Annotated in this window: 46 protein-coding genes and 3 pseudogenes; 16 read left to right on the top strand and 33 right to left on the bottom strand. The window is 67.1% G+C overall.

The features are described 5' to 3' along the window. Window positions 1–247 precede the first annotated feature (247 nt). Window positions 248–1,507: an HNH endonuclease signature motif containing protein gene (locus BJF87_RS08615; RefSeq protein ID WP_075862964.1), complete on the top strand. Its 1,260-nt coding sequence runs from the start codon at window positions 248–250 to the stop codon at window positions 1,505–1,507. Window positions 1,508–1,613: 106 nt separating this feature from the next. Here BJF87_RS08615 and BJF87_RS08620 read toward each other — a convergent pair whose 3' ends face one another. From BJF87_RS08620 to BJF87_RS08630, 3 genes and pseudogenes are all read right to left on the bottom strand, one after another. After that, the gene (locus tag BJF87_RS08620; protein ID WP_084813157.1) at window positions 1,614–3,347 is read right to left on the bottom strand and encodes a glycosyltransferase family 39 protein; all 1,734 of its coding nucleotides are present in this window, start codon (window positions 3,345–3,347) and stop codon (window positions 1,614–1,616) included. Further along, window positions 3,344–5,254: a hypothetical protein gene (locus BJF87_RS08625; RefSeq protein ID WP_084813158.1), complete on the bottom strand. Its 1,911-nt coding sequence runs from the start codon at window positions 5,252–5,254 to the stop codon at window positions 3,344–3,346. Before BJF87_RS08625 ends, BJF87_RS08620 begins: the two co-directional genes overlap by 4 nt. A gap of 31 nt (window positions 5,255–5,285) precedes the next feature. Then, window positions 5,286–6,684: pseudogene (locus BJF87_RS08630) on the bottom strand (glycosyltransferase family 2 protein). 536 nt (window positions 6,685–7,220) lie between these two features. On the opposite strand from BJF87_RS08630, the gene BJF87_RS08635 reads away from it, so the two are divergent. Beyond that, window positions 7,221–8,486, top strand: a complete 1,266-nt coding sequence (locus BJF87_RS08635) for an HNH endonuclease signature motif containing protein (RefSeq protein ID WP_075862930.1) — start codon at window positions 7,221–7,223, stop codon at window positions 8,484–8,486. Between the two features lie 104 nt (window positions 8,487–8,590). On the opposite strand, the gene BJF87_RS08640 is transcribed toward BJF87_RS08635, so the two are convergent. Next, entirely contained in the window at window positions 8,591–9,490 is a 900-nt protein-coding gene (locus BJF87_RS08640; protein ID WP_187346480.1) for an alpha/beta fold hydrolase, read from the bottom strand. Window positions 9,491–9,520: 30 nt separating this feature from the next. Here BJF87_RS08640 and BJF87_RS08645 point away from each other — a divergent pair, with 30 nt between their 5' ends. After that, window positions 9,521–10,438 carry an alpha/beta fold hydrolase gene (locus tag BJF87_RS08645; protein ID WP_075862932.1) on the top strand — a complete coding sequence of 306 codons (918 nt, stop codon included), beginning with the start codon at window positions 9,521–9,523 and terminating at the stop codon, window positions 10,436–10,438. 66 nt (window positions 10,439–10,504) lie between these two features. Here BJF87_RS08645 and BJF87_RS08650 read toward each other — a convergent pair whose 3' ends face one another. The 4 genes from BJF87_RS08650 to BJF87_RS08665 all read right to left on the bottom strand — a co-directional run bounded on the left by BJF87_RS08650 (window position 10,505) and on the right by BJF87_RS08665 (window position 13,265). Then, window positions 10,505–11,392, bottom strand: coding sequence for a copper resistance D family protein (locus BJF87_RS08650; protein WP_075862933.1), 888 nt, complete (start codon window positions 11,390–11,392; stop codon window positions 10,505–10,507). A 3-nt stretch (window positions 11,393–11,395) separates the two neighbouring features. Next, window positions 11,396–11,944, bottom strand: a complete 549-nt coding sequence (locus tag BJF87_RS08655) for a copper resistance CopC family protein (protein ID WP_075862934.1) — start codon at window positions 11,942–11,944, stop codon at window positions 11,396–11,398. Then, a complete protein-coding gene (locus tag BJF87_RS08660) occupies window positions 11,937–12,653 on the bottom strand; it encodes a YcnI family protein (protein WP_075862935.1) in 717 nt (238 codons plus the stop codon). Before BJF87_RS08660 ends, BJF87_RS08655 begins: the two co-directional genes overlap by 8 nt. 90 nt (window positions 12,654–12,743) lie before the next feature. Continuing rightward, window positions 12,744–13,265 (bottom strand): hypothetical protein, encoded by a 522-nt coding sequence (locus tag BJF87_RS08665; RefSeq protein WP_075862966.1) that lies wholly within the window; start codon window positions 13,263–13,265, stop codon window positions 12,744–12,746. A gap of 87 nt (window positions 13,266–13,352) precedes the next feature. Between BJF87_RS08665 and BJF87_RS08670 the strand changes: the two genes are divergently transcribed. Then, window positions 13,353–14,213: a GNAT family N-acetyltransferase gene (locus tag BJF87_RS08670; protein ID WP_075862936.1), complete on the top strand. Its 861-nt coding sequence runs from the start codon at window positions 13,353–13,355 to the stop codon at window positions 14,211–14,213. After that, on the top strand, window positions 14,210–15,400 hold the full coding sequence (locus BJF87_RS08675; protein WP_075862937.1) for an alkaline phosphatase family protein: 1,191 nt from the start codon (window positions 14,210–14,212) through the stop codon (window positions 15,398–15,400). The genes BJF87_RS08670 and BJF87_RS08675 overlap by 4 nt, the downstream gene beginning before the upstream one ends. Here BJF87_RS08675 and BJF87_RS08680 read toward each other — a convergent pair whose 3' ends face one another. Together BJF87_RS08680 and BJF87_RS08685 are read right to left on the bottom strand one after the other, a co-directional pair. After that, on the bottom strand, window positions 15,401–16,525 hold the full coding sequence (locus BJF87_RS08680; RefSeq protein WP_075862938.1) for a DNA polymerase IV: 1,125 nt from the start codon (window positions 16,523–16,525) through the stop codon (window positions 15,401–15,403). It lies immediately after the preceding gene. 40 nt (window positions 16,526–16,565) lie between these two features. Then, complete coding sequence (locus tag BJF87_RS08685) at window positions 16,566–17,303, bottom strand: hypothetical protein (protein ID WP_075862939.1); 738 nt, start codon at window positions 17,301–17,303, stop codon at window positions 16,566–16,568. A gap of 338 nt (window positions 17,304–17,641) precedes the next feature. On the opposite strand from BJF87_RS08685, the pseudogene BJF87_RS08690 reads away from it, so the two are divergent. After that, window positions 17,642–18,328, top strand: a pseudogene (locus BJF87_RS08690) (DUF4389 domain-containing protein); the annotation flags it as partial. Beyond that, window positions 18,306–18,866 carry a hypothetical protein gene (locus BJF87_RS08695; protein WP_075862941.1) on the top strand — a complete coding sequence of 187 codons (561 nt, stop codon included), beginning with the start codon at window positions 18,306–18,308 and terminating at the stop codon, window positions 18,864–18,866. The pseudogene BJF87_RS08690 and the gene BJF87_RS08695, both read left to right, overlap by 23 nt. A gap of 20 nt (window positions 18,867–18,886) precedes the next feature. On the opposite strand, the gene BJF87_RS08700 is transcribed toward BJF87_RS08695, so the two are convergent. Together BJF87_RS08700 and ppsA are read right to left on the bottom strand one after the other, a co-directional pair. Beyond that, window positions 18,887–19,270, bottom strand: a complete 384-nt coding sequence (locus tag BJF87_RS08700; RefSeq protein ID WP_075862942.1) for a PadR family transcriptional regulator — start codon at window positions 19,268–19,270, stop codon at window positions 18,887–18,889. 62 nt (window positions 19,271–19,332) lie between these two features. Beyond that, window positions 19,333–21,630 (bottom strand): phosphoenolpyruvate synthase, encoded by a 2,298-nt coding sequence (gene ppsA / locus BJF87_RS08705; RefSeq protein WP_075862943.1) that lies wholly within the window; start codon window positions 21,628–21,630, stop codon window positions 19,333–19,335. Window positions 21,631–21,779: 149 nt separating this feature from the next. Here ppsA and BJF87_RS08710 point away from each other — a divergent pair, with 149 nt between their 5' ends. After that, complete coding sequence (locus BJF87_RS08710; RefSeq protein ID WP_262338913.1) at window positions 21,780–22,325, top strand: hypothetical protein; 546 nt, start codon at window positions 21,780–21,782, stop codon at window positions 22,323–22,325. Between the two features lie 11 nt (window positions 22,326–22,336). On the opposite strand, the gene BJF87_RS08715 is transcribed toward BJF87_RS08710, so the two are convergent. The 6 genes and pseudogenes from BJF87_RS08715 to BJF87_RS08740 form a co-directional block, all read right to left on the bottom strand. Next, window positions 22,337–22,876 (bottom strand): flavodoxin domain-containing protein, encoded by a 540-nt coding sequence (locus BJF87_RS08715; protein ID WP_084813160.1) that lies wholly within the window; start codon window positions 22,874–22,876, stop codon window positions 22,337–22,339. Beyond that, entirely contained in the window at window positions 22,873–23,766 is an 894-nt protein-coding gene (locus BJF87_RS08720) for a universal stress protein (RefSeq protein ID WP_075862945.1), read from the bottom strand. The genes BJF87_RS08715 and BJF87_RS08720 overlap by 4 nt, the downstream gene beginning before the upstream one ends. Continuing rightward, window positions 23,763–24,206 carry a hypothetical protein gene (locus BJF87_RS08725; protein ID WP_075862946.1) on the bottom strand — a complete coding sequence of 148 codons (444 nt, stop codon included), beginning with the start codon at window positions 24,204–24,206 and terminating at the stop codon, window positions 23,763–23,765. Before BJF87_RS08725 ends, BJF87_RS08720 begins: the two co-directional genes overlap by 4 nt. 125 nt (window positions 24,207–24,331) lie before the next feature. Further along, on the bottom strand, window positions 24,332–26,122 hold the full coding sequence (locus BJF87_RS08730) for an Hsp70 family protein (RefSeq protein ID WP_075862968.1): 1,791 nt from the start codon (window positions 26,120–26,122) through the stop codon (window positions 24,332–24,334). Between the two features lie 55 nt (window positions 26,123–26,177). After that, window positions 26,178–28,012 (bottom strand): annotated as a pseudogene (locus tag BJF87_RS08735) (dynamin family protein). 34 nt (window positions 28,013–28,046) lie between these two features. Further along, window positions 28,047–29,441, bottom strand: coding sequence for a dynamin family protein (locus BJF87_RS08740; protein WP_075862947.1), 1,395 nt, complete (start codon window positions 29,439–29,441; stop codon window positions 28,047–28,049). A gap of 215 nt (window positions 29,442–29,656) precedes the next feature. Here BJF87_RS08740 and BJF87_RS08745 point away from each other — a divergent pair, with 215 nt between their 5' ends. The 4 genes from BJF87_RS08745 to BJF87_RS08760 all read left to right on the top strand — a co-directional run bounded on the left by BJF87_RS08745 (window position 29,657) and on the right by BJF87_RS08760 (window position 32,147). After that, window positions 29,657–30,028: a hypothetical protein gene (locus BJF87_RS08745; protein WP_006358256.1), complete on the top strand. Its 372-nt coding sequence runs from the start codon at window positions 29,657–29,659 to the stop codon at window positions 30,026–30,028. Between the two features lie 2 nt (window positions 30,029–30,030). After that, window positions 30,031–30,585: an RNA polymerase sigma factor gene (locus tag BJF87_RS08750; protein WP_075862948.1), complete on the top strand. Its 555-nt coding sequence runs from the start codon at window positions 30,031–30,033 to the stop codon at window positions 30,583–30,585. A gap of 230 nt (window positions 30,586–30,815) precedes the next feature. Then, entirely contained in the window at window positions 30,816–31,139 is a 324-nt protein-coding gene (locus BJF87_RS08755; protein ID WP_006358254.1) for a hypothetical protein, read from the top strand. A 69-nt stretch (window positions 31,140–31,208) separates the two neighbouring features. After that, window positions 31,209–32,147, top strand: coding sequence for a helix-turn-helix domain-containing protein (locus BJF87_RS08760; RefSeq protein ID WP_075862949.1), 939 nt, complete (start codon window positions 31,209–31,211; stop codon window positions 32,145–32,147). An 87-nt stretch (window positions 32,148–32,234) separates the two neighbouring features. On the opposite strand, the gene BJF87_RS08765 is transcribed toward BJF87_RS08760, so the two are convergent. Then, window positions 32,235–33,113 carry an endonuclease domain-containing protein gene (locus BJF87_RS08765; protein WP_075862950.1) on the bottom strand — a complete coding sequence of 293 codons (879 nt, stop codon included), beginning with the start codon at window positions 33,111–33,113 and terminating at the stop codon, window positions 32,235–32,237. A gap of 118 nt (window positions 33,114–33,231) precedes the next feature. On the opposite strand from BJF87_RS08765, the gene BJF87_RS08770 reads away from it, so the two are divergent. From BJF87_RS08770 to BJF87_RS08780, 3 genes are read left to right on the top strand one after another with little or no spacing between them, the layout of a single operon-like run. After that, a complete protein-coding gene (locus BJF87_RS08770) occupies window positions 33,232–33,609 on the top strand; it encodes a VOC family protein (RefSeq protein WP_075862951.1) in 378 nt (125 codons plus the stop codon). A gap of 26 nt (window positions 33,610–33,635) precedes the next feature. Next, complete coding sequence (gene glsA, locus BJF87_RS08775) at window positions 33,636–34,859, top strand: glutaminase A (protein WP_075862952.1); 1,224 nt, start codon at window positions 33,636–33,638, stop codon at window positions 34,857–34,859. Then, window positions 34,859–35,851, top strand: coding sequence for an alpha/beta hydrolase (locus tag BJF87_RS08780; protein ID WP_042375546.1), 993 nt, complete (start codon window positions 34,859–34,861; stop codon window positions 35,849–35,851). Before glsA ends, BJF87_RS08780 begins: the two co-directional genes overlap by 1 nt. A gap of 66 nt (window positions 35,852–35,917) precedes the next feature. On the opposite strand, the gene BJF87_RS08785 is transcribed toward BJF87_RS08780, so the two are convergent. The 13 genes from BJF87_RS08785 to BJF87_RS08845 all read right to left on the bottom strand — a co-directional run bounded on the left by BJF87_RS08785 (window position 35,918) and on the right by BJF87_RS08845 (window position 55,796). Beyond that, window positions 35,918–39,874 (bottom strand): DNA-directed RNA polymerase subunit beta', encoded by a 3,957-nt coding sequence (locus BJF87_RS08785; RefSeq protein ID WP_006358248.1) that lies wholly within the window; start codon window positions 39,872–39,874, stop codon window positions 35,918–35,920. Window positions 39,875–39,912: 38 nt separating this feature from the next. Beyond that, complete coding sequence (locus tag BJF87_RS08790; protein WP_042375549.1) at window positions 39,913–43,401, bottom strand: DNA-directed RNA polymerase subunit beta; 3,489 nt, start codon at window positions 43,399–43,401, stop codon at window positions 39,913–39,915. A 347-nt stretch (window positions 43,402–43,748) separates the two neighbouring features. Then, window positions 43,749–44,651, bottom strand: a complete 903-nt coding sequence (locus tag BJF87_RS08795) for a hypothetical protein (protein WP_035753262.1) — start codon at window positions 44,649–44,651, stop codon at window positions 43,749–43,751. Further along, window positions 44,651–45,334, bottom strand: coding sequence for a hypothetical protein (locus tag BJF87_RS08800; protein ID WP_006358245.1), 684 nt, complete (start codon window positions 45,332–45,334; stop codon window positions 44,651–44,653). Before BJF87_RS08800 ends, BJF87_RS08795 begins: the two co-directional genes overlap by 1 nt. Before the next feature lie 93 nt (window positions 45,335–45,427). Next, on the bottom strand, window positions 45,428–46,669 hold the full coding sequence (locus BJF87_RS08805) for an MCE family protein (protein ID WP_075862953.1): 1,242 nt from the start codon (window positions 46,667–46,669) through the stop codon (window positions 45,428–45,430). Further along, window positions 46,666–48,003 (bottom strand): MCE family protein, encoded by a 1,338-nt coding sequence (locus BJF87_RS08810; RefSeq protein WP_006358243.1) that lies wholly within the window; start codon window positions 48,001–48,003, stop codon window positions 46,666–46,668. Before BJF87_RS08810 ends, BJF87_RS08805 begins: the two co-directional genes overlap by 4 nt. Continuing rightward, complete coding sequence (locus tag BJF87_RS08815; RefSeq protein ID WP_006358242.1) at window positions 48,003–49,367, bottom strand: MCE family protein; 1,365 nt, start codon at window positions 49,365–49,367, stop codon at window positions 48,003–48,005. The genes BJF87_RS08810 and BJF87_RS08815 overlap by 1 nt, the downstream gene beginning before the upstream one ends. Beyond that, window positions 49,367–50,452, bottom strand: coding sequence for an MCE family protein (locus BJF87_RS08820; protein ID WP_006358241.1), 1,086 nt, complete (start codon window positions 50,450–50,452; stop codon window positions 49,367–49,369). Before BJF87_RS08820 ends, BJF87_RS08815 begins: the two co-directional genes overlap by 1 nt. Before the next feature lie 5 nt (window positions 50,453–50,457). Beyond that, window positions 50,458–51,540, bottom strand: a complete 1,083-nt coding sequence (locus BJF87_RS08825; RefSeq protein ID WP_006358240.1) for an MCE family protein — start codon at window positions 51,538–51,540, stop codon at window positions 50,458–50,460. Continuing rightward, the gene (locus tag BJF87_RS08830) at window positions 51,537–52,868 is read right to left on the bottom strand and encodes an MCE family protein (protein ID WP_006358239.1); all 1,332 of its coding nucleotides are present in this window, start codon (window positions 52,866–52,868) and stop codon (window positions 51,537–51,539) included. The genes BJF87_RS08825 and BJF87_RS08830 overlap by 4 nt, the downstream gene beginning before the upstream one ends. A 3-nt stretch (window positions 52,869–52,871) precedes the next feature. After that, entirely contained in the window at window positions 52,872–53,753 is an 882-nt protein-coding gene (locus BJF87_RS08835) for an ABC transporter permease (protein ID WP_006358238.1), read from the bottom strand. Between the two features lies 1 nt (window position 53,754). Then, the gene (locus tag BJF87_RS08840) at window positions 53,755–54,561 is read right to left on the bottom strand and encodes an ABC transporter permease (protein ID WP_006358237.1); all 807 of its coding nucleotides are present in this window, start codon (window positions 54,559–54,561) and stop codon (window positions 53,755–53,757) included. Between the two features lie 2 nt (window positions 54,562–54,563). After that, window positions 54,564–55,796 (bottom strand): ABC transporter ATP-binding protein, encoded by a 1,233-nt coding sequence (locus tag BJF87_RS08845; protein ID WP_042375440.1) that lies wholly within the window; start codon window positions 55,794–55,796, stop codon window positions 54,564–54,566. A 317-nt stretch (window positions 55,797–56,113) separates the two neighbouring features. On the opposite strand from BJF87_RS08845, the gene BJF87_RS08850 reads away from it, so the two are divergent. After that, a complete protein-coding gene (locus BJF87_RS08850; protein ID WP_035753266.1) occupies window positions 56,114–57,040 on the top strand; it encodes a hypothetical protein in 927 nt (308 codons plus the stop codon). Between the two features lie 163 nt (window positions 57,041–57,203). On the opposite strand, the gene rplL is transcribed toward BJF87_RS08850, so the two are convergent. Continuing rightward, the gene (gene rplL / locus BJF87_RS08855; protein WP_006358234.1) at window positions 57,204–57,593 is read right to left on the bottom strand and encodes a 50S ribosomal protein L7/L12; all 390 of its coding nucleotides are present in this window, start codon (window positions 57,591–57,593) and stop codon (window positions 57,204–57,206) included. Window positions 57,594–57,671 lie beyond the last annotated feature (78 nt).

Genomic DNA, 57,671 nt, shown 5'->3' on the forward strand with positions numbered 1-57,671 from the left:
ATGTCCATACGGTCCTTCGCAGACTTCAATGGAACTCCCAGGCGGTGATGGTGATCGGTTGGCACCTTCACCGTCATCGCCTGGGCCCTCAGTTCCGGGTCGACACGACGAACACAGGGTGGGGACTCTTATCTGGCCACCAGCGGGGACCTCGACCTGGCCACCAGTGGGGACTTTCTCATGGCCATGGACAACTGTCATGGACTTTCTTCGTGCAGTCGAACATATGTTCGTGTACAAAGGATTCATGGCACCTCTCGAATCCCTCCTCGACCAACTCGCCGGAATCACTCCACGCACGGACGATCCCACTGGCCGCGCGACGTTTTCACAGCTGGAGTTCTTCCGATTGGTCCGTAACCTGGCCGATCACAAGATCGGCACGCACGCAGCACACCTCGACGATCTGCATATTGCAGAGAAGGCGGGGTCGACCCTCAAGAAGCTGCTGATCGAGATGGGGTTCGCACCCGCGGTGTCGACGCGCACCACTCGCATCGCCGGCAGTCTCGGAGTGCTGGGCAAGGTCGAGGCCTGCGCCGCCGACGGACGGTTCTCGGGCGAGATCGTCGACGCGATCGTGCGTGGTATGTCCGTCATCGAGAAACGTTCACCCACAGCACTTTCCGACGACGAGCGGGCGGTCTACGAGTCCGGCCTGCTCGCCCAAGCCCTTTACGGTGCCACACCTGCCGAGGTTCTCAAGCACGCTCAGATCATCGGCAACACCATCGCCGACGACGAGGGCGGCATCCCGACGTCCGACGACCGCGCCCTGCACATGCTGTCGCACCACGTCACCGACGACAACCGGGTGGAGATCCACGCCAACGTGACCCAGAGTGTGGGTGAGAAGTTCATCGCCATGATCGACGAACGCAGCGTCCCACGTCCCGAACCCGACGGCTCCCCCGACCGCCGCTCGGCAACCCAGATCCGCGCCGACGCCCTCGAGGTGCTGCTGGATCAAGCCGCAGCGGGTGCGACGCTGGACACCATCGGGACACCCCGCACCCACATCGTGATGACCATCCCGGCTACCGGCGACCCAGCCACACTCCCCTGGACAGGATCTGTCACCCATGCCATCGCCCGACAACTGTCCTGCGACGGCACCTTCACCGAGGTCATCATCGACGGCGAGACCGTGCCGCTACAGATGGGCCGCGAACGACGCCTGTTCCCAGCGCACCTGCGCACCTGCGCACCTGCGCACCTGCGCAGAGCGATCATCATCCGCGACGAGACCTGCATCAAATGCGGTGCGCCACCATCGCATACGCAGGTCCACCACATCGAGCACTGGTCCGACGACGGTGAGACCGAACTCGACAACGGCTGCCTGCTCTGCCAGCGCTGCCACACCCAGGTCCACCACCACGGCTGGGACATCATGATCGGTTTCGCCCGCCACCCCTGGCTCATCCCGCCTGCCGATATCGACCCGCAACGCCGCCCGCTACCCGCCTACAACCGACGCACCATGCGCCTCGACGACGCCGCCTGACACAGACTTACGCGCAGCACCTTCCGCACCCGGCATAGCCGGGACCGCATCCGTACCTTGACAACTCCACAGTGAAACGCCGATCGGGTTCCGCGGATTCGTGGATTCAGCCACCGTCGATCCGGAAGATCCGGAACTGCGGGGTCCCGCTGGGACTCGTGACGGTCATCTCGAGCGTGGCGATCCCCGCCCCGTCGTCCCACAGCGTCGGATACCGGACGTTGATCGCGTCGAGCCGGCCCAGACCGGTGGGCCGGGGCGGCAGGATGTACTGCACACCCCGTGCCGCAGGTTGATTGAGCTTCGCGAAGAAGTCGAAGTCACTGCGGATGACGAACTGCTCCGGGCTATCGGAGAAGAGCCAGATCCGGGAGATCCCGAAGGTGTCGACCAGAACCGAACCGTCGGGCAGGTTCTGGTCGTCGAACCAGCCGGCGACATTTCGTGACACCTCGCCGAACCAGTAGAACCAGAATCCCGACGGCGGATAGCGGTCCGGCCAGAAAGCCGAGCGCAGCCCGTACTCCTCCTTCCCCAGCGACGGGTTGAGCATCGACGTGGCGGTGACCGGGATCGACGTGGCCAGCACCGCGGCCATGAGGAACGACATCGCTTTGACGTGTAGCGAACGGGAAGACCGGGACTTCCTTGTGCTGCTGCAGTTTCCGGAGACCACTAGGACGGCGACCACGACCAGCGGGGTCGCCGCCATATAGAAGCGGAACCAGCCGAAGGTCGAGCCGAGGATCACGGCCGACATCTGGAACAGCAGGACCGAACCGAACACCACGCCGACCACCGCGGCGTCGAGGCGTCGCGACCGGAGCGCGACCCAACCCACGATCGCCAGAACCGCGGGTAGGAGTGGCTGCATACCGAGCAGGTTGCCAGCGATCACCTGCGCGAGCGGTCCCGCGCCGACGTCCTCGACGGAGATGATGCCGGCCGCGGCCCCCTGAGAAGCGTTGCCGTACTGCGACGAGAACTGGGCGAACGCGCTCCCGTCGAGAAGCCAACCGCACACCGCCCACAGGACGACCGCGAACGCCACCGGCAGTGCGACGATCGTGGCGTCGTGCACCCCGAACGGCACACCCGCTCGCCATGCGGCCCGTCCGGCCCGGCTCCGACTGCGGATGCGCAGGGTCGACACCACGAACACCCCGAGTGTCACCGCCGCCGCCACCGGCAGCGCTTCGTACCGGGTCAGGTAGGCCAATCCCAATGCCACACCGGCGATCACCAGGTCGATGATCGCGAAGCGGTTGATCCAGAGCAGAATTCGACGACACGCCCACAGCAGGAAGAACAGGAACGGCGCCTCGCTCATCCCGATGCCGGCGTAGAGCACGACCATCGGGATCAACGCGAAGGCGGCGACGGCCGACCAGCGCAGCACCGCACCGCATCGGTAGTCGATCGCTATCCGCCGAACCTGCCAACCCGCACCGGCCATGAAGAACGCGCTCATCACCGCCCCCGCGAAACCGACTCCCCGCAGTTCCGGCCACCGGTTCAACGGCCAGTGCGCACTGAGCTCCACCAGGGGGATCTCGACGAGACTCGGCAACGGATTCCACACGAACCCGATGGCCCCCAGGTGCGGGTCACGACTCCAGATCGTGAACGCCGCATTGCCCACCCGACTGCTGGCGTCGGGATTGATGAACCCCACCACCAGATACAGGTAGACGCCCACCGCCAGGTATCCGGCGAGAAGCACGACGAACAGCACTGTCCCCCAACGCTGTTTCGGCGTGAATCGCGCACGGGGTCGGACTGGCATGTCGACCGTGCGGTCCGGGACCGCCGGGGCGCGTTCCGCGGTCGCGATCGTCATGGGGTGCGGTCGTCGTCACGATCGCCAAGGCCCGCGACTCGTCGCCGATACACGGTCGCGCCCGCGGTGACGAGAACGGCGACCGCGATCACCGCGATGCTCACACCCAGCCAGGTCAGCCAACCGGTCCCGACCTGTTCGATCTCGGTGCGCGGACCGTCGGCCCTGATCGACATCAGGTCGGTCTGCCCCGCGCGACCCGCGACGAGCACAACCCCGCGGAGATTGGCGAGCTCGCCTTCCTGCTCGTCGAGGAACGCGAAGATGGAGTCGACCAGGCCCCAGGACCCCGACGTGCTCACCAGCACAACGCTCCTCGAGTTCTGGGCGAAAGCCTGGATCGTGCCCAGCCCGTCGGGGATCGTGATCCGCACCTGCGCGGGGAGGTCGACGAGGGTCGCCGCGTCCTCGGTGTTGATCGGTGGGTCGAGGGCCTCGGCGTTCGCCGCATCCGCGACCACGAGGGCACCTGTACGGCTGGAGACCGCCTGCTCGATCGGCACCAGAACCGGCGACAGCGCCACCGCCGACGACCGCTGCACCGATGCGATGAGTTGTGCCGCGGCGTCGAGCTGGCCCGGGTCGGTGCCGTCGAGCGCGACCTGGACCGTCGGTTGGCAGCCCAGCGGGATCGACGAGAAGCCGCCCAACCGAACCGGTGTCGTGTCGCTCGACGCGGTCGACGACGGATCGATCTGGAAGGTCATCAGGACGCTCCGCGGGTTGCACGCCCCGGGTGCCGGTTCGTAGGAGATCCCGAACTCGAGTGGTTCGTTGGCCGCCACCTGCGCGGCCGGGATGCTGAACCGGATGTCGAGTGTGCCCGACGCGTCGAAGACGCTCGTCTGCAGCACCTCACCGCCGCTGACCGCCAGTACGCTGGCGCGCTCGTTCTGCACCACCGGCGTGTAGCGGGCGAGCAGGTGCACGTTGACCCGGCCGGGTCTCCCCAGGGACAACGCGGTCGGATCGAAACCCGGTACCAGCGTGGCGGTTCCGAGGACATCGGCCGTGAGCCGGTCGGAGAACTGCCCGAACGTCACTGTGTCCGAACCCTGGATGTTGCGGTCCGCACCGGACTCCACCACCGCACTCGACGTCTGCGTCAGGCCGGTGAGACCGGCACGGAACAGCACGACCTGATCCGGCAGCGAGGACCGATCGCCGCTGACGACGAGCGTCGCGTCCGGCCCGCCCGCACCGTCGAGCCGGATGCTTCCGGGACCGCTCTGCTCACGCACCACAACAACGCGAGTGAGCGGGTCCGTCGCACGCGGCAGCGGTCCGTCCGGGGTGTCGACGACGTCGATCGAGACCCGTTGCGGCCGGTAATGATCGGCGATCGCGGCGACCAGCCCCAGCGTGGTGTGTGCTGCCGCGGGACTCGGATTCCGTGGCGCGTAGACGGTCACACCGCTGATCACCGATCCGAAGACGTCGGCGATGGCGCCGGGCACCTGCGCGGCACCGGCGAAAGACACCGCGAGGTTCGTGAGAGCGACGTCGGGGTCGGGGCCGCAGACGGCGTCGGCGTCGTTGGTGCGCAGGGTCAACCGGAGGTCGGCGCGCCCCATGACGACCGGGACCTGCGTCAACGGTACGGAGAACGGCGTACTGAGCTGCTGCGGACCGAATTGCGGGACGTCGATGGTGCCGATGACCGTTCCGTCGCCCCGCGCCACCTGCACGAACGAGTTGCTCACGTTGGTCGCCGAGGCGACCACACCGGTCAGCCGCGTCGGCGCCATGCCCTCGGGCACCGGGACACTCACGCTCACCGGGGCATCCGTCGCGTCGATCTGCACGGACGTCCCGAGACCGAGCTGGCGCCACCCCAACGTCGTCGACGCGTCCGGCACGGCAGCCGCCGGAGCGGCGACGGCCCCGCAGGCGACGACGAGCGCCATCGCACCCCACAAGCGGAGCAGGCGAGCACTTCTACGGCTGGACATTTCCGGCCCCTTTCGACGGACGCGAGACTCCCGGCATGGCGGACAGGCCGTGCACGGTCTTCTCCCAGTAGGACGGCTTGTAGACGAGCTGCGCCATACTCTTGACCGCGGCCATCGACTGCAGGAACCAGTAGCCGGGCACGAGCAGAGCAGCAGCGAGCAGATACGGCTTGCCTCGCGTACGGGCGGAGACCACGCCGAGCAGAACGGTCGCGAGATTCCCCACCGTGAACATGAAGAGGCACAGGTAGAACACCGGGCCCGGGAAAAGTCCGCGCATGAAATCGGGTTTGCCCGCGAACCACCAGCAGCAGCGCCCAGAACGCGAGGTTGAGAGTGTTGGCGATCGGCATCCCCGCCGTCAGGTTCGCGATTCGCAGCGTCGGCACCACCCCGAGCTCACGGACCATCGCGGTGGGATGCCGGGTATGCACCAGGAAGGTCTGGAGATAGCCCTTGTACCACCGGGATCGCTGACGGACCCAGTTCACCACGTCGGCGTTCGCCTCCTCCTCGGTCAACGAGTCCAAGACCACCGTGCGATATCCGAAGCGCGCGAGGCGGATACCGAGGTCGGCGTCCTCGGTGACGTTGAAGGCATCCCAGCCGCCCACCTCCCGCAGCACCTCGGTGCGGATGTGATTGGACGTACCGCCCAGGGGGATCACACATTTCGACGCACTCAGCGCGGGCAGCATGTACGAGAACCACTGGTCGTACTCGATGGCGAACCACCGGGTGAGCAGGTCGTCCCGTTCGTTGAAGTAGCCGAGGCGGGCCTGGACGGAGGCAACGTCGGGCGCTTCGGCCGCGAACACCGCCGCGGCGCGTCGGAGCTGCAGCGGATCGGGGATGTCCTCGGCGTCGTAGATGGTGACGAGCTCGCTGCGCTCCGACGGCAGGCTCATCGCGTGATTGCAGGCCTTGGGTTTGGTGCGGGGCTCACTCGGCGGCACGAGGACCGGGGTGATGCCGGCGAGGTCGGCATCCGCGATGGCGTCGAGGGTCGCGTGATCGTCACTCTCCAGGACCAGCAGGATGTCGAGTTTGTCTGCGGGATAATCGATCTGACCGACGCCGACGACGAGATTGGCGACGATTTCCGGTTCGCCGTACACGGGGAGCAGAACCGTGTACACCGGCAGCTCGGCGTCGGGGATGGCGCGGGCCTCCTCGTCGGACACCCTGATGACGCCGCGTCCGGACATACCTCGGGTGACGAGGACGAACTTGTCGACACTGGAGATCACGAAGTAGACGGCACAGATGCTCAGGACCGCCGACAGGGCTGTGCGCCAGTCGATCACGAAGCCCCCGGCGACCATTCCGGCCACGATCAGCAGACCCACCCGCTGGACCCGGCTCAGCGGCCGACGCGCCGACATGTCGTCGGGCAGCGTCGTCGTGGCGCGACCCTGGTCGAGGTCGGTCACCGCGTGGTGCTCTCGCTGGAACGGACGATCTGCCAGGCGAGGCCGGTCAACGCTGTATCGACGGCGTCGACGGTGGAACCCTGATCGGCAGGTCGACGATCACCACCGCGGATGAGCCACCCGATGGGTTCGACAACGGTCGTCGAATAGCTCGGCGGTTGCGCTCAGATGCGCGGAATCTGTTGCGTGTGAGGTTTCTGTTCACCGGCGGTGCGGCGATCCTTCATGTGGCCGAAAGAAGCTGGCACGCGGGTTTTTTGGCCAGGCCAGAGGCTGTGGAGAAACCTGACAGTCGAACGTACGTTCGTGTACAAAGGAGTCATGTCTCGATTCGAAGAGCCCATCTACTGACGAAGAAGCCGATCGAGAATCTTGTCAGACCCCTGATGTAGAAATGAAGACAACGAAGTCGTAAGACCGAGCAGTAGTCAATGACGTTCCCACCCCACCTGATTCAGATCCTCTTGAGAGGGAAGAAGGTTGCTGTCATGACCGACTCCGATACGGCCGACGCCGCGGCGCTGCTCGAAGCTATATTCGACCAGCTCACCGAGGTCACCCCACCCGCCGACGACCCAACCGGCGCAAAGACTTTCGCCCAGATCGAGTGGATCCGACTGATCCGCAACGCAGCGGACCACCAACTCGGCTCGCACACAGCCAATCTCGATGTGCTCGGGGTGCCCGAACGACACGGCTCCACCACCAAGCGACTGTTGATCGAGATGGGTTTCCCACCCGCGGTCGCCACACGCTCGGTGCGTATCGCCGGCAGTCTCGGGGCGCTGGGCAAGGTCGAGGCGTGCGCTGCCGACGGGCGCCTCTCGGGTGAGATCGTCGATGCCGTCGTTCGGGGAATCGCCACGATCGAGAAACGGTCACCCACAAAGCTTTCCGACGACGACCGAACGGTCTACGAAACCGAACTCCTCACCCAAGCCCTGTCCGGTGCCACACCCACCGAGATACAGAAACATGCCCAGACCATCGGCAACACCATCGCCGACGACGAGGGCGGCATTCCCGCGTCCGACGACCGATCCCTGGACACCCTGTCACACAGCGTGACCGACGACAGTCGCGTCGAGATCCACGCCAACGTGACCCAGGCCGTCGGCGAGAAGTTCATCGCCATGATCGACGAACGCTCTGTACCGCGTCCCGAGCCCGACGGCGCCGACGACCGACGCTCCCCCGATCAACGACGCGTCGACGCCCTCGAGATCCTCCTCGACCAAGCAGCACAAGGTGCATCCCAGGACAGCATCGGTGCACCACGTACCCAGACCCTGTTGACCATCCCCGCCGACGGTGGTGATCCCGCCTTCCTGCCCTGGACCGGGTCGGTCACCCAGGCCACCGCGCAGAAACAGTCCTGCGACGGCACGATCACCGAGATCATCATCAACGGAGAGACCGTGCCCCTGGCGATGGGTCGCGAACGACGCCTGTTCCCAGCACATATCCGCAAAGCCATCATCATCCGCGACCGATGCTGCATCAGCTGCGGCGCACCACCCTCGCACACCCAGGTCCACCACATCCAACACTGGTCCGACGACGGCGACACCGACCTCGACAACGGCTGCCTACTCTGCCAACGGTGCCACACCCGGGTCCACCACAACGGCTGGGACATCATGATGGGCTTCGACCGCCACCCGTGGCTGATCCCGCCCGCCGACATCGACCCCCGACGCCGACCCCTACCCGCCTACAACCGACGCACCATGCGACTCGACGACGCCGCCTGACACAGACTCACGCGCAGCACCTTCCGCACCCGGTGATCAACCGGGACCGCGTTCGATCATTGACAAGTCCATAGTGAAACTGGGCCTCCCGCGTGGCGCGGCGGTCACCCCGCGGACGAACCCTCCACCGCTGCATGGGTGCTCACCGCGTCGAGGGCTTCGGTGAACGGCGGGATGAAGAACTTCGCACCGAGTACGCAGCAGGCGTGGCCACCGTCGACCTCGAAACGCTGCGACCCGGGGATGCCGTCGAGCAGCAATTGCTGGCGTTCCGGTTCGACGACGCGGTCGCGGGTGGACACGACGACAGCGGTCGGGACATCGATCTCGTGGAGCCAACTGCGGGAGTCGAACTGCCCCAGACCGTTTCCGAACTCACCGAGGTGCGACAGCGGCGTCGAGAAGAACTGCCGCAGCGCCCAGATGGATGTGTGCGACGTCGTCTTGTTGAGGCTTTTCTCGGAGACACGCGGGAGCATCCGGTACAGCGGCGCCAGGATGCGGCCGGTCCGTTCCGACGACCTCCGGTGCTTGGGGTCGTTGGTGCTGAAGAACGGGCCCGTCGAGCAGAGCACGAGTCCCGACACCCGCTCGGGGTGCCGACGCCACGTCAGCTGGGCGATGCCGCCGCCCATGGAGAAGCCGGCGGCGACGAAGCGGTCGATGCCCAGGACGTCGGCGACGGCAACCACGTCGTCGGCGCAGTCCCGGAGGTCGAAGGTCTCGGACTCGATGCCGCGGCCGTGCCAGCGAGCGTCGAGGGTGATCACCCGGTGACGGTCGTTGATCGCCGGGATCGTCGGGTACCAGCACAGCAGGCCGGTGGTCAGCACCGAGTGGAGCAGGAACACCGCCGGGGCGTCGCGGGGTCCCGAATCGGTGACGAAGGCGCGTCCCCGGCCGGGCAGGTCGAGCATCTGACCTCTGGGTATGTCCGTGGCCGGGTGGGGCGAGAAGACATGGCGGACTGCTCTGGCGGTGCCGTTGAGAAACTCGGGGATCACGCATACAACGCTACGTGAGATGCTGGTCACATGATCGACATCGCCCGTCCGAAAATCGAGGGGTCGATCGCCGTGGCCGACGGTGATCGTCGCATCGGGTTCGCCGAATACGGATCAGCTACCGGACGGGCCATCATCTGGCTCCACGGGACGCCCGGCGCTCGCCGCCAGATCCCCGTCGAAGCCCGTGGATATGCCGCTGAACGGGGGGTTCGCCTGATCGGGCTGGACCGGCCGGGCGTCGGGTCGTCGACGCCGCACCGGTACGAGAACATCGCCGCCTTCGCCCCAGACCTCGAGACCGTGCTCGAAGCACTCGGCATCGACGAGTTCGCCATCATCGGCCTCTCCGGCGGCGGACCGTACACACTCGGAGTGGCGCACGCGATGCCCGATCGGGTGGTCGCCGCGGGCATCCTCGGCGGCGTCGCCCCGACCGTCGGACCCGACCGCATCCCCGGCGGGGCGATGAAGCTCGGCTCGTTCCTGGCGCCGGCGGTCGACGTCGCGGGTTCGCAAATCGGACAGGTCCTCAGCATCGCACTGCGCTTCGCGCGGCCGATCGCCGAACCGGCCATCACCGTCTACGGCCGCTTCTCCCCCGAAGCCGACCGAGAACTACTGGCGCGCCCCGAGTTCCGGGCCATGTTCCTCAACGACCTGCTCCACGGCGGGCGCCGCGCGATGGAGGCACCGTTCGCCGATGTCGTCGTCTTCGCCAAGGACTGGGGATTCCGCGTCTCCGACGTCGGAGTGCCCGTGCGCTGGTGGCATGGCGACCACGATCACATCATCCCGTACGCACACGGCCAGCACGTGGTGTCGTTGCTCCCCGACGCCAAGCTGTTCGAGCTGGCCGGCGAGAGCCACCTCAGCACGCTGCACATGGCCACCGACATCATCGACGAGCTGCTCGCTATCTGGGATCAGTCGCGGGCGTTGAAGTAGGCGGTCGACCTCACCTGGCCTTCGCGGCTCGTCGCTTGCGCTCCTCGCACCTCAGGCATCAAGAGGTCAGGGTGCGGTCGCCGACAACCCGGCGGCCAGACCCAGCACGACGGCCATCAGCATCAGTTCGACGACGGCGTTCCGGATGGACGCGGTCTCGGTCTGGCGATGGCGCTCGACGGCAGGTACCCAGCGTCGTCGATGCCAGGCGGCGACCCCCACCAGCGCCGCCAGCATCACGACCTTCGCCAGCAGAATCCGCCCGTAACCGGTGGTGACCAGTGCCGACAGTCCGTTGATCTCGGTCAGTGCGGCGACCACGCCGGTCACCGCGATCACCCCGACCGCCCACGGCGCCCGCTGCGAGAACACCGGCAAACTGCGCGCCCACCCGGACCGGCCGCGCACGGAGAGGACCATCGCGGCGAGCAGTCCGCACCACCAGGCGGCGGCCAGCGCATGCGCGCCGACGAGGAACGGGCCGAGGGCGTTGTTGCCGGCGTGACCGGCGATCGCGGTGGCCAGCACACCGATCGCTGCGAGCGCTCCGACCACCAGAACCGGGACCTCGACGGCGGTCAACAGGTCGAGTACCGCCCACAGGACGATGAGCAGGCCCGTGACCAGCGCGACCATCTCGGAGGCACCTGAGGTCAGGACCTCACCGAAGTCGGCGGCACTCACGTCGAGCACGTCCTTGCCGGACCTGTCAGCGGTACGCACCCAGGCGCTGATCAGCGTCGCCACCACCCAGACACCGGCGAGCGCACCGATCCAGGTCGACGACGGTTCGGCGTCGACCGTCGGCAGCAGTCCGAGGCCGAGCACCACGACCGACACGCCGAGCGCGAGGGTCGCGGGCAATGCCACCGTGTCCGGTCCGTCGGGGCGGGCGAGCAACCAGCTCACCAGCAGTCCGGCGAACAGGACCGGGACACCGACCACGACCCTCACGCGTCAGCTCCGTGTCTTGGGACGGGTCAGCCAGAACACGATTCCAAGACCCAGCACCAGGACCACGACGGCACCGACGATGAAGTACCACACCGGGATTCCGTCGTCGGACTGATCGGCGGAGGCGTCGGCGAGCGGGCCCGGTTCACCGTTGCCGGCGACCGTCAGCTCGAAGCTGCGCTGCCCGCTGATGACGTGTCCGTCGGCGGAGGTCACCCGGTAGTTGATCGTGTACTTGCCGGTCGGCCCGAGTTCCCGCATGCCGACGCTCACCTTGCTGCCGTCGACCTTCGGGTCGCCGGACTGCCAGAAGTGATCGTCGGGTCCGACGACGTTGAGCACCGCATACGCGGACTGGATGCCCTCGTTGAAGGTCAGCGTGACGGTCTGCGGACCGGCGGGCAGGCTCGCACCGTCGTCGGGATCCATTGAGACGAGCCGCGAATGCGCCGATGCGGCGGGCGCCGACCAGGTACCGACCAGACCCAGGCACGCCAGCGCGGCCAACGTCAGCAGGATGGACCGGCGCAGCGGCAGTGCGCGCTTACGCATCGCGACGACCGTTGCGTCGGACCACCATCAGCGCCGCGACACCGAAGACGGTGCCCAGCGCACCGACGACCAGTCCGATGCCGCCGAGCCAGCGGGCTGCGGAGTCCTCGGAATCCGTCGACGGCGACGCCTGCGACATCGAGGTGCTGGTCTCGGGAGCCGCTGCGTGGTGTGCGCCGTGTCCGTCGCCGCCTGCGGCGAGGGTGATGGTCGGCGCAGGTTTCTCGGGTTCGGTGCCGTCCGCCGGGGTCGGCTGGTTCCAGTCGGCCTTCTCCCCGTCGGCGTAGGTCTGCAGCGTCGGCAGCGTGACGGTCTCCTGCTCGGGGAACGGGCCGCCGGAGAACCGGAACTGCGCGAACTGCCCGACCGGGACTCCGGGTGAGCCGGGATCTGCGGTCCAGGTGATCTCGGTGACCAGGTCGTCCTTCTTGGTGACGACCGACTTCCAGCCGCTCATCACCTCCGGGCGTGCCGACTTCAGGCCGGGCAGGGTCACGCGCAGCGACGTCGTCGGAGCCGACTCGGACTCGTTGGGGACGACCAGCGTGACGACGCCGTATCCGCCCTGGGTGACGGTCGGCGCGTTGGCGGTCACGTGCGCCGATGCCACGCCCGCCCCGGTCAGGGAGGAGACGCCGACGACCGCGGCAGCGGCGACGGGCAGGACGAGGCGACGGGCGATCGTGGCCCGCTTCGAGAGGTTCTTCATCTGGGTTCTTTCTCAAGTGTTCGGATCGTCTGTGCGTGGCGCGCGCACGACAGCACCGAACCGTCGTGGGTTCGGTGTGGTGGCGCGGCGTCAGAGCCCGAGCGGAGGTCCGCGAACACCGGTGCCGCCGACGGCGGGACCGGCGACAACAGCGGGTTGAGTCCAGAAGACCGGGCGCGCACCGGGCACGCGCAGTACGGCGGGCGGTGTCAGCGATGCGATGACCGACCCGATGACGGCCAGCAGCTGCGCACCGACGACGATCAGCACCGCGCTGAGCGGGATCGCGACGAGGTGTGTCAACAACATCGGCAGCGCGGGGGCGTCGTGGGTGACGTGCGCGGCATCGGCGGCGAGCGACCAGTGGCTCGCGACCTGCGCGGCAGTCAGGACGCCGACGGCCGATGCAGCAGCCGGGACCAGGCGTCGGCCCCGGGTCGCCAGCTGCAGGAGCATCGCCGCGGCCACGCCGATCGCGACGGTGAGAACCACACCGCCCGAGCTGAGCGCATGTCCGCCGGCGGCACCGTGCGCGGCGATCGCGACAGTGGGCACCACACCGGCCGCGGCGACGCGCGTGAACGCGTCGGGCGTGCGGACGGTGGGTGACATGGCCCCCATCCTAAGGAGTGGGTCCGGGTCGGACGGAGTCGCCCAACCCGGCCAACTCCCGCCGGACGCGGTGAAACAATCGAGGACATGTCGCATTCACCGGCTCCTGTCGAGGTACGCCCAGCTGGATTCGGTTCCGTCGAGGTTCGCGAGCTGTCCTCCCCCGACGAACTCGAAGAACTGATGCGGGTCTTCGACGACGTCTGGCGACCCGACCCGACGAGACGCCCGGTGGGCATCGACATGCTGCGGGCGTTGTCGCATTCGGGCAACTACGTCTCCGGCGCCTTCATCGGTGATCACCTGGCCGGTGGAAGCGTGGCGTTCCTGTCGGCACCGGCCGGTGAGGCCCTGCACAGCCACATCACCGGGGTCTCCCGACGCGGCCGCGGCCACCATGTGGGTTACCTGCTGAAGATGCATCAGCGGAAGTGGGCGCTGGCACGTGGACTCACGACGATCACGTGGACCTTCGATCCGCTGGTCGCGCGCAATGCGTATTTCAACATCACCAAGCTGGGAGCCGAACCCATCCACTACTACGAGGACTTCTACGGCGAGCTCGGTGATGAGTTGGGCGGCGGCGCGGACTCGGATCGGGTGTTGATGTCGTGGGCGCTGCACGACGAACTGCCCAGCAGCGTGGACGGCGTCGGAAGTGTCGAGGCGCTGATCGCCGGCGGTGCGGTGCCGGTGATCGACGATTCCGATCGGTCGCGTCCGGTCGCCCATCACGAGCGGTTGGACCCCGACGCGACAGTGGTGGTGGCGTTGCCGCGGGACGTCGAAGCGATGCGGGTGAGTCATCCGCTCGACGCCGCGCGGTGGCGGATCGTGCTGCGGGATGCGATGTCGCCGTTGCTTCTCGAGGGTGATGCCCGACGGTCGGTGCGGTTCCTGCAGTCGGGTCACTACGTGTTCGGTCCGGCGGGCTCGGGGGTGCGGTGAGCGGCGAACTGACTCCCGACGAACTGACACCCGCCGACTGGGGGCGGTACCCGCACACTCTCGCCGACGTTCTGCCGGCAGCGTCGGTCGCCCTGAGCGTTTCTGACAGCGCGGCTCTCGTTGTGCCTCCAGGCGATTCGGTGGTGGTGCTGCTGATCGACGGACTGGGCGCGACGCTGCTCGAGGAGTACGCGGAGTTCGCGCCGACCCTGCGGGAGCTGACCGCGACCACTCTGCGTGCGGGATTCCCGGCGACGACGGCGACCAGCATCCTGAGTCTGACGGTCGGCGCACCCTGCGGCGTGCACGGGATCATCGGCTACAGCTTCCGGCCCGACGACGACTGCCGGACACGGGGTTCCCGACGGGTGCTGAACTCGCTGCGCTGGAGTCTCGATGACGCGCAGGGACCGTCGGCGCTTCTCACCTATCCTCCTGCGCTGGTGCGTACGCATCCCGGGAGCCTGGAAACGCTTGCCGACGAAGGTGTTCGGGTGACGTACGTGATGCCCGGCGAGTTCCGCGGGACCGGTCTGACGCTGGCGGCGTTTCGCGCGCCCGGCCAGTACGTACCGGCGGTGACTCCCGACGGGGTGCGCGACGGCGTCCTGGCGGCGGTGCGGGGACACAGTCGTCGTCGTCGGTTCGTCTACGCCTACTACAGCGAGTTGGACACGGCGGGACACATATACGGCCCGGGGTCGTCGGCGTGGCTGGAGAAGCTCCGGCTCGTCGACCAGCTGGTGGCCGAGCTCGCCGCGGAGTTACCGTCCGGCACAACACTGCTCGTCACCGGCGATCACGGCATGATCACTGCCGACCGCGCCATCGACATCGATACCGCGCCAGGACTTCTCGAGGGCGTCGACGCCGTGGCCGGTGAGGCGCGAGCGCGGCATGTGTATGCGTCGTCCGGTGCTGCCGACGACGTGCTGAAAGCATGGTCGGGGTATCTGGGCGACGCCGCACACGTGGTCTCGCGCGAGCAGACCCTCGACGAGGGCTGGTTCGGCCCCGAGGTGACCGATGCGGTGGCGAACCGGATCGGGGACGTGGTCGCGGTGGCTCGGGAATCGGTCACGTTGACGCGGTCGAAGAACGAGACGATGGAGTCGATGATGATCGGCCACCACGGCGCCTGGACGGCCGCGGAACAGCTTGTGCCGCTGGTGGTTGCGCAGGGCTAGTCAGTTCTCCTCATCAGTCACCAGATCAAGGCGGACGCCGAGGAGGCGGACCGGGCGGTCGATGTCGAACTTGGTGAGCAGGTCGGCGACCACGGCTTCGAGCTGGTCGAAGTCGAGGCTCGGGGCAGGGAGTTTCCGGGACTTGGTGCGCGTGCAGAAGGTCGTGGTCCGGACCGTCACCGCGACGCGGAACGGTAGGCGCTCCTCGGCGATCACCTGATCGAGCAGCTCACGCAAGAGTTCGGCGGCCGCGGTGCGCATCTCGGACGGGTCCGCGATGTCGGTGGCGAAGGTCCGCGATTTGGAGTGCGACCGGGCGAGCCACGGTTCGGCGGTGACCGTCGAATCCCCGCCGCCGCGGCACAGGACGTACAGCCAGTTGCCCTGGTGCGGGCCAAAGGCGGCGATCAGATCGTCGCGGGGTGTGGCGATCAGGTCGTTGACAGTCGCGACACCGGTGGCGGCGAGTTTGGCCGACGTCTTCGGTCCCACGCTCCACAGGTCGCGAGTCGGCCTCTCCCCCATCAGGTCCAGCCAGTTGCGGTCGTCGAGCAGGAACACGCGCGGCGCACCCACGCCGTCGTCGGGTGTGGCGCCGGGCGGCCGCTTGGCGAAACCGGTGGCCATCTTGGCGCGCTGCTTGTTGTCGCTGATGCCGACACAGCTGGTCAGGCCGCACCGGTCGAGGATCTCGTGCCGGACCCGTTCGGCGAAGTCGACGATGGCGGCGTCGTCGAACTCCTCGACCTCGGCGCCCCGCACGCCGACGCCGAGGTACGCCTCGTCCCAGCCCCACACCTCGACGGGGTGGCCGGTTCCGCGCAAAACGTCCATGACGTCGGCCGACGCGGCGTCGTACGCCCCCATGTCCAGGGGGAGGTACACCGCGTCGGGCAGCTTCTTGTAGGCCGCACGCAGCGGCATCCCCGCCCGCACGCCGACATCCCGCGCCTCATAGGACGCGCAGGTCACGACCTTGCGTGCCTCGGTAGGATCGCCGTTGCCGCCGACGATGACCGGGACACCGACGAGCTCCGGGCTGCGCAGTCGCTCGACCGAGACCTGGAATTGGTCGAGGTCGACGTGCAACAGCCACCGGTAGCGTTGCGAAACCGACGTGGTCACCCCGCCAGGGTAACCACGGACCGGCGGTCAGACGGGGCCGTCAGACAGCGATACGGACGTCGATCTCGCCGAGTCCCACGCCTCGGCACGACGAGCGCAGCGAATGCGGGTTGTAGCGCAGCACCGACAAGCCGCGCTGCGTCTCGGTCGACCACCCGGCGAACGACGCACTGGCCTCGGCGATGAACCCGGTCAGTTCCGCGATCGACGGCTCGTCGAGCGCGGCCACCGCATGGACGAGCACCTTCTCGAGCAGCGCACGGTCGCGGTGCAGCGGTGGCGGCACCAGATTGAGTGCGGGGGAAGCGGTTCCGCAGTTCGTCGGATCGGTCAGGGCATGCACCGCGACGACCAGGAAGGCCAGTGAGACGATCGCCCGCGAGGCGGGATCCCCGAGGCGACCCGGATATGACTGGATGATGTGGCACACCTGCACCGGCCGCGGCGGGGTGACGCCGACGGCCTCGGCCCGGCTGGGCTCGAGGAGCCCCAGCGCAGCCATCGCCTCTTGATGTGCGGACGAAATGGTTTCCGCGGCAAGCGCATCCGCATGCATCCGCCGCAGTTGGGCGATGATCGCCTGATGGCGTCGCGCCGCCTCGTCGATCTCCCGAACCAGATGTTCGGTCAGCCCGAAAGTCGACGAATAGTGGGTCAGCGCCTGATATCCGGGCAACACGATGTGTTGCTCGATGGCGATGGCTTCGGCGATTGCCGACGGTTCGAGAAATTTCCTGGTGCTGCGCTTAGACGCGCGCGCCGAGAGAGTACTGGTCAACTGAGCCCTCCACACACGTAGACCACAAATGCTCCGGTGTGGAATCTGCCCACCCCGGTGTTGACCCCCTACGCCCCGAGCACCCCCTTCGATGCCGTTAACGAAGCGCACGATCACCATAGCTGGAATTACGGAAAAGTGTGAGTCGAACGACTGATGATGCGAAGAATCGGTCATTCCGGAACACCGACGAATGCGTATTGGGCCCTATTACCCAGTCGCGGTCGGCACATCGACCCTCTACACACCACCGAAGACCCTTCCTTTCCCGGGCCCGGCGGGTTTCACTCGATCAGAGGGCTTCGACGGGAGGACTCGAGACGATGCACGCAGTGACGCTGACCGGGAATCTCGACGAACCGCTGTCGCGATGGCTCTGGCTGCTCAAATGGTTGCTGGCGATCCCGCACTTCCTGGTCCTGGTCGTGCTGGACATCGCGTTCTTCTTCGGCACGGTCGTGGCCGGCTTCGCGATCCTGTTCACCGGCCGCTATCCGCGCGGACTGTTCGACTTCAACGTGGGTGTCATCCGCTGGAACTGGCGCGTCGCCTTCTACACGCACTCCGCGTTGGCCACCGATCGGTATCCGCCGTTCGCGCTGCGCCGAACCGACTATCCCGCCGACTTCGACGTCGTCTATCCCGAGCGATTGTCGCGCGGCCTCGTGCTGGTGAAGTGGTGGTTGCTGGCGATCCCCCACTACCTGGTCCTCGCGGTGCTCGCCGGCGGATGGCTGGGCGGGCCGCTGACCGTCGGCTACGCGGCACAAGGCGACGACGGCCGTCTGACCATCGCGCCCGTGCTGGCCTTCGTGGTGTTCTTCGCCGCAGTCGCGCTGCTCTTCACCGGCACCTACCCGCGCGGGCTGTTCGACTTCGCGATGGGCATCAATCGCTGGCAGTACCGGGTGTGGGCGTATGCGGCGCTGATGTGTGACGAGTACCCACCCTTCCGGCTCGATCAGGGCGGGGACGAACCGACCACCTCGACAGGAGTCCGCGATGTTGCGGTTCCTCGCCCGTGAACTGCACAGCTGGCGGATGATGCACGCTTCGTCGAACCGGCTGGTCCGGCCGCTGGATCGGCTGGAAACCACTGTGCTGCTGGCTCTCTGCGTGTCGGCGCTGGCAGGTCTACTCGCCGCCCTGACCGTCGGCGGCAACACCTACGCGGCACACAAAGCCGCCGCCGAGGTCCAGGGACCGCGGCATTCGGTGAGTGCCACCGTCATCACGACTCCGAAGCAGGACGACAGCCCGACGATCGTCGCCTGGCGGCGGCCCGACGGCGCACGCCTCACCGCCGCCGTGGACTCCGAACGGCAGGACCGCGTCGGCCGGGTCCGCCTCATCTGGCTCGACGACGAGCAGCGCGTCGCGGACCCGCCGGTCACCCACACCGACGCCGTCGTCGAGGGCGTCATGGCGGGGCTCGGCGTCGTGATGCTGACCGCCATGGGCTGGTGGGGGCTGGTCCTGCTGGTCCGGGCGGCCGCCGACCGGCACCGGATGCGCCGATGGGAGGCCGAGTGGCTGGAGTTGGACATCGACAGCCACCGGTGAGATCCCACGGAACCTCCTGCTCAGCCGTCTTCGGCGTCCTCGAGGTCCCCCGTCGACAACCATGCCTGCGAATCGTCGATGCCGACCTGTGGAGGCAGCGGAGGTACGCGGGTCCCGAACACCTCGTGCGTGAGTTTGCTCAGGGCCCGGCATTCCTCCGCCCAGGACATCCGGCCGGCCGGGGTGGTCTCGTAGGTTCGACGCCCCGGGTACCCCGCCGATGCCTCACGGACACCGACGAGCCCGCGTCCGACGAGTTCGTTCAGAACCGACCGGAGCTCGCGCGACTGGAGGCGGTAGCCGCGGCGATGGAGTTCGTCGAGCATCCGACGGTCTGACGCGTCTTCGTTCAGGCCGATACCCAGTATGTGGACGCGAATGGCTGCGCGCTCAACAGCTCTCATCTGCCATCCTCCCTTCGTTCTCCGAGACCACCGCGATGGCGGGGCAGACAAAGATCGGACGCCTACCGTCCGGGTCCGTCGAGGACGGCTTCGACGAGCAGTCGCTGTTCGGCGCGGGCGACGTGCAGCCGTGTGGTGGCGATGGCGTCGGGATTGACCGACACGGAGGTGATCCCCATCCGCACGAGGCGTTCGGCGAAGTCCGGGTTGGTCGACGGCGCCTGCCCGCACAGCGACGAGGTGATCCCGCAGCGGCGGGCGGTGGAGATGATCGTCGCGATGGCGTCGAGGACGGCCGGGTCGCTGCCGTCGAACAGTTCGGCGCAGGATTCGGAGTCGCGGTCGACGCCGAGGATCAGCTGGGTGAGGTCGTTGCTGCCGATCGACACCCCGTCGATGCCGGCCTCGACGTATTCGGGCAGCCAGTACATCACCGACGGCACCTCGGCCATCACCCAGCGATGCAGGCCGCGTTGGCGGCCGAGCGGACTCTCGTCGATGAGTTCGAGGCAGCGTTCGAGTTCCCAGCGGGTCCGGACGAAGGGCAGCATCACGTGCAGATTGGGGTGCGTCTCCCGTGCCCGCGCGAGCGCCGCGAGTTCGAGCCGGAACACCTCCGGCTCCGAGACGTACCGATAGCAGCCGCGGAAGCCGATCATCGGGTTGCGTTCCTCGGGTTCGAACTCCTGCCCGCCCTCGAGTCCGCGGAACTCGTTGGTGCGCAGGTCGGTTGTCCGGTACACCACCGGCCTGGTGCCGAACGGCCCGGCGATGCGTCCCAGGGCGTCCGCCATGGCCGAGATGGCCGACTCGGTCTCGCCGGCGGCGATGACCGCACGCGGATGACGCCCCGACAGCGCCTCGGTCAGCATGAATTCGGCGCGGAGCAGACCCACACCGTCGACGCCCGTCGCGCCGACCTCGGCGGCGTGCTCGGGCGACCCGAGGTTGACGTAGATCTTGGTCGCCGTCACCACCGCCGGCTGCCCCTGCGCCCCCGATGACGCCGAGACCTCGGAGACCGTGGCCCGCTGCGGTGCGACGCGACCGGACCTGACCTCACCGGAGCCACCGTCGACCGTCACCACCGATCCGGCCGTGAGAACCTTGGTGCCCGTTCGGGTTCCGACGATGCACGGGACGCCGACCTCGCGGGCGACGATCGCGGCGTGACAGGTGATCCCGCCGCGGTCGGTGACCACGGCCGAGGCGCGGCGGATGGTCGGCAGCCAGTCGGGGTCGGTCATCGGCGCGACGAGCACCTCGCCGTCGATGAGTTCGTGCCCGTCACGCGGGGAATGCAGGATGCGGACCTCGCCGCTGGCGATGCCCGGGGCGGCGGCGAGACCGCGGAGCAGAACCGGCTTCGACGACTCGTCCGAGGAGTCCACACCGGTGGTGATCGGCCGGGACTGGACGATCCAGATCCGGTGCTGCGGATCGATGGCCCACTCCATGTCCTGCGGGCGCGCGTAGTGAGTTTCGGCTCGCAGCGCCATCCGCGCGATCGTCTGGACGGTCGTCGGGTCGATGACCGGCGTGGTCCTCCCCGGCGGCACCGGCTCGCGGCGGTCGTGCCCGTCGCTGCCCCGCACGATCCGGAATTCCTGGTTGCCCAGGCTGGTCTCGAGAACCGAACAGTCCGCCCTCGCCACCAGGAAGGTGTCGGGGGTGACCGCACCGGACACCACCGCCTCGCCGAGTCCTTCGACGGCTTCGACGACGAGATGGTCGAGGTCACCGGTGACGGGGTCGGCGGTGAAGACGATCCCGGCGACCTCCGACGACACCATCTGCTGCACCACCACCGCCATGAGCGGATCCGAGGACAGGCCCTTCTCAGCTCGATAAGAGACGACCCGCGGGGAGAACAGCGACGCCCAGCACCGCACGATCGCACCGAGAAGCTCGTCGGCGGAGCCGACATTGGTGAAGGACGCGTTCATGCCCGCGAACGACGCATCCTTGCCGTCCTCCCCGACCGCCGACGACCGCACCGCCACGTTGGCGCCGGACCCGTTCGAACCGGCATCCGAGTCGAGGCTCCGGTATGCGGCGAGCACCTCGTCGACGATCCTCGGGGTGATGCCGACCTTGGTGACCATCTCGGCCATCCGGCGGCTCAGGTCGGCGAGCCGGGCATCGTCGCCGACCGCTGACAGGGCCTCGCGATGGGTGGCCACCAGGTCCTCGTGCACCCCGCCGTCCCGCATCGACTCCGCGAACGCGTCGGCGGTCAGCGCGAAACCGTCGGGGACCGGCAGTCCGGCCGTGACGAGTTCTCCCAGGTTGGCGGCTTTGCCGCCGACCACCATCATCTGCTCGAGTCCCAGCTCCGCGAAGGTCAGTACATGCCTCATACGCTCACCATTCTCTTCTTGCGGCGCGAGCCTAGTGACCAACGGCGACGACCGTGATGACCAAGGTCTCTTCGTCGTGGTGCGTGCGCGGCGTCGAATGGCTGTGTCGGGTCCCCGCGGAGGTGCCGACCGGAAAAACGGTGCATGAGATGTCCACCCCACAACCGCTCCCGTGGCCGCAGGCGCTGAGCGCCTTCGGACGATGCCTGGTGGACGTCGTGCGATCGCTACGGCAGCGGCGACTGCATCAGCCGTCGGCGAACCTCGGTCGCGGCATCGCCTTCGCCGATGGCACGCGGGCCGCCGTCTACCGGGAGACCGTCCGCAGCAACGGCCCGGTCACCGAGCCGGTCAGCCTCATCGTCGCGTTCCGGTTGCGCTGGGTGGGAGGCAACCGGGTCGCACATCGACTGTTCCGTGTCGAAAGCGTGTGCAACACGGTCTTGTTCGCCGGATTCGACGGATTCGTGTCGAAACTGTGGATGACGGCCGACCACAAGCACATGTACCGGGGCGTCTACGAGTGGGACGGCTACGACAGCGCGGTCGACTACGTGCGTGCCCTGTGGTGGCCGCTGATGGTCGTGAGCCGCCGGGACTCCATCCGCTTCCACGTCGTCGGCGAGAGCACGCGCGCATCACTGCTCGACGGCGCTCATGGTGATTCAGATGGGTCGTGGTGGCAACCGGTGTGATCCGCCGCGGCTCACCGGTTGTCGTCGACGATCTGCCGACACCAGTGATCGACGTCGCCCCAATCCCGGGCGTCTCCGTAATCGCCGCCCATGAGACGGAACACGATCCGGCCGACGCCCGGCCAGTCGCCCTTGGCGATGGCCCCGGCGAACTTCCGATGATCCCGCAGGGTCCCGCTCGCCTCGATTGCCGCGACCGCTCGCGGCAGCGGAGTGCGTGGCCGGAGGAAGCGCGCCACCCGCGGTGACAGGAAGGTGGAGGTCTCGCCGACCGAGGAGACCGAGAACGCCCACACGGGGCCGTCGCGTTCGTTCGCCACCATCTCGGCGAAGCGCTCCGCCGCGGAGAGCCACTGGCCGTTGTGGATCGCGCTGCCGATGACGAGATGGTCGGCACCGATGGCGGTGTGGTCCGGCGGACCGGCGGCGGTGAGATCGCACAGATGAACCGTGGCGCCGGCGGCACGCAGACCGTCGGCGACCCGGTCGGCGATCTCCTTCGTCGATCCGTTCGCGCTCGCGTAGGCGACCACGGTGCGCTTAGCCCTCACCACGACCTCCGCGTCAGGGGGGCGGTGTGGGTGACCATCACCGGGCACTGCGCGACCTGCAGGACAGCCCGGCTGGTCGATCCCAGCAGCAGACCGCGGATTCCGCCGCGGCCGCGTGTGCCCACGACGACCAGCTGAGCGGTCTCGGCGGCATCGACGAGAGCATCGGCGGGAGAACCGATCTCGACCCGGCGCTCGATCTTGACGTCCGGGTAGTCCTCCGGGTACCCGGCGAGCTGTTCGCCCAGCAGCTCCTCCGCCTCGTCCCGGAGCTGCCGGATGATCTGGTGCTGGTCGCCGTAGAACGCGGTGCCCGAGAAGCCGCCGAACGTGTGCACCGCGAGCAGCGACGTCTGCAGCAGGTCGGCCTGCCGGAAGGCGTGGCCGATCGCGGCGGTGGAGGTCGGCGAACCGTCGACGCCGACCACCACGGGCCCGGCGGTGGGTGTCGGGCCGCCGACGACGATGACCGGGCATTCGGCGTGGATCGCCGCGTCGTTGCTCACGGAACCGAGCAGCAATCCGCGGACGCCGCCGACGCCGCGCCTGCCCACGACCAGGCTGTGCGCCTGAGCGGACGCGTGCCGGAGCGCGAGCACCGGCGAGCCGCCGACGACCGTGCCGTCGACCGGCACATCGGGGGCCGTCTCCTTCGCCACCGCCGTCCCGGCCTCGACCGCGCGCCGGGCATCGGACTGCATCGCCTCGACGACGACATCCGACGTCATCATCGCGGTCGGCGCGTACGCCCCCGGGAAGATGCCGACCGCGGACAGCACGCGCAGCGGACGGTTTTCGCGGGATGCGGCCGCCGCAGCCCAGCGGACGGCCATCAGTGCACAGTCGGAGCCGTCGACTCCGACGACGATCGGTGCGGTCGAATCGGTCATGGTGATCTCCTTCGTAGAGCGGTCTGCACGATGACGACGACCATCGCGATCGCGGTACCGGCGATACCCACGGCGAGCACGACGCGCGCGACCGTCGACCAGGGAATCCCGGAGTCGCCGAAGTCGAATGGGAAGACCTGCCAGAGACGGACCAGCGCAATGAGCCCGAACGTGTCGATGGCGAGTTCACCGATCATCTCGACGATCGGCGGGTCGGCGATGAAGTACATGGCGTTGGCGACGATCCCGGCGACCAGCGCGGCGACGACCCAGCCGATGATGCGGCCGAAGTCGTCGGTGAGGAACGGAACCGACTCCCAACCCGGCCAACCGAGAAGGGCCACCAGCAGTACGGCGTTCACGGCGATACTCACCGAGTAGCCGACTTGCCTGCGCCGGGCGTCGACCCGATGGTCCGACAACGACTTCGAGGTGGTCACGGCTGCTCCGAGGGGTCGACGACGCCGGCACCTCTCATGGTGGTCGCGGACCCCGGCGTCGAACCTGAGTCGAAGGTCATCTCGGCCGGTCCGAAGGTCCCACTGCCGTGGCGGTTCGGTTGCCCTCAGCCGGTGACGAAGATCCAGATCAGGAACACCACCCAGGCGATCGTGCCGAGGATGTTGACGCCGAGGGCGGTCATCAGCAGGGCGTCACGACCGCCCTCCGCCCGGTTGATGCCGATCACGGTGAGCGCCATGCCGACGATCGTGCCGAGGCAGATCGGGAACCCGAGGATGCCGAGGATCAGGCCGGCGAAGGCGTAGGTGTTGATGCCCGGGGACGCCGGAACGGGGTGTGCACCAGCATGTCCCGCAGCCGGGGTGCCGGGTTGTCGCGGCGGGTACGGGGACTGGGGTTGGCGCTGCTGGGGCGGCGGATACATCGGTTGGGGTTGCGCGTACGCCGGCTGGGCGGCGGTGATCCCGGCCGGGGCACGGTGGAGCTGCGACCACTGTTCGGGCCGGAGATCGGCCGCACCGACGGCACCGAAGACGACGCCCGGTTGTGCGACGACCCCGGGACGCAGGTCGAGTCCGTGCAGGGTGCCCGCCACCGGGGCGTCGACCGTGAGCCGGCCCGACGGCGAGTCGAGCGTCGCCAGCGGCTCGCCCGCGCGCACGACCTGACCGTTGCGGGCGAGGACACCGGAGATCACGGTGCCGGGCGGGACGGTCGGGAACGCGATGCGGCGTGCGGAGGCGTCGACCGCGGTCGCCGACATCGGCGGATCGGTAGGCCGCCCCGCGTACTGCTGGGCGGCGGCAGCCCCGTGGACGTCGACGTTGGTCGATCGCAGCAGGCCGCCCTGGGCAACGACGACCTTGGGGTCGCCGATCCGGGCGACGCGACCCACCGACGACAGGGCCGACTGCAGCATCGGGATGGAGCTGGTCCCGCCGGTGACGTAGACGATGACGGGCCCCTTCGGTCCGGTGCCGGCGGCGTCGGCGCGGGCGATGGCGTCGCGGGTCAGTTCGACGGCGCGTTCGACGAACGGCGCGATCATCGACTCGAACTCGCGGCGGGTCAGCAGCAGCGTGTGCCGGGTGCCGGGCAGTTCGATGACGGCCTGCGCGGTGTCGGAGAGGGCTTCCTTGGCGGACCGGACGTGGTCGGCGAGGGCGATGGCGGCGGCCGGTGCGCGAAGGCGGGCCGGAAGTCCGGGGTCGATCTCGGCGGCTTCCTCGAGCACCCATCTCGTCATGCGGGCGTCGAGGTCGCGGCCGCCGAGGTTGTTGTCGCCGCCGGATCCGGTGACGGTGAAGCCGTCGGCCCCGGCGCGGATGAGGACGGCGACGTCGCAGGTGCCTGCGCCGAAGTCGAAGACGCACATCCGCTCGTCGCCCGTGACGTCATGTCCGCGGTAGACGTAATACCAAGCGGCGGCCAGGGATTCGGAGGCGATGCGCAGCCGGTCGGCGGAGATACCGGCGCGCTCGGCGGCGCGTCTGAGCACCCCCTTGCGGCGTTCGCTCCACTTGTCGGGGTGGGTCAGGATGATCGAGTCGAAGTCGGGAAGTCCGCTGTGGCGCAGCGCGGCCTGGTGCGCATGCCGCAGGACCGCGCCGATGAGGTCCTCGATCGGCCAGAACCGGTCGCCGAGTTCGATCTCGCCCTCGTCGATCCGCGACTTCGGGGAGTCCTCGTAGGCATCGGGGGCCTGCACGCGACGACGCACGGCGTCGTGCCCGACGACGATCCCGCCGTCGTCGGCGAACACCGCGGACGGCATCGCCGGACCACCCGAACCCAGGGGCACGATGACCGGTTCGGCCGGCCCCACGCGGTAGGCGGCCGCGGTGTTGCTGGTTCCGAAGTCGATGCAGAGTCGCCGGCGGCTCTCCTGTGTCACCTGACCACCTCCCACCATCCACCCTGAGGCACATGGTTACACAACTGACCGGCGTTCATCCGGTGGGCGCCCGGAGGACCCGGGCGATCGCTTTGCGGACGTTGTCGACCGCCACGATCTGGGTGCGCAGATCGGCGGCGGTCTTCTCCCGGTCGGCGGCCGACTTCTTGGCCTCGACCGCGGCGTCGTTGATGATCTTCGCCGACTCGGCGAGGAGTCGTTCCAGCAGTTCGTCGTAGGCGATCTGCAGGTCGCGCTCGCCTCGGACTTGATCGACTGCAGTTGCGACCGCACGTCGGCCTTCATGTCGTTGACCGCCTTGGTCAGCCACTTGCGGTGGTTCTCCTTGCCGACCTTCGACGCCCGGAAGCCGACCACCACCCCGGCCCACACGGGCACGGCCACCACGTTGACCACCGGGATGATGGCCAGCGGTCCGCCGGCGGCGACGATCGACAGGAGCACCGGGTCGACCATGTTCTTCCACGGCGAGATCTTCTCCTGCTCACGCAGCTTGAGGTCGGACACATTGCCGGAGATCCGGTCGACGAGTTCGCCCGAGATGGTGGCGTCGGCGAAGAGGTTGTCCGCGATCCGCTCGATCCCGGCGACGAAGAACGCACTGACCTCGCGGGCGGCGGCCTCGAGGTCGACGGTCATCTGCCCGATCAATTCCTGTCCGGCGCGGTGCGGTTCGTAGAAGCGGAGCTTGTCGATGCGCGTCGACCACTGGCCGAGGAGTTTGTCGAAGCGGTCGCGGATCAGGTCGTCGGTCTGCAACGACGCGGCGGTGATGTCCTGGTTGAGCCGCGCGCGCCACTCGCGTCGTCGATCCTTGAGGCGCTGCAACCGATCCCGTTCGGCCTCGATGTCGGCGCGCTCGGCGGGGGTCGCAGTGGCCGCCTTCATCTCCAGAACCAGGCGTTTGCGGACATCGTCGAGGCCGGAGAAGGTCAGCTGCAGCGCATTGCGTTCCGGCGAGGCCGCACCTTCGGCGACCAGCGGCGTGAGGGCGTCGACGAGTTCGGGGATGCCCGACGCGGCGAGGGCACGTTCGCGGCGTTCGGGATCGGTGATGGCGGCGGCCTGCTCGGCGATGCGGTTGGAGATGCCGATGATCGGGATGTGCGCGAAGCGAGGCGCATTGGCACCGATGAGTTTCCGGTTCTCGGCGACGATCGTCCGCCACTGCCGCATCACCAGATCGGTCTTCGTGACCACCAGGACCACCGAGGCGACCTCCTCGCTGACGCTGCTGAGGAAGGCGAGTTCGGGGGCCGACAGCGGTGCCGTCGCGTCGCACACCATCACGAGCACCGAGGCGCCGCGGGCCGCACTGACCGCGGCTTCGACGTGTTCGGGAACCAACGATCCGACGCCGGGGGTGTCGACGATCGTGACGCCCGGGAGCAACGGCGAGTCGATCCCGACGCGCGCCGAGACCGGCGGCACGAGAACGGAATCGACTGCGGTGCCGGGCGCGAGGCGTTCGGCGGGAACCCCAGCGGCGTAGTGACCGCCGACGGTGATCCAGTCGGCGAGGTCGGCGACCGGGATGCGATGGGTGGCACCAGGGAACTCGATGAGTGCCGAATTGACCGGCAGGTCCTCGGTCGCGGGGGTGAACCGGACGTAGACCGAGGTGGTGATCTCGGTGTCGACCGGAGCCAGTCCGTTCACACCGACGAGGGTGTTGACGAGAGAGCTCTTGCCGCGGCTGACCTCGCCGATCACCACGACGGTGCCCTGCGGTGCGGGCCGGTCCGTCACGCGGAGAGCACGGTCGGCGATGGCGTCCTCGCCGTGCTTGCGCAGCATGTCCACGGCGGCTCGCAGCGTGGCGTCGGGGGTGGGGACCGCGGACTTGGCGGGCGCCTTCTCGAGACTCACTGCCCCGCTCCTCGTTTCACGACTGTTCCCCGGCTCATGTGGTCCACCGCCCACGGCGCACCAGCTGATAGGTCTGTTCGAGAACCAGCAACGCCTCCTTCTCGGCGGATGTCGCGGCGAAGGCCCGTCGCGTGCGGCAGTCGGTGGCCCGTTCCTTCGCGGCGTCGGCGATCTGCGGTGGCGCGGCATTGGGCGGCAGCGACAACAGCAGGCGCACATCGCGACTCGCGACCACGAGGGTCAGCTCGCCGATGAGGTCGCTGTCGGGTTGCCAGCGGGCGAGGGCCTCGAGCGCGGCGACCTCGCGCAACCGGTGCAGTTCGGGAGCGGTCTCGGCCTCCTCGATCGCCTCCAGGAAGGCATCGCGGCGCGTACTGCGATACGCGGCCTCGCGTAGTTCGGCCAGTGCGGTGCGGGCCTTGAGGATGTCGCCGACCGCGAGGAAGCGTCGTCCGATCGCGAGGCGCAGTTCGTCGATGCCCGAGACCCGGTGCAGCCATTCGCAATACGCGCGCGCACCCTGGCGGGCGACGTCGGCGCCGGCATCCATCGCGTAGGTACCGACCAGTTCTTCGAGTCTGCCCAGCAGGTCGACGTCGAGTCCCGGTGGTGGCGGCGCCGCGCCGTCGAGGATGGTCAGCAACTCCCAGGATTCGAGGAGTCCGCGACGGGAGATCTGTGCGGTCTCCCGTTCGGTGACGCCGCAGACCCCGGCCTCGGCCATGAGTCCCGACACTGCGACCACTGCACCCGCGATCGCCGGGAACCGCCGCCAGACGCGTCGGGCGATCTCCTGCGCCTTGAGCATCGGGTTGTCCGCGGCGATCAGGTCGGCGTGGGAGATGACCAGGATCGTGTTCTGCGCCGACGCCCCGGCGTCGGCGAGGAACTGCACCTCGTCGGACTTGGGACCCGCCGCGTCGTCGAGGAAGAACAGGATGACGTCGGGTCGCGGCAGCCGACCCTCCCCGGAGAAGACGCGGCGGGTGGCGATCTCGGCGGTGTCGGTGAACCCGGACAGCCCGGGGGTGTCGATGACCCGGAATCGCTCGCGGAGCAGGCGGGACGGGGTGTAGACGACGGCGTGGTCGATGTCCTCGGGTCTCCGTCCGAGGTCGCCGCGCATGGTTCCGGGGATCTCGGTGACGGTGCCGTCGAGGCCGACGACCTCGACGCGCTGCGGGTTGCCCTCGGTGTACAGGGCGGCGACCTTCGTGCACTCGGCGCGGTCGGTGGGTGCGACACGGTCGCCGACGAGTGCGTTCAGCAGCGTCGACTTGCCGGCGCTGACACGTCCGACGAGCGCGACGGTGAGCGGGTTCGCCAGTTGCGCGCGCAGGGAACCGATCAGCGCGGGATCGGCTGCGAGCGGGGTGACCTCGTCGAGCAACTGCTCCACGCGACCCCGCACGGTCAGGTGTTGCTCCACTGATAGGTCCTCCAGTTCACGGACATCGCCTCGTGACGTTGCGCCGTTTCCGATTCTGCGCCGTGTCGGTGCCGCCGGGAACATTTCCGCGTCGTCGACACTCCAAGTCACGTGACGAGAATTGTCCATTACCGTCGACGCCCTGACAGTCGACCGGATGACGGTATCCGGGCCGACGCCGCGTGCGTCGCAGATCCGAGCAGGAGTCGAACACCATGACCGATAACACCACCAGTTGGGACGACCCGCTCGACGGGGACGACTTCGAGTCCTGGCTACGCGAGAGCGATCCGCCGAGCGAGCTGGCCGTACCGGCCACGACCTGGGATTCTGCGGTGGAGACCGCCTTTGATCCATCCCACGAACTGACCGAGGACCTGACCGCCGCGCCCGGACCGGGCCCGCTCGACGAGGAATCGTCCGACGGCTCCCCCGATGCCGAACTCGTGGGATTCGACGACGATCTCGGTGGAGACCTGGACGCCACCCTCGACACCCCAGACGCCTTCGGCAGCGACGACGACGCCGGCGACGAGTCATTCGGGGGAACGACTTTCGACGACTCGGCCCTCGGTGACGACTTCTGAGGATGGACACTTCTGAGGTGCATTCGTTGACCGACGAATCCGATCCGGGCGCAGACCTTCTCGAGCATGCGCGCTCCGGCGACCCACAGGCCTTCACCATGCTCGTCGAACAGCACCGGGACCGGTTGTGGGCCATCTGTTTACGCATCACCGGCAACCAGCACGACGCCGAGGATGCCCTCCAGGACGCATTGGTCGCCGCGTGGCGCGCGATCGGAAGCTTCCGGGGCGACGCGCAGGTGTCGACATGGCTGTACCGGATCGGATCGAATGCGGCGCTCGCGCGCATCCGCAAACGATCCGACGCCGACGACATCGACGACCACGACCCGGTGAGCTCGCTCGACGTCGCGCAGCAGGTCGTCGTGTCCGATCGCATCCAGGAGGCGTTGTCGCAGGTCCCGGACGCCTACCGGGCCACTTTCGTGCTGCGGGTCTACGGCGAGCTGAGCTATTCGGAGATCGCCGAGGCGCAGGGTATCGGCCTGCAGACCGTGCGCAGCCGCATCTCGCGGGCACGGTCCGTCCTCGCGGACCTGCTTGCGGATCTGCGATAGCAGTCGTTGCCCTCCGCTAACGAATTACGCTCTGTCCGAGCACGTTTCAGCCACCTGAATTCTGGGTTGACCACCTGGTGCGCGATTACGCTCATCCTCGTGCTCATCGGCGGCCAGGTCATCTCATCGGATGATCGACTCCTCCCAGGGAACAAACACCGCCGAGTTCGTCTCCAAGTAACCAGAGCACGAAAATCCATCACCCACAGCATTCCCTGGAAGGAAACATCATGAGCGAGATCCCCGAAGACGCAGTACTCGTCGACACCGACGGCGACGGCACCATCGACGCCGCCCTGACCGACGTGGACGGCGACGGCGTCACCGACGCCGTCCTCGACACCGACGGCGACGGCCAGGCCGATTCCATCGCCTACGACACCGACTCCGACGGCGAGATCGACGTCATCGAGGCCGACACCGATGGAGACGGCTACACCGACCTCGCGGTCGCCGACACCGATGGCGACGGCACCTTCGACACCGCGGTCGACGACGAGGGCAACGTCGAGGTCGGCGACTTCGGCAGCATCGACGGCGGCGACGCGGTCTGACAGTCCACTCCTCGAAGGAATCCCGGTCGCGCATCGCGGCCGGGATTTCGCCCTTTCTAGACTGTCCGAGTGCGAACCGACCTGAGCAAGTTGGCCGACCCCGATCGCGGAAACATCGGATCCCTGGAGTTCGCCATACCGGTGTGGGCGACCGCGACCGCGCTGGTCCTCGTCCTGATGGTGGCCTGGCTCTTCGGGTCCGTCGCGAAGTGGCTGTTGCGTCGACGGGCACGGCTGAACACGACCACCTGCATGGTGCTCTCGATCGTCGGCACTGCCGTCGGCTTGTTCATCGCCGGCGCCGTCGACCACCGCATGGACATCTGGAGCCCGGTGACCATCGTGCTCGGACTGGTGAGTTCGATCGTCGCGGTCGGCGCCTACGCGTTGATCGCGGCTCGGCTGCAGACCCCGACCGATATCTCGGTCGCCGAGATCCTGGAGTCCGGCGAATCCGAACGGGTCGAGTTCAAGTCGACCGCCCGCATGAACCTGCGCACCAAGCAACGCGATCCCGCACTCGAGGCGGTGATCGTCAAGACGGTGGCCGCATTCCTCAACTCCGACGGCGGGAACCTGCTGATCGGCGTCGACGACGACGGCACTCCCCTGGGTCTCGACGCCGATTTCACGTTGCTCCGCCAGCCCGACGCCGACCGGTTCGAACTGTGGCTGCGGGACCTACTCACCACGATGCTCGGTCAGAGCACCGCCGCCGAGGTGGGCATCTCTTTCGAGAAGATGGCTCGTCCCTCTGGAGACGCCGACTCCGAGGGCCCTGCGGAGGCGCTGGTGTGCCGGGTGGAGTGCACCCCGTCGCCGCGCCCGGTCTATCTGCGCGGCACGAAGAACAACGCCGTGCCCGAGTTCTGGGTGCGCGCAGGCAACTCCAGCCGGCAACTGAACGTCGACCAGGCCGCCGAATACGTCATGTACCGCTGGCCGCTCGGCGTCGGACGCGCGGTGGCGGCCCAGGTCCAGGCCGCCGTGCGGTTCTCGGCCGTCTGACCACCGCCCAGACGCAACGCGCCACTTGGCGGACGAAAACTCGTCCCCCTGAGCCGTATTCAAGGGCAGATTGCCCTCCGACCACGCTCAGGGGGACGGGATTTCACGACGCCTCGGGTCCTCCTCGCGTCTGATGCGATGACGGTCGGGTCGTGTGACGGCTCTGATGTCCTCGAGAACGCTCTCCCAGTCGTAGAGAACGTCGTCATAGGTGACACGCACCGTCATCCAGCGATCGATCAGAGTCATCCGGTCACGACGACGATCGTTCCGAAATGCTTCTGCGCTCGAGTGGTATTGCCGACCATCGCATTCGATCAGCAGCGAACCCACGCGCAAGTCCGCCCGCTCGTGTCCGCCGATGGAGGGCTGGACCGCCACCTTGAACCCAGTGGCGACCAGTCGAACACGCGCGATCGATTCCGTGCCGGACTGAGATCGTGCATCGCAGCGTCCGAACAATTCCATCACTGCCTTCGTCACCCCGCCCATGTCTGCCTGGATGTCGGGGATGGTCAGCTGGGTCTGGTTCAGGATGGAATCGACGGTCGCGACCCAGTCCTCCGGTTCAAGACAGCGCGCCGCGCAACCCAGCGCGATCGGGATCGAATCGACCGCGGACACCACCGGAAGAGGCCGACCATAGCCCTGACACCACCGAAAAGGTCCGGTCGGTCGGGCTCCGGACTTCCGGTGTTTGGGCCGGCGAACGTGGGTCTCCTGGTATCCCGGAGGTACCCAGATCCCCTCGGAACCGTGTGTTCTGTGAAACCGGAGCGCAGAAATGCACGATAACGCGCCACCTGCGGCCACCGCCGAGACCGCTCGGTCGTCGGCGCCCTCCGCACTCACCCAACCGTGCGCGACAGAACTGAGCCGGCCCGCACGGCGGGCTTCGGCCACCTCCGCCCGTGACCAGCCGTTCGCCAGTAGTTCGCTGAGTGGGTAGACGCCGCAATCTGACATATGTCTTGGACGCGCCGCTTCCACTTCCGGTTGCGCGACTTCGGAAAGAGGACCGAAACCGTCCTCGATGCCTGGGACCGTGGTTTCAGAGCACACGACCACGACATCAGGAGGAACCGTGAACTGGACACTCGAAGTCGTCACCCTGCCCGTCAGGGACGTCGATCGCACCAAGGCGTTCTACGAGTCGATCGGGTTCAACCCCGATCACGACCACACCGTGAGCGACGAGATCCGCTTCGTCCAGATGACCCCGCCCGGGTCGAACTGCTCGATCGCGTTCGGCAAGGGCATCACGGATCGAGCGCCCGGGACCACCGGCCCGCTCATCATCTGCGTCACCGACATCGACGCCGCCCGCGAACAGCTGCTCGCCGCGGGTGTCGAGGCCAGTGAGGTCGACGTCCAGCCGTGGGGTCACTTCGTCTACTTCACCGACCCGGACGGCAACCAGTGGTCGGCGCAGTACCTGCCCTACCGAGACAACGCCGGCTGACACGATCGACGCAGCTACGGTGGGATATGCGATCCCCCATCGACGACTATCTCCATCAGGTTCTCCAGGACTGTCGTGACGACGACGCCGGGGACGTCATGTCCGGCAATCGTGAACTCGAACGGGCGGATCCGTCGTCCTTCGGCATCGCGCTGGCCACCGTCGACGGGACCGTCTACACCGCCGGCGACGCCGACCACGAGTTCGCCATGCAGTCCATCGCCAAGCTGCCCGCCTACGCCCTCGCGTTGCGGGACCGGGGACTCGACGGCGTCCTCGACCGCGTCGACACCGAACCGTCCGGCGATGCCTTCAACGAGATCTCCCTCGAAGCCGAGACCGGCCGCCCCCGCAACGCACTCATCAACGCCGGCGCCATCGCAGTCCACGGCATGGTCGACGGCGACAGCGCCACCGAACGGGTCGACCGCATCGCCGACCTCGTGAGCACCCTCGCCGGGCGCGAACTGTCCATCGACAACGACGTCCACTCCGCCGAACTCGCCTCCGACGATCACAACACCGCCCTCGCCTACCTGCTGCGATCCGCGGGCAAGCTCGAATACGAACCCGACGAGGTCGTCGACGGATACGCCGCACAATGCGCGATCAAGGTCAGCTGCCGCGACCTCGCGATCATGGGGTCGGTCCTCGCCAACGGCGGGCTGTCCACCACCAATGACGACGAAAGCCTCCTCGAAGGCTGGATCACCCGGCACCTGTTGTCGGTGATGGCCACCTGCGGCATGTACGACGGCAGCGGCAGCTGGATGGCCAAGGTCGGAATACCCGCGAAAAGCGGTGTGAGCGGGGCGATCTTGGGAGTTCTCCCCGGTCAGGTCGGAGTCGCGGTGTGGTCGCCACGACTCGACGAGCAGGGCAACAGCGTGCGCGGCGTCGCCGTGTTCGAAAGGCTCTCCCACGACATGGAACTGCACATGATGCACGTCGCGCCGTCAGGCATGCCGGCATTGCGCTCGGTCCACGAAGACAATGGTGCGACGGTCGTCGAACTCCAGGGCGACGTGCGCTTCGCGGGTGCCGAGATCATCGCAAGCCGTGCGTGTGAGGGCTTTTCGACCGACAAGGTGATCATCGACCTCACCCACGTCCGTGTCATGGACGACGCCGCCCGCGGACTGCTGCGCGAGGTCGCCAAGCGCCTGGGTGACGACCACGACACCCACATCGAGGACCCGAACGAACTGATGGACGAAGGCCCCGACGACCAGGACACCGACGAGAAATGATGAACCCGACACGGTTCCGCGTGCCCTGGATCGCAACCCTCGCCGCCATCGTCGTGCTCCTCGGGGTGACACCGGCATCCGTTCCGGCCGCGCCGGCCACGCGTCCCGTGGACGTGTCGTCGTCTGTGGCCACCGAATGCGCGGGCAAACCCGTGCGGGTCGACGCGCGATGGTATTTCCCCGCCGGCCGGCCCACCGCTCTCGTCTGGCTCCAACACGGCTTCTCCCGTAGCGCAGCGAATCTCGACGCCCTGGCGCGCTCCTATGCGAACTCAGGCTTCCTCGTCGTGAGCCCGACACTCGACTCGGTGAACCTCGGCGGGTGCGCCGTCGCGTACAACATCGCCGACAACGCGGCCTTCGCCCGCACCATCGGCGGGGTGTTCGGCTCGGGCCGCGACGCCGACAGCCCGCTCGGTGCCAGTCTCGTCCGGGCACGGGACGCCGCCCACCGGCCCGACGTGACGATGCCGTACCGGATGGTGTTCGCCGGGCATTCGGCCGGCGGCGAGTTCGTGGTGGTCGCGGCCGACGCACTCCGCCGAACGGACCCGGTCGCCTACCGGCGCCTGGCGGGACTCATGCTGTTCGACCCCGTCAACTCCTTCTTCGGCGACCACTTCTCCTCCGCCGCAGCATCTCTCGGTGCCGAGCGGGTCCCGATCCGGGTGATCGCCTCGCAGCCGTCGGTGTCCAACTCCTTCGAGTCCGGGGTGGCCGTCCTCGAGCGGACGACCCGGCAGGAGTTCCTCGGCTCGCGACTGGTCACCGGCATCCACATCGATGCCGAAGGCGAGTCCACCGACCTGATCGGTGAACTGTCCGAACTCGCCGTGCCGCGTCCGCGAAACGGCCGGGTCATCCGCACCCTGGCCACCGGATGGTCGTCGGACATGGTGGCCGGCACCGTGACCCCGACCTACTACCCCGGCGGACGCTACTACGACCTCCTCCTCTCGACCCGCACCGTCACCACCCTCCCCGTGCGCTGAGACACCCCGGACAGCGAAAAGCCCTCGCACTCAACGAGTGCGAGGGCTTTTCAGCTGAAGTACGGCTTACCGGTATTCGTTGGAGAAACCGTAGTCGTCCAGCGGCACCGCAGCGCCGGCCGGAGCACCGAAGGTGCCGTCCGGGCTGTAGTAGGTGTCGTCGTAGGACGGCACCGCGTAGGCCGCGGCACGTGCCTCTTCGGTGGGCTGAACCTGGATGTTGCGGTAACGGTTGATACCGGTACCGGCCGGGATCAGCTTACCGATGATCACGTTCTCCTTCAGACCGATCAGCTTGTCGCTGCGGCTGTTGATCGCCGCGTCGGTCAGGACACGCGTGGTCTCCTGGAACGACGCCGCCGACAGCCACGACTCGGTCGCGAGCGAGGCCTTGGTGATACCCATGAGCACCGGACGTCCGGCTGCGGGCTCGCCACCCTCGGTGACCACCTGACGGTTGGCCGCCTCGAACTCGGCACGCTCGACGAGCGAACCGGGCAGGAACTCGGTCGCACCGTGATCGATGATCGTCACGCGACGCAGCATCTGACGAACGATCGTCTCGATGTGCTTGTCGTGGATCGACACACCCTGGCTGCGGTAGACCTCCTGGACCTCGTTGACCAGGTGGATCTGCACCTGACGGGGACCCATGACACGCAGGACCTCGTGCGGGTTGGCCGAGCCCTCCATGAGCTGCTGGCCGACCTCGACGTGGTCACCGTCGGCGAGGAGCCGCTCGGTTCCGTCGTCGTGCTTGAACACGCGCAGACGCTGACGCTTCGAGATCTTGTCGATGACGACCTCTTCGGAACCGTCGTCCGGGATGATCGTGATCTTGTAGAAGCGGTCGTCGTCCTCGAGGCGAATCCGGCCCGAGACCTCCGCGATCGGCGCGACGCCCTTGGGGACGCGGGCCTCGAAGAGCTCCTGGACACGAGGCAGACCACCGGTGATGTCGTCACCGACGCCACCCTGGTGGAACGTACGCATCGTCAGCTGGGTACCGGGCTCACCGATCGACTGGGCCGCGATGATACCGACGGCCTCACCGATGTCGACGAGCTTGCCGGTGGCCATCGAACGGCCGTAGCAGTGCGCACACACACCGGTGCCGGTGGCACAGGTGAGGACCGACCGGACCTTGACCTGGGCGATGCCGGCCGCGAGGAGAGCCTCGATGGCCGGGTCGCCGAGATCGTGGCCGCGCTCGACGACGACGTTGCCGTCGGCGTCGACCGCGTCGGCGGCCAGGGTGCGTGCGTACGCCGAGGTCTCGACATGCGCGTCGCGGATGATCGAGCCGTCCGGCTGCTTCTCACCCAGCGGCACGTTGATGCCGCGCTCGGTGCCACAGTCGGTCTCGCGAACGATGACGTCCTGCGACACGTCGACCAGACGACGGGTCAGGTAACCCGAGTCGGCGGTACGGAGAGCCGTGTCCGCCAGACCCTTACGGGCACCGTGCGTGTTGATGAAGTACTCGGCGACGGTCAGGCCCTCGCGGAACGAGGACTTGATCGGACGCGGGATGAACTCACCCTTCGGGTTGGTCACCAGACCCTTCATGCCCGACAGGTTACGAACCTGCGTCAGGTTACCGGTGGCACCCGACTTCGGGATCATGATGATCGGGTTGTCTTCGGGGTAGTACTCCTCCATGGCCTTACCGACTTCTTCGGTGGCCTGCTTCCAGATCTCCACCAGTGCGTCGCGACGCTCGTCCGGCGTGAGGGCACCGCGCTGGAACTTGCGCTCCAGGCCGTCGGCGCGCTCCTCGTAACGGTCGAGGATCTCCGCCTTCTGCGGCGGCACGAGCACGTCGGCCATCGACACGGTGACGCCCGAACGGGTGGCCCAGTAGAAGCCGACGTCCTTGAGCTTGTCGACGGTCTGGGCGACCACGATCATCGGGTAGCGCTCGGCGAGATCGTTGATGATCGCGGCCTGACGCTTCTTCGGCATCTGCTCGTCGACGAACGGGTACTCGATCGGCAGCAGCTCGTTGAAGAGCACGCGGCCCAGCGTGGTGATGGTGGTCCACGGCTGACCGAAACGCCATCCTTCGGGGAACAGCTCGGCCTCGACCTCGGCCGGCGGACGCTGACCGGTCAGACGCACCTTGATGCGCGACTGGACGGTGAGCTGACCGCGGTCGACGGCCATGATGGCCTCGGCCGGGCTCGAGTAGACACCGCGTTCGATGTCGTCGGCGGTCGCCGGGGTGTACTCGCCTTCCGCACCCTCCTTGAGGGAGGTCAGGTAGTACAGACCGGTCACCATGTCCAGACGCGGCATGGCGAGCGGGCGGCCCGATGCCGGCGACAGGATGTTGTTCGACGACAGCATCAGGATGCGTGCCTCGGCCTGCGCCTCCGCGGACAGCGGGAGGTGCACGGCCATCTGGTCACCGTCGAAGTCGGCGTTGAAGGCCTCACACACGAGCGGGTGCAGCTGGATGGCCTTGCCCTCCACCAGCTGCGGCTCGAAGGCCTGGATGCCGAGGCGGTGCAGCGTGGGTGCACGGTTCAGCAGAACCGGGTGCTCGGAGATGACCTCTTCGAGGACGTCCCACACCGCGGGGCGCTGACGCTCGACCATGCGCTTGGCCGACTTGATGTTCTGGGCCTGGTTCAGGTCGACCAGACGCTTCATCACGAACGGCTTGAACAGCTCGAGAGCCATCAGCTTCGGCAGACCACACTGGTGCAGCTTCAGCTGCGGGCCGACGACGATGACCGAACGGCCCGAGTAGTCGACGCGCTTGCCGAGGAGGTTCTGACGGAAACGACCCTGCTTGCCCTTGAGCAGATCGCTCAGGGACTTCAGCGGGCGGTTGCCCGGGCCGGTGACCGGACGGCCACGACGGCCGTTGTCGAACAGGGCGTCGACCGACTCCTGCAGCATCCGCTTCTCGTTGTTCACGATGATCTCGGGGGCACCGAGGTCGATCAGACGCTTGAGGCGGTTGTTGCGGTTGATGACGCGGCGGTACAGGTCGTTCAGGTCGGAGGTCGCGAAGCGGCCACCGTCGAGCTGAACCATCGGACGCAGCTCCGGCGGGATCACCGGCACGGCGTCGAGGACCATGCCCAGCGGCGAGTTGCCCGACTGCTGGAACGCGGCGACGACCTTCAGGCGCTTGAGAGCACGGAGCTTCTTCTGGCCCTTGCCGCTGCGGATGGTCTCGCGCAGCGACTCGGCCTCGGCGTCGATGTCGAAGGTCTCGAGGAGCTTCTTGATCGCCTCGGCACCCATCGAACCCTGGAAGTACTCGCCGTAGCGCTCTTCGAGCTGGCGGTACAGCTTCTCGTCGATGATGAGGTCGCCCGGGGCGAGCTTGACGAACTTGTCCCAGATCTCCTCGAGACCGTCGAGCTCACGCTGAGCGGAGTCGCGCATACGACGCATCTCGCGCTCGGCACCGTCGCGCACCTTGCGGCGCACGTCGGCCTTGGCACCCTCGGCCTCGAGCTCGGCGAGATCCTGCTCGAGCTTCTGCTGACGCTCGTTCAGGTCGGCGTCGCGCTGATCGGCGACGGCCTTCTTCTCGACCTCCATCTCGGCCTCGAGGGTCGAGAGCTCGTTGTGACGCAGTTCGTCGTCGACGGCGGTGATCACGTAGGCGGCGAAGTAGATGATCTTCTCGAGATCCTTCGGCGCCAGGTCGAGCAGGTAGCCCAGCCGGCTCGGCACACCCTTGAAGTACCAGATGTGCGTGACCGGTGCGGCCAGTTCGATGTGGCCCATGCGCTCACGGCGCACCTTGGCCTTGGTCACCTCGACGCCGCAGCGCTCGCAGATGATGCCCTTGAAGCGGACGCGCTTGTACTTACCGCAGTAGCACTCCCAGTCGCGGGTCGGTCCGAAGATCTTCTCGCAGAACAGGCCGTCCTTCTCGGGCTTGAGCGTGCGGTAGTTGATCGTCTCCGGCTTCTTGACCTCACCGTATGACCAGTTGTGGATGTCGTCGGCCGTGGCCAGGCCGATCTTCAGTTCGTCGAAAAAGTTGACGTCGAGCACTTGTTACCTTTCCAGAGCTCTGTTGTCAGTGGTGAGGATCAGTTGGCGAGGTCGTCGACGGTTGCCGACTCGTTGCGCGACAGGTTGATTCCGAGGTTGGCAGCAGCGCGCTCCAGGTCCTCGTCGTCGGTGTCGTGCATCTCGATGGCGGCACCGTCGGAGCTGAGCACCTCGACGTTCAGGCAGAGCGACTGAAGTTCCTTCAGAAGCACCTTGAACGACTCGGGGATACCCGGTTCCGGGATGTTCTCGCCCTTGACGATCGCCTCGTAGACCTTCACGCGGCCCACCACGTCGTCCGACTTGATGGTGAGCAGCTCCTGCAGGGTGTAGGCGGCGCCGTACGCCTGCATCGCCCAACACTCCATCTCACCGAAGCGCTGACCACCGAACTGCGCCTTACCACCCAGCGGCTGCTGGGTAATCATCGAGTACGGACCGGTCGAACGAGCGTGGATCTTGTCGTCGACCAGGTGGTGCAGCTTGATGATGTACATGTAGCCGACCGCCACGGGGTACGGGAACGGCTCGCCGGAACGACCGTCGAACAGCGTCGCCTTGCCGTCGCCGTTGACCATGACCTCGCCGTCGCGGTTGGGCAGCGTCGAGGACAGCAGTCCGGTCAGCTCCTCCTCACGCGCACCGTCGAACACCGGGGTGGCGGTGTTGGTGTCGGGCTCCGCCGAGTACATGTCCTCGGGCAGGTTCGAGGCCCACTCCGGGACGCCCTCGGCCACGTTGATGTTCCAGCCGGCCTTGGCGATCCACCCGAGGTGGGTCTCCAGGATCTGGCCGATGTTCATACGACGCGGGACACCGTGGGTGTTCAGGATGATGTCGACCGGGGTGCCGTCGGGCAGGAACGGCATGTCCTCCTGAGGGAGGATCTTGCCGATGACGCCCTTGTTGCCGTGACGACCGGCGAGCTTGTCGCCGTCCTGGATCTTGCGCTTCTGGGCCACGTAGACGCGGACCAGCTCGTTGACGCCCGGCGCGAGATCGTCGTCGTCGTCGCGGCTGAACACGCGCACGCCGATGACCTTGCCGGTCTCGCCGTGGGGCACCTTCAGCGAGGTGTCGCGAACCTCACGGGCCTTCTCACCGAAGATGGCACGCAGCAGACGCTCTTCCGGGGTCAGCTCGGTCTCGCCCTTCGGGGTGACCTTGCCGACCAGGATGTCGCCGTCGCGGACCTCGGCACCGATGCGCACGATGCCGCGCTCGTCGAGGTCGGCGAGGACCTCGTCGGAGACGTTCGGGATGTCCCGGGTGATCTCCTCGGCACCGAGCTTGGTGTCGCGGGCGTCGATCTCGTGCTCCTCGATGTGGATCGAGGTCAGGACGTCCTCTTCCACGAGGCGCTGCGACAGGATGATCGCGTCCTCGTAGTTGTGGCCCTCCCACGGCATGATCGCCACGAGCAGGTTCTTGCCGAGCGCCATCTCACCGTTCTCGGTGCAGGGGCCGTCGGCGAGGACCTGGCCGGCCTCCACGCGCTGGCCCTCGTCCACGATCGGACGCTGGTTGGCGCAGGTGCCGTGGTTCGAACGCGCGAACTTGCGCATCCGGTAGGTGTCACGGGTGCCCTCGTCGGACATGACGGTGATGTAGTCGGCCGAGACCTCTTCGACCACACCGGTCTTGGACGACACGATGACGTCACCGGCGTCGACGGCGGCACGGAGCTCCATACCGGTACCGACCAGCGGCGACTCGTTGCGCACCAGCGGCACGGCCTGACGCTGCATGTTCGCACCCATCAGGGCGCGGTTCGCGTCGTCGTGCTCGAGGAACGGGATCATCGCGGTCGCGACCGACACCATCTGGCGCGGCGAGACGTCGAGGTACTCGACATCGGTGGCGCCCACGAACTCCACCTCGGAGCCCTTCTTGCGCACCAGCACACGCTCGTCGGTGATACGGCCGCTGCCGTCGAAGTTGGTGTTGGCCTGACCGATGAGGAAGCGATCCTCCTCGTCAGCGGTCATGTACTGGATCTCGTCGGTGACGACACCGTCGACGACCTTGCGGTACGGGGTCTCGATGAAACCGAACGGGTTGACCCGTGCGTACACCGAGAGCGAACCGATCAGACCGATGTTCGGACCCTCAGGGGTCTCGATCGGGCACATACGGCCGTAGTGCGACGGGTGGACGTCGCGCACCTCGAGGCCGGCACGCTCACGACTCAGACCGCCCGGGCCCAGCGCCGACAGACGACGCTTGTGGGTCAGACCCGACAGCGGGTTGTTCTGGTCCATGAACTGCGACAGCTGGCTGGTGCCGAAGAACTCCTTGATCGCCGCCACGACGGGACGGATGTTGATCAGGGTCTGCGGGGTGATCGCCTCGACGTCCTGGGTGGTCATGCGCTCACGCACGACACGCTCCATACGCGAGAGGCCCACGCGGATCTGGTTCTGGATCAGCTCGCCGACGGTACGCAGACGACGGTTGCCGAAGTGGTCGATGTCGTCGACCTCGACGGGAACCTCCACACCACCGGGGACGGTCATGTAGGTGGTCGTGTGCGGGTCGGCCTCGTGCAGACGCACCAGGTACTCGACGGTCGCGATGATGTCCTCGCGGGTCAGGGTCGACTCGCCGGTCATCGGGTTGCCCGTCAGACCCAGCTTCTTGTTGACCTTGTAGCGGCCCACACGGGCGAGGTCGTAGCGCTTGTCCTTGAAGAACAGGTTCTCCAGGAGGTTCTCCGCGGACTCCTTGGTCGGCGGCTCACCCGGACGCAGCTTGCGGTAGACCTCGAGCAGCGCCTCGTCCTGGTTGGCGGTGTTGTCCTTCTCCAGGGTCGACATCATGATCTCGGAGAAGCCGAAGCGCTCGGTGATCTCCTCGGTGGTGAAGCCGAGGGCCTTGAGCAGCACGGTGACCGGCTGACGGCGCTTGCGGTCGATACGCACACCCACGGTGTCGCGCTTGTCGACGTCGAACTCCAGCCACGCACCGCGACCCGGGATCACCTTGACGGTGTGCAGGGTCTTCTCGGTGGCCTTGTCGATCGCGGCGTCGAAGTACACGCCGGGGCTGCGGACCAGCTGGCTCACCACGACACGCTCGGTGCCGTTGATGATGAAGCTGCCCTTGTCGGTCATGATCGGGAAGTCGCCCATGAAGACGGTCTGCGACTTGATCTCACCGGTGTTGTTGTTGATGAACTCAGCGGTGACGAACAGCGGCGCCGCGTAGGTCATGTCCTTGTCCTTGCACTCCTCGACGGAGGCCTTGACCTCGTCGAAGTGCGGCTCGGAGAACGACAGGGACATCGACCCGGAGAAGTCCTCGATAGGGGACAGCTCGTGGAGGATGTCCTCCAGCCCGCCCGTCGGGTTCTCTTCTCCGCGGGCGATCGCCTTGGCGCGCCACTCCGGGGACCCGACGAGCCATTCGAAGGAATCGAGTTGGAGGTCGAGGAGGCCGGGAACCTCCAGCGGCTCGCTGATCTTTGCAAACGACGCGCGATGCGGCGCGCCGGGGATTGTTGAGGTGGACTGGCGGTTGACTGCCAAGATGCGTCCTTCCAACACGACGTTATTCACAACCTAGATGTGCGGTGGCTTGATGGGCCGTTCGCTGGTGACACCCTGAGATCGGCGATCACCGCAGCACACACATACAAGGAGTGGCCGAAGAAGGATCGATAGATGGACAGGAGGCAGCCAGCGCAACGTCCAACTGTAGCAGAAAATAGACGTCCTTTGTCAAGTCCGTCGAGAAACGATTTCGCACGGGTGGCTGCCTGCACGTCAATCGCTGGTCACAGCCTGGCCTGACAACGCCGAAACGTCAAGCGGTACGCGCCAATTTCGCGAACTTGTCCCCGGAGTCGTCCGACCGCCTGGCGGTCACGCCCGGATCAGAAGGGCTCGACGCCCTGGATCCGCCACGTGTCGCCCTCCTTGACCATGGCGAACTGCGCACGCGGGGCACCGCTGTTGGTGGCCATGCTGTTCTGCGTCTCGCTGATGATCATGTTCGCGATCACGGTCGCGTGGGCGCCGTCGCCGCCGCCGGTCAGATCCTTGACGCCGAGGGCGTCGACCCGGCACTCGGCACCGGTCTTGGTCTGGGTGATCAGGTCCTTCTGCGCCTTGAAGGTCTTGTCGAACTCTTCCCGCGCCTGACCGGTCAACGCATCCTGGGCACGCTTCTGCCAGGCGTCGAGTTCGGTGTGCTCGTAACCGAAGATCGCGCAGATCCGTTCCTGTGCCTGCCCGGTCAACTGCGACGTGGCCTCCTGGTCGACGAAGGCTTTGTTGGGACCCACGTCGGCACCGGGATGGAAGGCGAGGACCACGGCGACGATGCCGAGGACCACCGCGGCCGCGGCGAGGATCGCCGCGAGCGGGGCCGCACGCTTCTTCCTGCCCTCGGCACTCCCCTGCCGGCCGGGCCGGCCCATCGGGCGGTTCGACGAGGTGTCCTCATCGGTTCTGCCGGCTGCGCTGGGACGCAGGGTCGAGACCCGGGAGACGGGCCTGGTCTTCGGCTTGGTGAGGTCGGGCTTCGCGGGGGCGGTGTCGGTGTCGGCGGCGTCGACGGAGCTCGAGGTGTCGTCACCGGACCCTTCGTGGCTCGTCGACTCGCTCCGCTCGCCCGGCCCGGCGGCTTTCGCTCCTTGCACCTCAGGGAGCGCGGGTGCCGACGCATCGACCTCGGGGGCATCGGGTGTCTGCCCGGGCTGCGTGGCACGGGTGTGTCCGGCGACCTTCGGCGTCGGACGACGCTTGCCTGCGGGCTTCTTCGGGTTCTGGGCCATCAGTTTCCGCCTCCCGGTGCCGGCGCGGGCGCCTGTCCGTTACCCGACTGTCCCGCGTCGGCGTAGGCGATGCCTTCCAGGCCGAGGAGGTTCTCGGCCTTCCAGGTGTCGCCGTCCTTGATCATGCTGACGTCGAATCCGCGCGTCTCGTCGACGCCGGGCTGGCCGGGCCGCTCGAGGGTCGTGATGACGTAGACGAGGACCTTCGCCTTGCCCTCGTCGGGGTTGACCTCGCTCGGCGCGCTGCGCACCAGGCGGGCGCTCAGCTTGGCGGCGTCCGGGCCGGCATTCGACAGCATGTCGAGGACGCTCCCGTCCTTGCCGCCGAGCACCTCGTTCTTGGCCTTGCCGGTCAGCGACGCCTCGGCGCGCTCCCGGAAACCGTCGAGGTCGGCGGGATCGATCGTGGTGATGTTGAGGACGGCCTGTTCGGCCGCCTGGGTCGCGTCGTCACGCGTCTGCTGCGCCGGGTACTGGTTGGCATAGACGTCGTAGGCACGCACTCCGAACACGGCCACGCACACCACCGCCGCGATCACCGCGACGATCGCCAGCGCAAGCGGCGCGACGCCTGCGAGCCGCCTCAGCGCGGGTCGGGTGCCGGTGTTCTTCTCGGTCGGACCTGCATCCGGATCGGTCGAGCCGGTCGATGCAGAACCTGTGGGTTCGGGGGTGCCAGTCATAGCAGAAGACACTGTATAGATCGCTCCTGAGCGCAGGCCAAGGCCCGAGTGTCCGCACGAAGCGGAACCGGAGCCCTGGAAGGCCTGCGTCGTCTACTTGGGCCGCACGCCGAGCAGCGCTGCGAGCTGCTGGGCCAGCGGGTTGAGGTTCAGCTTGTCGGGGTCCTTCTTCGGCGTGGAATCCCACGGCTGCGGGTACGCCGGGTTGGCGTACTTCGCACGCTCCGCACTGCGCACACCCGTCGGGTTGCCCAGCGGCACAGTGCACTTGGCCTCCGTGTTGAACGGGAAGTCGTCGTAGTGCTTGTCGAAGTTCGGGTTCTTGCGCCGCATCTCCGCCATGATCGCGTCGGTGCCGCCATAGCCCCGCGTACAGGCCGCCGGGTTGTTGGTCTCGAGGACGACGCCGAAGTGGATCTGGCCGTCGCCGGGTGCCGGTGAGTGGCTGCCCGCCGACAGAGCGGAGAGCATCGCGAAGGTCGTCGAGATGTTGTAGGTCGCCGGCTCGATGGTGCGGGACACCTCGGCGAGATCCTTCACCACCTTGGAGATGTCGTTGCCGTTCTTCTGGATCAGCTCGGAGATCTGCGTGGCCGACAGCGTGCCGGTGGTGAGCAGACGTCGGAGGTCGGGGTCGGAGCTCGCGAGGGTCGCGGTGACCAGGTCGAGGTTCCGCGACCACGTGAGGATCGCATCCGACTGGTCTGCCTGCGTGGCGAGCACGACATTGGAATCCTGGATGAGCGAGACGACCTCGGGCAGGTTGTCGACGCCCGCGCGCGACAGCTTGCCGAGCGAATCGACCAGGCGGGTGAGGTTCTCACTCTGACCGTTGAACGCCTTGCCGAGTTCGGTGATGACCGTGTGCAGGTCGTCGACCGGGATCGACGAGGTGAAGTCGATGGCCGACTTCACGACGTCCTCGAGCGGCTCGGGCAGCTGGTACTTGGTGATGACGTCGCCCGCCTTGAGGTACGGACCCGACGAGGTCGTCGGCTGCAGGTCGACGTACTGCTCACCGATCGCCGATCGCGAGGCGACGACGGCGGTCGCCGACGCCGGGATGTCCGGGCCGCCCTTGTCGATGTCGAGCTTCACGTCGACGCCGGACTTGGTCAGCGTGAGTCCGCCGACGCGCCCCACCGGCACACCCTGGTAGGTGACCTCGGCGTTGGTGAAGATGCCGCCGGAGTCGGGCAGCTGCGCGGTGACCGAGTACATGCCGACGCCGGCCAGCTTGTCGAGTCGCGCGTACTTCGCGCCCACATAGACCAGCGCCACCAGGCCGACGACGACGAACACGATCAGCTGGATCTTGACGAGCTTGCTGATCATCGTCCTGCTCCTGTCGGTGCCTCAGGGGTCTGCGACTTCGGCGCCAGACCCATCGCCGCGAGCGGGCCGTCGAGAACGCCCTGTCCGGGTTTGGCGGGTGTGGGCATCGGGCCGGCGCCGTCGGCGGACCGGGAGAACGATGCCGCCGGGTAGCGACCGCCGGACGGCGGGGTGTTCGGTCCGGGACGCCAGTTAGGGCCGGGCGGCAACAGGGTGATCGTCGGCCAGCCGTAGCGCGGTCCGTTGCCGTTGTAGTACGGGTTCCGCGGATCGACAGGCACCTTCACCCGGGCCGGGGGCGAGTACTTCGGTGTCCCCTGCCCCACGCCGAGCGCCTCGAGCTGGTTGAGGAGCCGGAGGTCCAACGTCATGAACAGGTTGGTCGAGTCGCCCTTGACACCGGGCAGCAGCCAGTCCGGGAACGGATGGGTCAGGACCAGCGGTGCGGCGGTGATCGCATCGGGCGCAGCAGCGGCGAGCTGGGTGAGCACGGGACGCAGTGCCTTGAGGTCGTTGATCAGCGCCTTGCGCGACTTGCCGAGCACGTCGGTGCCGACCTGACCGAGCTGGTCGAGCTTGGTCAGCAGGTCGACGAACTGCGGACGCTGCTCCTCCAGCACCTCGATGCCCTCGGGCAGCTGCTTGAGGATGCGGTCGATCTGATCGGTCTGCGCCGCGGTCCGTTCGGACAGGTCGGCGAGGCCGTCGATCGCGCCGATGATGTCGTCACGCTGGCGGTTGAGGCCGGCGATGAGCTTCTCGGTCTGGTCGATGAGGTCGCGGACCTTGCCGGCCCGGCCGTCGAGCGTCTTGTTCAGCTCGGTGACGATCGGCTGGATCTGGTTGATGCCGCCGCCGGTCAGCAGCAGCGCCAGCGCTCCGAGAACCTGCTCGATGTCGGTCGCGGTACGGGTTCGCGACGTGGGGATCGGCTGGGCCGGGTTCTGCCGCGGCGCGTCGGCGCTGCCGTCCGGCTCGGACAGGGACACGAACTTCTCGCCGAGCAGCGAGGTCTGCTGAACGCTCGCCTCGGCCTTGTCGGACAGGTCGACCTCGTTCTTGACCTCGACCGTGACCTGGGCGAACCACTGGTCATCAGGCACCTCGACCGCGGTCACGCGGCCGACGGGGATGCCGTCCCGCTTGACCATCGACTGGGGCACCAGGTCGAGCACGTCGTCGAACTGGATCTTGTAGGTGCGTGCGTTGTCGCCGGTGTCGACGCCGCCGGGTAGCGGCAGCGACTGGATGCCGTTGGACATACAACCCGACACCAGCACGGTCAGCGACAGGACCGCACCGGCCAGCGTCATCCGCATGGTGCGTCGGTTCATCAGTTGCCTCCCCGAGGACGTGGGGTGGTCGACTTGGTGGTCGACGACGATGCGGGTGCGCGTGCCGCCGGCGGCGCGGGAGTCCGCGACGACGGGGTTCCGATCTCGGGATCCGGGTTACCGGGAACCGTGCCGGGCACGGGCGCCTTCTGCAGCTTGTTGTTGCTCATGATGCCGAAGGGCAGCACGGGCAGCAGCGGCTCGAGCACACCGTCGGTGATCTGCTTGCCGAGCGCCTCACACTGGCTGATCAGCGGACGCAGCGTGTTGCTGAACTGCGTGGCCTGCGGGTTGCCCGGGAGCAACTGACCGAGGTCGAGCAGGCGGCACTGCGCACCGATCAGGTCCTGCAGATCCGGGATCGTCAGGCGCATCGACAGGGTTCCCGACTCCGCGTCGTAGGCGTTGATCAGATTGCTGATGGTGATCGGCAGGACGGTGAGGACCTCTTTGAGGTTGTTCTTCTCGTCGAGCAGCGCCTGCGTCGTCGGCTGCAGGTCCTTGACGGTCTCGCCGATCTGCTCGCGGTTGTCGTCGAGGAACTCCGCCACGTCGCCGAGGGCGAACGACAGCTTGTTCAGGGCCGACGCGAGCTGGTCGCGTTCGCCGGCGAGGAACTTGTTGAACGACGCCATCTGCGTGTTGAACTGCCGCACCTGGGCATCGTTCTCGCGCAGCGCGCCGACGAAGGTGTTGAGGTTCTTGACGGTGTCGAAGAGGTTGCCCCGCGAATCGCTGAGGGTCGTGGTGGCCTTCGACAGGTTCTCGATGGCCTCGCCGAGCTTCTCGCCGTTGCCCTCGAGGTTGGCGGCACTGGTCGCGACGAGTTCGCTCACCGCGCCCTGGCGGCCGGTGCCGTCCTGCTTGTTGGCGCCGTCGGGACCGAGCGCGTCCGACAGTTCCTTGACGCTGCGATACAACTCGTCGACCTCCACCGGAACCATCGTCTGGTTCACATCGAGGGTGATGTCGCGGGAGGCCTTCGGTCCGCCGGAGTAGGCGGGGGTCAGCTGGATGTAGCGGTCGGCAACCACGGACGGGATCACCTGCACGGCACGGACGTCCTCGGGCAGCGTGATGCCGCGGTCGACGGTCATCGTCACCTTCACGGTGTCGCCCTGTGGAGTCACCGAGTCGACCTTGCCCACGGCGACGCCGAGGATGCGCACGTCGGAACCCTCGTAGATGCCGACGGAACGCTTGAATGTCGCGGTGATCTTGGTGGTCCCCATCGAAGAGAACACCCACCACAGCGCGCCGGCGACAACCAGCGCGATGATCAGCCCGAGGACGAGCGCCACGATGTGGCGCGGTGTGAACCACCGGCCGGGACCGGAGGTCTGTGTGAGGTCTGGCGCGGTCATCAGCCTGCCTCCGTTCCGCCGTTGTTCTGTTCCAGCGTCTTCTTGTTCGGCGGACGTGTGGTGTTCTGTTGCGGCAGGGCCGGCGGCAGGAGGTTCACCACGGTCGACTCGAGCCAGCGGCCGTTGCCGAGCGCGTTGGCGTAGAGCCGGTAGAACGGCGCCATGTACTTGATCGAGTCCCGGATGTTCTGGTTCTGACGCTGCAGCAGTTCATTGACGCCCTTCAGCGCGTCGAGCGCCGGCCCGATCTGCTCCTCGTTGTCGCGCACGATGCCGGTGAGCGAGTCGCCGAGGCTCGTCGTGCTCGCGAGCAGCGCGGAGATGGCCTGCTGCCGGTTGTTGAGCTCGTCGAGGAGCTGTCCCGCACCGCCGATGAGGCGCACGAACTCCTCGTTGCGGTCGGCCAGCAGCTTCGACGTGTCCTTGGTGGCGGCGAGGAGCTTCTGCACCTCCTGGTCGCGGCTGGCGATCGTGTTGGACAGACGCGCCAGCCCGTCGAGCGCCGGACCGGTGGTGCCCGCGGTGCCCGAGAAGGCGTCGGAGAGCACGCGCATCGACTCGGCCAGCTGGTCGTTGTCGAAGTCCTCGATCTGATTCGCGGCGGCCGAGAACGCCTCGATGACGTCGTACGGGGCGACCGTGTCGGTCAGCGGGACGTCGGGATCGGCGGGCTCGCTGCCGCGCGGGTTCAGCGACAGGAACTTCTGACCCAGGATCGTCTTGATCTGGATCGACGCCTGCGTCTGGTCGCCGATCCAGGTGTTCTCCACCTTGAAGGTCACGTCGACCTTGTCGCCGTTGAGCTTCACCGCGTCGACCTCACCGACCTTCACACCGGCGACGCGCACCTCGTTACCGGGCTTGAGCCCGGCGGCCTCGGAGAACTTCGCGGTGTAGCGGGCTCCGGCACCGAGCAACGGGACGTCGGTCAGGTAGAACGCGCTGAGTCCCAGCATCATCAGGATCAGGATGCCGATGGCACCGATGCTCACCGGACTGCGTCGACCACCGAACCGGCGATGGGGGTGCTTCTTCGGCGCATCCGCCCGGGCTGCGTCGTCCTGGTTGTCGTTCTGGTCTGCCATCGTGGTCACCCCCCTGGCTTCTCGTCGGTCCAGCAGCGCGTCGCGGCGCTGGTGTAGAGCACGTGATTGATGTCGGGCAACGGCACCAGCGGTTGTGTCAGCACCGTCGACTTGCCGTTGCCGGCGACGATGTCGATGCCGCACAGATAGAACTGGAACCAGGAACCGAAGGTCGCGGCCCGGCCGATCTTCTGCAGCTTGATCGGCAGGTTGGTCAGCGTCTGCTCGATGTCCTTGTCGCGCTTGTTGATCTGATCGGCGAGCGACTTCAGACCGGCGATGTCGCCCTGGATGGAGGGTCGCGTCGCACCGAGGATGTTCGCGGTCACCGAGGTCAGGTTGGACACCGACGAGATTGCCGAGCCCACCGAACCGCGCTGTGCGGCAAGGCCGGTCACCAGCTTCTCGGTGTTGTCGAGGAGGCTGGTGAACTGCGCGTCGTTGCGGTTGACCGTGTCGAGCACCTTGGTGAGGTTGCCGATCAGGTCACCGATGACCTTGTCCTTGTCGGCGATCGCATTCGTCAGGTCCGCGGTGTCGCTGACCAGGCGCGTGATCGAGCCGCCCTGACCGTCGAAGATCGCGATGATCTGCTCTGTCAGCTTGTTGACGTCTTCGGCCGACAGCTGCTGGAACAGCGGACGGAACCCGTTGAACAGTTCGGTGAGGTTCACCGGCGGATGCGTGTCGGTGCGGCCCGGCTCCAGCCCGAACGTGTGGCCCTGCGCCACGGTCTTCGTCGGGTCGCCCGCCCCCCGCTCCAGACCGAGGTACCGGAGACCGGTGAGGTTGCGGTAGCGGATGTAGAGCTGGGTGCCGTCCGGCAGCCGGTCACGGTCGACGTTGAACGAGACCATGGCCCGGTTGCGGTCGTAGACCTCGACCTTCTCCACCTGTCCCACCCGGACGCCCGCGATGCGGACGTCGTCGCCCGCATTGAGCAGCGTGGCGTCGGTGAAGACGGCCTTGAACTTCGCGTCACCGTCACCACCGGCGTTCGCGATGGTCAGCGCGAGCAGGCTGGTGGTGACCACGGTGACGACCGCGAAGACGATCAGCTTGACGAGGGGCGCGATGATCGACCTCATTTGATGTCGACCTTCGCTCCCTGGAGGGCGCCGCCGGCGAGCATCGTGACCCAGGTCGGCACCGACTCCGGCGTCTCACCGGTGGTCGCGCCGTAGATGACCTGGAGCTGCTTGCGGTAGTCCGGGTCATCGAACGGGTTGGGCTCGACCGATCCCGCGGGGATGCCGCTGAACTGCGGCTGCGGGAGCGTCTTGACGGTGCGCGGGCCTGCGTTGCGTGACGGCGGCTGGTAGCTGCCGTCGGCGAGGCCGCCACCCGGGTACTGCGGGAACGGGCGACCGTTTTTGGCGGGCTCGTAGCACACGGCGGGTGGATCGAGGTCCATGAAGCGGGGTTCGTCCTGGTTCGGTAGGTATCGGCCACGGGGATTGACGAACTGCAGGTTCACGCGCACGCCCGGGTTCTTGGTGCCCTCGCCCACGATGACTCGAGACTCGGGGATCAGACCGGCGAAATTGCGGAACGTGCACACGAACGTCGGAGACTGCTTGGCCAGCCCGACGAGCAGTTGTTCGGAATCGACGGCGAGGTCGATCAGGTCGGTTCGGTTCTGGCGGAGCCAACCGGTGAGGTCATCGGAGGCCACACCGAGCGTGGCGATCAGGGTCCGCAGATCGCCCTGCCGTCCGACGATGGTGTTCGACGTGGTGCGGAACGAGTCCAGCGCGTCGACGACGTCGGGCAGCGCCTGCGAGTAGGTCTGCGAGAAGGTGGCCAGGCCCTCGAGGGTGCCCTCGAGGTCGGGCAGGTTCTTGTTGACCTCGCCGAAGATCTGGTCGAGCTCCTCGAGCGTGGTGCCGATCTGCTCGCCGCGACCCGACAGCGCCTTCGACAGCGAGGTGAGCGTGGCGTTGAGATCCTGCGGCGGGATCGCCTCGAGCACCGGCAGCAGGTCGTCGAACAACTGCTGGACCTCGAGAGCATTGCCGCTCTTGTCGGTCTCGATGGTTGCGCCGTTCTTCAGCGTCGGACCGTTGTTGTCCTCGGGAACCTGCAACGCCACGTACCGCTCACCGAAGAGCGTCTTCGGCAGGATGCGCGCGGTGGTCTTGTCGGACAGCTCCGAGGCCTTGGTCGGATCGAGGCCGAGGATGACCTCCACCGAACCGTCGGGCGCCGGCTTGACCTCGCGGACCTCGCCGACGACCATGCCGCGCGCCTTCACGTCGGCGTTCGCGGGAAGCGCGTTGCCGGTGGAGTCGGTCAGCAGGGTGACGTCGGTGAAGTCTTGGAACGTCTTGTTGAACTTGGTGATGGTCGCGGTGAGGAACAGTGCGACCACGATGAAGAAGACCAAGCCGAGCAGTCGTCGGCGCAGGACCGCCATCTGCTAACCCCCCACTCGCACGGTCGTGGTGGTGCCCCAGATCGCGAGTCCCAGGAAGAAGTCGAGGACGGCGATGAGGACCAGCGCCGCTCGGACCGCGTGACCGACGGCCACGCCCACACCTGCGGGACCCCCGGATGCGTAGTAGCCGTAGTAGCAGTGCACCAGGATGATGACGAAGGCGAAGACCAGCACCTTGCCGAACGACCAGAGCACGTCGGCCGGCGGCAGGAACAGGTTGAAGTAATGGTCGTAGGAGCCGCCGGACTGCCCGTTGAAGACGGTCGTCACCACTCTCGAGGCGAGATACGCCGACAACAGACCCAGCACGTACAGCGGAATGACGGCGATGAAGCCGGCGATCACGCGGGTCGACACCAGGAACGGGATCGACGGCACGGCCATCGTCTCCAGGGCGTCGATCTCCTCGGAGATACGCATGGCGCCGAGCTGGGCGGTGAAGCCACAGCCGACGGTCGCGGACAGGGCGAGGCCTGCGACGAGGGGCGCCACCTCACGGGTGTTCACGTAGGCCGACAGGAAGCCGGTCAGGGCCTGCGACCCGATCTGGTCGAGTGCGGCGTAACCCTGCAAGCCGACGACGACGCCGGTGAAGCCCGACATCAGCACCATCACGCCGATGGTTCCGCCGATGACCGCGAGTCCGCCCGAACCGAAGGCCACTTCGGCGAGCAGGCGCAGGACCTCACGGGTGTAATGCACCAGCGTCTTCGGCATCCACGCCAGCGTGCGGCCGTAGAACGACATCTGCTCGCCGGCACCGTCGAGCACCTTGAGCGGTTTGCCCAGCTGTTTGCGGGCCTCGTACATGTAGTACTCAGGCCTGCTCTTGGCGATCGTCACGCCGCCGCCACCATCGGTCACGCTAGCTCCCCTTCGGTGGGACGATCTGCAGGTAGACCGCCGTGATGATCAGGTTGGCGAGGAACAGCAGCAGGAATGTGATGACGACGCTCTGGTTGACGGCGTCACCCACACCCTTCGGGCCACCCTTGGGGTTGAGCCCCTTGTAGGAGGCGACGACGCCGGCCAGCACACCGAAGATGGCTGCCTTCAGCGTCGACACGTACAGGTCGGGCAGCTGGGCGAGCGCACCGAACGACGCCAGATAGGCGCCCGGGGTGCCGCCCTGCACCACCACGTTGAAGAAGTAACCACCACCGATACCGATCACGGCGACGAGGCCGTTGAGCAGCATCGCGACCAGGACCATGGCCAGCACACGTGGGACCACGAGGCGCTGGATCGGGTTGATGCCCAGCACCTCCATGGCGTCGATCTCCTCACGGATGGTGCGCGAACCGAGGTCGGCGGCAACCGCCGATCCGGCCGCACCCGCGATGAGGAGCGAGGTCACCAGTGGCGACCCCTGCTGGATGACGACCAACACGCTGGCCGCGCCGGTGTACGACTCGGCGCCGAGCTGTTTGATCAGCGAACCCGTCTGCAAGGAGACGATTGCGCCGAACGGAATCGCGATCAGGGCGGTCGGCAGGATCGTCACACTGGCGATGAACCACGCCTGCTGGATGAACTCCCGCCACTGAAACGGGCGCACAAAGGTCTGGCGTGCAACATCGACGAAGAGCTGAACGATATTGCCGGTCTGGGCGAGAGCACCTGTTCCGGCCTGCGCGATTCGGTCGACGCCACGCGTGGTGGCATTGGTCATCCCTAGATGGTCCGCCCTTCGTTCCCGTCAGCAGCACGATGACTGGGCTTGGTCAGTGCGTCGCCGCCACCGGGCGTCTGCCACTGTTCGGTGGGCGCATCGCTGCCGCCGTAGTCGATGACGTCGGTCTTGGCGTCGGCGACGGCCACGTTCCCGGCGGGAGCGCTGGTCCACTCGTTGTCTCCGCCGTGGCGTCCGCCGCCGCCGCCCGCCATGTCCTCGGCGTGCGCGCGGCTCTCCTCGCGGATCTGGTCTTCCTGCTCCTGGCTGCGGCGGATCGCTTCCTGCGCGTTCTCCGGCAGGTCGGGCAGCATCGCGTGGACGCGCTCACGGTGACGGGCGATCGCCTTACGTTCGGGCATACCGGGATTGGGCTGCACCTGCGGGATGATCTCGGTGAAGTCCTCCTTGGTACCACCACCGGAGATACCCGCGGCCTGCATGGCCTCTTCCTGCTTCTGGACGGCCTCGTCCTTCTCCTCGGACATGCCGATCGGACCGAAACGATCACCGGAGAGGAACTGCTTGACCACCGGCTGCTCCGAGGTGAGCAACTGCTCGCGCGGACCGAACATCACCAGCTCCTTGCGGAAGAGCATGCCGATGTTGTCCGGGATCGTCCGGGCGATGTTGATGTTGTGCGTCACGATCAGGATCGTCGCGTCGATCTGCGCATTGATGTCGATCAACAGCTGCGAGATGTAGGCGGTACGCACCGGATCCAGACCCGAGTCCGGCTCGTCGCACAGGATGATCTGCGGATCCAGCACCAGCGCGCGGGCCAGACCGGCACGCTTGCGCATACCACCGGAGATCTCACCGGGGAGCTTGTCCTCGGCACCGGTCAAACCGACCAGGTCGATCTTCTCCATCACGATGTCGCGGACCTCGTTCTCCTTCTTCTTCGTGTGCTCACGAAGCGGGAACGCGATGTTGTCGAACAGGCTCATCGAACCGAACAGCGCACCGTCCTGGAACAGCACACCGAACAGCTTGCGGATCTCATAGAGTTCCTTGGCCGAACACTGCGTGATGTCGGTGCCGTCGATGATCACCGAACCCTGCTCGGGATGCAGCAGACCGATCAAGGTCTTCAGGAACACCGACTTACCGGTACCCGACGGACCGAGCAGCGCGGAGACTTCCCCCTCCGGGAGGGTCAGAGTGACATCACGCCAAATGTTCTGAGAACCGAACGACTTGGTGAGCCCCTCGACACTGACCTCTACACCCACAACTTCCTCCAGACGATCGCTGCCCCCGAAGGCGGCCACGGTGTGACCGCACACCCACCGGTGGCATTTGTGGTTGGGGTCACTGTAACCGACCAGGGACCACCAACCATGCGACCGGAGTCACTCAGCTTGCGCCCGCGAAAGCTACCAGCCGGTAACTCTCGCTGCGTCGATGACATTAGCCGATGGAACGAAGTGAGGGAAGTCGGACATCAGCGCCGGATGTGATGCCGGACGCAGAGTCCCAGGTCACTCGGGAAGTGTCCGTTTCGGCGATGGAAATTGAACCGAGAAGGCGCCTCGTGCGTCCAATCCTCATGACTTGGTTCCCGACCGATCGACACGGACTCATACGGCGCGAATCGACGCTGCGGGTCGGCATCACCGACGACACCGTCGCAGCGGCGGTGGACGGGGGCGACTTGATCCGACTGGCGCCAGGGGTCTACGTGGAAGCCACCCCCGACACTGCCGATCCCACCGCGGCCCATCGCCTGCGGTCCATCGCGGTGGCGACCTCGGCGCGCGATCGCGGCACGACGACGCTGAGTCATGATTCGGCCGCAGCCATCCTCGGCCTGGAACTCCTCCACCCCGACCGCGAAGCTGTCCATCTCACCAAGAAGTCGAACGCGGGCGGTTTCGTGCGCGGCCACCGACATGTGCACAACGGTCCGCTGACATCCGCCGAGATCAAGATCGTCGACGGGATCGAGGTGACGACACTCGAGCGCACTGCGGTCGACGTCGCGACGAACGGCGACTTCGCGCAAGCACTCGTGGCCTTCGACCGAGCGCTGGCGATGAAGGCCGATCCATCGGCCATGACAGCCATCCTCGACGCACGATCACGGCGGCCCGGGACCAGAATCGCACGACGCGCCCTGTCGTTCGCCGACTCGTCGTCGGAGAGCGTAGGTGAATCGTGGAGCCGCGCCCAGATGATCGCAGCCGGACTCCCCGTCCCACGCCTGCAGCACAGGTTCCGGACATCACAGGGCGAGGCGCGGGCGGACTTCGACTGGGACGGTCGGCTCGTCGGCGAGTTCGACGGACTCCAGAAGTACGGAATGCGCCCCGGAGAGACCCCACGAGAGGCACTGCTACGCGAGAAGCGGCGCGAGGACGCCCTGCGAGCCATGGGGATCATGGTGGTCCGCTGGACGTGGGCCGAGCTCGAACGAGGAGAGCTGGTCGGCCTCCTGAGACCCTGGCTCGTGAAGTTGGGGCTCGCGGCCGCCTGAGCGAGCCACTCTCAGACTTCATTTCGACGCTGCGACTTCGATCGAGGTCGCAACGTCGAAATGAGGTCTGGAAGTCAGGCCGCCACGAGAGTCGAGTGCCCAAACAGCAACAAGCCCGGGACAGCAATGCTGTCCCGGGCTCGTGAGTCGCGTAAGAAGAGTCTTACTTGACGGAAACCTTGGCGCCGGCCTCTTCGAGCTTGGCCTTGGCAGCCTCGGCGGCGTCCTTGTCGACCTTCTCCAGGAGAGCCTTCGGAGCACCCTCGACGAGGTCCTTGGCTTCCTTCAGGCCCAGACCCGAGACGACCTCGCGGACGACCTTGATGACCTGGATCTTCTTGTCGCCGGCACCCTCGAGGATGACGTCGAACTCGTCCTGCTCGGCAGCGGCCTCGCCACCGGCAGCAGCCGGGGCACCGGCAGCGGCAACGGCGACCGGAGCGGCCGCGGTGACCTCGAAGACCTCTTCGAACTTCTTCACGAAATCGCTGAGCTCCAGCAGGGTCAGTTCCTTGAACTGCTCGATGAGCTCGTCAGCGGTGAGCTTCGCCATGGTGGCGTCCTTCCTGTAAGTCCCCGTACGGGGTTGGTGTGCATCCCCGTACGGTCCGGGGATTGGCTTGGTGCGGCG

Origin of the sequence: Gordonia sp. CNJ-863, from assembly GCF_001942325.1 — a bacterium.
In the GTDB taxonomy this organism is placed as follows: Bacteria; Actinomycetota; Actinomycetes; order Mycobacteriales; family Mycobacteriaceae; genus Gordonia; species Gordonia alkanivorans.

What these genes read in the sequence shown, in the direction of transcription:
- BJF87_RS08660 (WP_075862935.1), bottom strand. Translation starts at nt 12,653, where the DNA reads ATGAAGAACCTCTCGAAGCGGGCCACGATCGCCCGTCGCCTCGTCCTG.
- BJF87_RS08800 (WP_006358245.1), bottom strand. Translation starts at nt 45,334, where the DNA reads ATGACTGGCACCCCCGAACCCACAGGTTCTGCATCGACCGGCTCGACC.
- BJF87_RS08780 (WP_042375546.1), top strand. Translation starts at nt 34,859, where the DNA reads ATGAACCCGACACGGTTCCGCGTGCCCTGGATCGCAACCCTCGCCGCC.
- BJF87_RS08710 (WP_262338913.1), top strand. Translation starts at nt 21,780, where the DNA reads ATGTCCACCCCACAACCGCTCCCGTGGCCGCAGGCGCTGAGCGCCTTC.
- BJF87_RS08755 (WP_006358254.1), top strand. Translation starts at nt 30,816, where the DNA reads ATGAGCGAGATCCCCGAAGACGCAGTACTCGTCGACACCGACGGCGAC.
- BJF87_RS08655 (WP_075862934.1), bottom strand. Translation starts at nt 11,944, where the DNA reads ATGCGTAAGCGCGCACTGCCGCTGCGCCGGTCCATCCTGCTGACGTTG.
- BJF87_RS08615 (WP_075862964.1), top strand. Translation starts at nt 248, where the DNA reads ATGGCACCTCTCGAATCCCTCCTCGACCAACTCGCCGGAATCACTCCA.
- BJF87_RS08695 (WP_075862941.1), top strand. Translation starts at nt 18,306, where the DNA reads ATGTTGCGGTTCCTCGCCCGTGAACTGCACAGCTGGCGGATGATGCAC.
- BJF87_RS08745 (WP_006358256.1), top strand. Translation starts at nt 29,657, where the DNA reads ATGACCGATAACACCACCAGTTGGGACGACCCGCTCGACGGGGACGAC.
- BJF87_RS08810 (WP_006358243.1), bottom strand. Translation starts at nt 48,003, where the DNA reads ATGAACCGACGCACCATGCGGATGACGCTGGCCGGTGCGGTCCTGTCG.
- BJF87_RS08720 (WP_075862945.1), bottom strand. Translation starts at nt 23,766, where the DNA reads ATGACCGATTCGACCGCACCGATCGTCGTCGGAGTCGACGGCTCCGAC.
- BJF87_RS08635 (WP_075862930.1), top strand. Translation starts at nt 7,221, where the DNA reads ATGACCGACTCCGATACGGCCGACGCCGCGGCGCTGCTCGAAGCTATA.
- BJF87_RS08840 (WP_006358237.1), bottom strand. Translation starts at nt 54,561, where the DNA reads ATGACCAATGCCACCACGCGTGGCGTCGACCGAATCGCGCAGGCCGGA.
- BJF87_RS08670 (WP_075862936.1), top strand. Translation starts at nt 13,353, where the DNA reads ATGTCGCATTCACCGGCTCCTGTCGAGGTACGCCCAGCTGGATTCGGT.
- BJF87_RS08815 (WP_006358242.1), bottom strand. Translation starts at nt 49,367, where the DNA reads ATGACCGCGCCAGACCTCACACAGACCTCCGGTCCCGGCCGGTGGTTC.
- rplL (WP_006358234.1), bottom strand. Translation starts at nt 57,593, where the DNA reads ATGGCGAAGCTCACCGCTGACGAGCTCATCGAGCAGTTCAAGGAACTG.
- BJF87_RS08805 (WP_075862953.1), bottom strand. Translation starts at nt 46,669, where the DNA reads ATGATCAGCAAGCTCGTCAAGATCCAGCTGATCGTGTTCGTCGTCGTC.
- BJF87_RS08820 (WP_006358241.1), bottom strand. Translation starts at nt 50,452, where the DNA reads ATGGCAGACCAGAACGACAACCAGGACGACGCAGCCCGGGCGGATGCG.
- BJF87_RS08850 (WP_035753266.1), top strand. Translation starts at nt 56,114, where the DNA reads ATGACTTGGTTCCCGACCGATCGACACGGACTCATACGGCGCGAATCG.
- BJF87_RS08750 (WP_075862948.1), top strand. Translation starts at nt 30,031, where the DNA reads ATGGACACTTCTGAGGTGCATTCGTTGACCGACGAATCCGATCCGGGC.
- BJF87_RS08645 (WP_075862932.1), top strand. Translation starts at nt 9,521, where the DNA reads ATGATCGACATCGCCCGTCCGAAAATCGAGGGGTCGATCGCCGTGGCC.
- BJF87_RS08700 (WP_075862942.1), bottom strand. Translation starts at nt 19,270, where the DNA reads ATGAGAGCTGTTGAGCGCGCAGCCATTCGCGTCCACATACTGGGTATC.
- ppsA (WP_075862943.1), bottom strand. Translation starts at nt 21,630, where the DNA reads ATGAGGCATGTACTGACCTTCGCGGAGCTGGGACTCGAGCAGATGATG.
- glsA (WP_075862952.1), top strand. Translation starts at nt 33,636, where the DNA reads ATGCGATCCCCCATCGACGACTATCTCCATCAGGTTCTCCAGGACTGT.
- BJF87_RS08825 (WP_006358240.1), bottom strand. Translation starts at nt 51,540, where the DNA reads ATGAGGTCGATCATCGCGCCCCTCGTCAAGCTGATCGTCTTCGCGGTC.
- BJF87_RS08830 (WP_006358239.1), bottom strand. Translation starts at nt 52,868, where the DNA reads ATGGCGGTCCTGCGCCGACGACTGCTCGGCTTGGTCTTCTTCATCGTG.
- BJF87_RS08795 (WP_035753262.1), bottom strand. Translation starts at nt 44,651, where the DNA reads ATGGCCCAGAACCCGAAGAAGCCCGCAGGCAAGCGTCGTCCGACGCCG.
- BJF87_RS08665 (WP_075862966.1), bottom strand. Translation starts at nt 13,265, where the DNA reads ATGTCACCCACCGTCCGCACGCCCGACGCGTTCACGCGCGTCGCCGCG.
- BJF87_RS08765 (WP_075862950.1), bottom strand. Translation starts at nt 33,113, where the DNA reads ATGTCAGATTGCGGCGTCTACCCACTCAGCGAACTACTGGCGAACGGC.
- BJF87_RS08625 (WP_084813158.1), bottom strand. Translation starts at nt 5,254, where the DNA reads ATGGCGCTCGTCGTCGCCTGCGGGGCCGTCGCCGCTCCGGCGGCTGCC.
- BJF87_RS08620 (WP_084813157.1), bottom strand. Translation starts at nt 3,347, where the DNA reads ATGACGATCGCGACCGCGGAACGCGCCCCGGCGGTCCCGGACCGCACG.